The following is a 57671-nucleotide window of genomic DNA, read 5'->3' on the forward strand; positions in this document are numbered from 1 at the left end:
ATCTGTACGAGTGCCCACACAGATGATTGCTTTATATTGTTAAAGAACGTTGCGATTAAAGCGCTTTACTTTATCTCGCTAGGGCTGCGCATGTTACGCTTTCCTATTTTTTTGTCAACACTTAATTTTAAACTTTTTAAAAATCTAAACTTAAGTTTTACTCGACTTACCAAGTGACTTGCTTGCCTCGCTAAGCGTTGCCTGCTCTGCTGTCTTAGTAGGGTCGCATTATAGGGAGAACAGATTTTTACGCAAGCGTTTTTAAACGCTTTTTTGCATTTAATTTTTACCCCAAAGATACACCATACAGAAACACAGGTTACCCACAAAACCCTGTGGGTAACTGATTATTTTGTGGTGTTTACTAAACTATTTATCACGCTTGTGGTAAGTTGCGCCGCATATTTACAACTCGTTTATTAGGCAACACACATGACAGATATAATAAATAGTATAAGTGGTCTCTTATGGGGTCATATTTTGGTGTACTTATTAATAGCCGCAGGACTATTTTTTACAATACGTCTTGGCTTTATTCAATTCTTACAATTCCCGCATATGGTCAAAGTAATGTTCCAAAGCCGTCAAGGTTCAGATGGCGGTATCTCCTCTTTCCAAGCATTTTGTACTTCTTTAGCAGCCCGTGTTGGCACCGGTAATATGGCAGGTGTTGCTGTTGCGCTTTATTTAGGTGGTGCTGGTGCTATTTTTTGGATGTGGCTAATAGCTTTAATAGGTATGGCAACTAGTTTTGCAGAGAGCACATTAGCTCAGGCATATAAAACTCGCGATGATGAAGGTAATTTTCGCGGTGGCCCTGCTTACTACATGGAATACGGTCTTGGCAAACGTTGGATGGGCGTAGTGTTTTCACTGTGCTTAATTTTAGCCTTTGGTCTAGTTTTTAATGCTGTGCAGTCAAACTCTATTGCCGCTGCTTTTGAAGTTGCCTTCGGTATACCTAACTACATAGTAGGTATAGCACTTGTTATTGGCTCTGGCATCATCATATTTGGTGGTCTAAAAACGATTTCTCGATTTGCTGAATTAGCAGTGCCTTTTATGGCCGCCGCCTACCTAATTGTTGCACTATATATATGTGCTGTAAATTACACTGAATTACCTGATGTATTTATGCATGTAATTAGAAGTGCTTTTGGTCTTGAGCAAGCTGGGGCTGGTGCAATTGGTTATGGTGTTATGCAAGCGATGATCCAAGGGATCAAGCGCGGATTATTCTCAAACGAAGCAGGTATGGGTAGCGCTGCGAACGCTGCTGCAACCGCAACACCCAATCCACCTCACCCTGCTTCACAAGGTTATGTACAAATGCTAGGTGTATTTGTAGATACTATTATTATTTGTACAGCAACAGCTGCACTTATTTTATTATCTGAACAGTTAGTACCAGGCTCCAATGTAACGGGGATAGCACTAACACAAGCAGCCCTTGAAGAGCATGTTGGTAGCTGGGGCGCAATATTTGTTGCAGTCGCTATTTTGTTTTTTGCTTTTACATCAATTGTTGCCAATTATTCTTATGCTGAAACAAACTTAATGTTCTTAGAGCATAACCATGCATCAGGTATGTTGATATTTAGGTTACTAGTACTAGGTATGGTTATGTTTGGTGCGCTTGGCGAATTACCACTTGTATGGACTTTAGCGGATGTATCTATGGGCTTAATGGCGATAGTGAACGTAATCGCATTATTTATGCTGTCTGGTGTTGTAGTATGGCTTGCTAAAGATTATAACGCTCAACGACGCGCTGGAAAATTACCGACGTTTGATCCTAGCAAAAACGATAAGCTCAATAAAACGATTCCAAAGGGTATTTGGCATAAGTAACGCTAAACTGCTTTAAGTTAAAAACCCGAAATAGCCATTTCGGGTTTTTTATTGTCTGAGCCCTGCTTGTATATTAGTAATGACAGTACCCCCTGCAACCGCCTCGATTAAACACATTGGCACCATATAGTATCTCTGATCTTTTTATAAGTAATTAATTGAGCAGTTGACACAACACTATTAATACACTGTGTAGCATTAGAACAAATAACTGGATACAAATTTTGGTTTAAGCATTTGATGAGACACAGTCACCATCTCCAGCTAACGTTCGCTATAGAGTTAGTTAGGGATTAATTTGCGTTCTAAAAGACTTATGGCAGTTTTTACATATTCGCTAATTAAGTGGTCTACCTTTGAAATTGAAGAACTTATCGGTATCGAGGCGCATGGTTAGCTTATACAAATAATTAAGTATTAGCGCCAATTGGTATTAATTGTAATGACAAGTTTGCGGTGATCAAAGCTAGTATATTAATGAGCTAAGGTTTTGAAGCAAAAATATGAGACTTTAAGGTTTAAACAAACGAAGCAATTTATTGTAAATAGCAAGATGATAGTACGTTACTACTAATGAATACTGTTTATAGGAGATAGCTTAGTTGGAAGTAAAACTGAGGATATAGTGGTGCCCGAGGCCGGACTTGAACCGGCACGACTTGTTAGTCGAGGGATTTTAAATCCCTTGTGTCTACCAATTCCACCACTCGGGCATCGAGTTTGCTAATTAAAGCGTGTGGATTAATTATTTGGAGGCGGAACCCGGAGTCGAACCGGGGTAAACGGATTTGCAATCCGGTGCATGGCCACTCTGCCATTCCGCCTAAGCATATCAAATAATTTGGAGCGGCACACGAGGCTCGAACTCGTGACCTCGACCTTGGCAAGGTCGCGCTCTACCAACTGAGCTAGTGCCGCATAAATCATATTTTATCTCTTTTAAACTACCTTGGTAAAGTAATTTAAAGTGGTGCCCGAGGCCGGACTTGAACCGGCACGACTTGTTAGTCGAGGGATTTTAAATCCCTTGTGTCTACCAATTCCACCACTCGGGCATCGAGTTTGCTATTTAAAGCAAGTGGATAAAACTAATATGGAGCGGCACACGAGGCTCGAACTCGTGACCTCGACCTTGGCAAGGTCGCGCTCTACCAACTGAGCTAGTGCCGCATCATATTAATTCTATTTTTTACATAAACTAATTTATGTAACATTATTTTTATAAATTACACTTGGCGATGTAATTAAACCACAAAGTGGTGCCCGAGGCCGGACTTGAACCGGCACGACTTGTTAGTCGAGGGATTTTAAATCCCTTGTGTCTACCAATTCCACCACTCGGGCATCGAGTTTGCTATTTAAAGCATGTGGAGTGTTGTTGGAGGCGGAACCCGGAGTCGAACCGGGGTAAACGGATTTGCAATCCGGTGCATGGCCACTCTGCCATTCCGCCTCAATATCGGGGTTAGCCTTTAAGATAAACTGGAGCGGCACACGAGGCTCGAACTCGTGACCTCGACCTTGGCAAGGTCGCGCTCTACCAACTGAGCTAGTGCCGCTTTGTTTATCTAGGGGGCTATGCCCTCTCAACACGGACGCATTCTACAGAGATTATTAAACGCGTCAATACAAAAAATGCTAGTTTTGAACTGTTTGATTATTTTTTATCTAAAACGGTGCGTTATTAGACGTTTACAATCAATTTTTAGTCAATTCACCCCATGCAGCTACTAAATATTGCAGCATTGAACTCAATGTTAAGAAGGTTGCAATGTACAATAAGCCATAGCTTAAATACATCATCCACGTATCGTACTGCCAGATCAGGCCTATAATGGCTAACATTTGTGCAGCAGTTTTTATCTTGCCCATATTAGATACGGCAACATTACCTCTTTTGCCCTGCTCAGCCATCCATTCGCGTAAAGCCGATATAACTATCTCTCGGCTAATAATAATTAACGCTGGAATGGTCATATACATAGATTGATAGTAACTAGATAGTGCAACCAGTGCAGCGCACACCATTACTTTATCTGCGACTGGATCTAAAAATGCGCCAAAGGGCGTTGATTGCTCAAGCTTACGCGCTAGGTAACCATCAAGGATGTCGGTTATTGATGCTAGCCAAAAAATAAATGCGGCAGCAAAAAATGCCCATGAATAAGGTAAATAAAATATCACCAAAAAAATGGGGATAAGAAAAAGTCTAAAGGTTGTGAGTGTGTTTGGAATATTCCACATAACTACTTGGAGATGTCTTTTTTTCTATATTCGCACGAAGGGCTAGCCCTTGTCATGCAAATGATTAAATATCTTCTCAGCCATGTCAGGGCTGATCCCAGGAACTTGCTTTAATTGATCTATATTAGCAGCTTTTACACCCTGCATGCCCCCTAAATATTTTAATAATGTTTGACGTCTAACGGAGCCAACACCGCTAATCTCTTCTAGCAATGACTGGGTGCGTTGTTTTTGACGTTTATTTCGGTGCCCTGCAATTGCAAAGCGGTGCGATTCATCACGAATATGCTGAATTAAGTGAAGCGCTGGTGCATCAGAGTCCATTGGTATGGTTTTTCTACCACCATCAATTAAAAGTGTTTCCAAACCTGGCTTGCGGCTAGTTCCTTTTGCAACACCAACCAATAATGGCATTTTTGAATGCGGCCAAGTTTCAAAATATTGTTCAGCACGAGAAAGCTGCCCTTTCCCGCCATCAATAAATATAACATCAGGGATTTTATCTTCCGCGACAAGCTTGTTGTAACGCTTATTTAATGCGAACTCCATTGCTGCATAATCATCGCCCCCAGTTATACCTGTTACATTAAAGCGACGATATTCTTTATTATTAGGTCCTTGAGAGTCAAATACAACACAACTTGCCACTGTATTTTCACCCATTGTATGGCTGATATCAAAACATTCCATTCTATTGATATCATCAAGCCCTAATGTTGCCTTGAGCTGAGCGTAGCGTTTATTTATTGAGTCGATAGTACTTTGTTTTACAGTGATGCTATTTAATGCATTTTTATTGGCTAACTGTAAATATTGAAAGCGCTCGCCTCGGGTTACTGTTTTTAAAGTTACTTTTCGCTCACTTATTTGACCCATAGCATCACCGAGAACATCAGCTTCATCAAGTGTAAAAGGTAAAATAACTTCTTTTGCAATTCTTCCAGTAGCCCCTGGCGCAAGATAATATTGACCTAAGAACGATGTAAGGATTTCTTCTTGCGATGAATCTTTTGGCACTTTTGGAAAATATGTTTTACTGCCGAGCACTTTATGGTCACGAATCATCAACAAATGAATACCATTTAAGCCATTTAAGTGAGCAAAGCCTACAACATCCATTTCAGCGTGATTGCCTGAAATAGACTGCTGCTCTTGCATTTTGCGCAGTAGCATTATTTGGTCACGAACTTTGGCTGCTAGTTCAAATTGGAGCGCATTACTGGCAATTTCCATTTTATTTACAAGCTCGGCAATAACCTCATGTGACTTACCCGTCAAAAACTTTCGAACATAATCGACTTGTTGAGTATATTCTTCATCAGTTACTTTATTAACACACGGTGCTGAACAACGTTTAAGTTGATATTGCAAACAGGGACGACTGCGCGCTCTGTAATATGCATCTTCACACTGACGAACTGGAAATATCTTCTGCATTAGTCTTAAGCTTTCAGACACAGCACCAGCACTTGGGAAAGGACCAAAGTATTCGCCTTTGACCTTTCGGCTACCACGGTGGAACGCCAAACGAGGGTGTTTATGAGACGTTAGCAATATGTAAGGGTAAGACTTATCATCACGTAACAAAATGTTGTAACGCGGCTGATATTTTTTTATTAGGTTGTTTTCAAGCAGAAGCGCTTCAGTTTCGGTGTTAGTAAGCGTAACTTCAATACCATTGATATTGCTAACTAAAACACGAGTTTTGCTGTCTGTTACGTTACTTCTAAAGTAACTAGTTACCCGCTTTTTTAAATTTTTAGCTTTGCCGACATAGATGACTTTTTGTTCACTATCAAGCATCCGATATACACCAGGTTCACTTGATAGTGTTTTTAAAAAATGCGCGTGATCAAATTGAGTCATAAAGCAGATTAATTTGCGCTATCAATATCAATCATTTTATACCGAATTGCTAAGTGTGTTAGCTCTACATCCCCACTCACATTAAGTTTTTCAAACATGCGATAGCGGTAACTATTCACAGTTTTTGCACTTAAATTTAATCGCTCGGCAATGTCTTGAACTTTTTGCCCTTTTGTAATCATGAGCATTATCTGTAGCTCACGCTCAGATAAACAGTGAAATGGGTTTTCATCTGTTCGGCCTGTTACCTGCGCCAAAGCTATTTGTTGGGCTATGTTAGGCGCAATATAGCGTTGGCCTGCATTAACAGCCCTAATAGCATTAACCATTTCATCTGAGCCCGCATCTTTGGTCAGAAACCCGTGCGCACCTATTTGCATAACTTTACTAGGAAATGGGTCTTCGCATTGCACTGTTAGTACGATAATTTTCACATCAGGACAGTAACGGCAAATCTTTTTTGTCGCCTCCAATCCACCGATCCCAGGCATGTTCATATCCATTAATACAATATCTGGCGAATTTTGCCGACAAAACTGAACAGCTTCTTCACCTGTTTTTGCCTCGCCAACAACCTTAAAACCCCGAATATCATCTAGAATACGTCTGATCCCTGTACGCACAAGTTCATGATCATCAACTAGAAGTACATTAATCAATGGAACACCCTCATATAACCTAAAAACATGCCCTAATGGCAAAATTAATGCGTCACATTAACACATAAAGCTGAAACGATAACAGTATTATCGTTTCACAAACTTCAAATTAGGCTGATTGTTTTTCACTAAAACGATCAACCCACAATGCGATGACACCGTCTCCCGTTACATTACATGCCGTACCGAAGCTATCTTGGGCTAAATAAAGTGCAATCATTAACGCTACAGCGCCTTCGTTAAATCCTAACATACTGGTTAACAAGCCTAATGCAGACATTACTGCACCACCCGGCGCCCCTGGTGCAGCAATCATAACTACCCCAAGCATCATAATAAATGGCAACATACCAACAAGTGAAGGCACGCCCATATTGGGTGATAAGAACATAACGGCCATCGCACATGTTACGATAGTAATGGTCGAACCTGAGAGGTGGATAGTCGCGCATAAAGGCACACTAAAGTTAGCAACATCTTCTTTTACGTTGTTTGCTTTACTCGCTCGCAAAGAAACCGGGATTGTTGCTGCACTCGACATAGTACCTAACGCTGTAAAATAAGCTGGTAGCATATTTTTTATTAACTCAACAGGATTACGCTTTAATAAAATACCACTGCCGATATAAAGAATACTTAACCATACCCAGTGCATTACAAGCGCAGCGATAAGTACAACTCCAAACGTTTGTAAGGTATCAACAACGGTGCCAGCCACAGTCATTTCAGCAAATACACCCGCAATGTAAAAAGGTAAAGCAGGAATAATGACCTTAGCGAGTAACGCATCAATCACATCTCGCCCCTGATCAGACACTTTCTTAAGCGTTTCTAATTGTAATTGACTCATGCCAATACCAAAAACAAATGCAGTTGCAAGAGCAGTCATTACCCCCATCAATGGTGGAATTTCTATATCAATAAAGCTTGTAACTTCAGTAACAACTTCAGCTTCAAATGTTAGGCCACCATCAAAAAGCGGAATCACTGCACTGATTACTAAAAAAGCCAATGTACCAGCAATGACTGTTGAACCATACGCAAAGCCAACTGTTTTCCCCAGAAGGTGACCTGACCCTTTAGGTAAGCCCGCAATTCCCGAGGCAATAAAAAATAAAATTATTAAAGGAATAGTAAAAGAAATTATTTGTCCGATAATTTCTTTCGCGGTGTAAAGAAGCTCAACACCTATCAGTGGCGCATACAAGCCCACTAAAATACCACCGAGAATACCGGCTATTAATTTGAGTATTAAATTCATAACGTTCACTTTAAGATATAGATATTAACCTTTTACCACGTTTTAATTTATTTTTGTTATAAATTAGGCAGATTTATGTTTAATCGTATAAATTACCACCACAACAGGGCTCAAACTGATTTAAACGTAAATATATGCGCCCTATCGCGTTGCATTTGTTAACAAACATGCAAATTTATAACATATCCATAGTTTGAACTTTTATAAGCATTTATGTACAAATCAATTATCTGTGCAGCCTTTATCAGCGCTTCCTTTAACGCTATTTCGGCCACTCAACCTATTAAACTACCTTACATCCCTCAATCAGCCACTGTAAATGGAAAATTAGATGAACCAAGCTGGAAACAAGCCAGAAAAATAGTCATAGATAATGTAACTTGGCCTTACGAAAATACTAAAAGCCCGGTGAACACCAACGTATACGTTTACGAAAATGGTGAAACTCTTTTTATCGGATTTGATGCACAAGATTCAAACCCTGAAGATATTCGCGCATTTTATCGTGATCGTGATGCTGCTTGGGACGATGACTTAGTCGGTTTAAAGATAGACTCTTACAATAATTCCCAACTTGCATATCAATTTTTTATAAACCCTCTTGGTGTCCAACAAGATTCAATTGAAAATGAACTCACTAAAAGCGAAAGTTCATCATGGGACGGTATTTGGGATAGTGTGGGCATTATCCATGAAAATGGTTACACGGTTGAAGTAGCTATACCACTTCGTGTCCTAAATTTTGATGACAGCATTGCTACTAAAACCATGGCTATGGAGTTTTTGCGATTTTTACCTAGGAGCGAACGTTTGCGTATTTCTAGTATGAAAATAGATCACGGAAACAATTGTTGGATTTGCCAAATGCCTAGTTACATGGGTTTTAACCAAGCAAAACAAGGCAATAATATAGCAATAATTCCCTCTGTAGTAACCGGGAAAAGTGAAAGTCGTGACATAAATAAAACAGAGGTTGATAAATGGCAAGCAGATCAAAATACAGAAGTAAGCCTTGACCTAAAATGGGGGATCACCCCTGATATTACCCTTAACGCCACTCTCAACCCTGACTTCTCTCAAGTAGAAGCCGACGTTGCTCAATTAAGTGTTAATAATAACTTTAGTTTATTCTTCCCTGAGAAGCGGGCATTCTTTTTAGATAACGCAGATTATTTTGCGTCTACATTGAATCTAATACACACTCGCAATATTGCAGAGCCAGACTATGGAGCTAAAATTACAGGCAGCAAAAACGGCCATACTTTTGCAGGTTTTATAGCCAACGACAATCAAACAAACGTTTTAATACCCGGAAATTTAGGCTCTTCACTTGTTTCTCTTGATAGTAAAAGCGAAAACGCAGCACTACGTTATCGGTATGACTTTGAATCTGCTTTGTCACTGGGTTCAACAATTACACATCGCCAAAGTGATGACTATCACAACAGCGTATTTAGTCTTGATGCTAAGTACAAACCATCTGTTAATGATACGTTTTTATTGCAAGTATTACAGTCTGATACGCACTACAGTGATGAGTTTGTAAATGAACTTTGTGATGGGGATAATTGCTTAGTTAGCAACCCAGAGCCTTGTGAATTAAATCAAGATTGTGATTTTAATGAAGGTGTATTGCGGGTTCTCGAGCTACAAAAAAAATCAGGCAACGGCTATTTCATAAAATACGAACATGATGAAAAATATTGGCGTGCATTCGCAGATTACCAATACCGGGATGCTGATTTGCGTGCTGATTTAGGTTTTATTTCACAAGTTGATTTTCAAAAGTTTACCACTGGTGGGGAATACCGCTGGTATGGTGACAAGCACAACTGGTGGAATCGTGCTAACTGGTATGCAGATTGGGATATTACGCACAACGAAAATAATGAGTTAATAGAAAAAGAAGCCCAAACAAGCTTTTCAATCAATGGACCTCTACAAAGTTATTTTGAACTCTCCATGGAGCATCGTAACCGTAAAGGGCTTCGTCATGATCAATCTCGCTTAGATATAGATACCAACACCGACCTATTCAGTGAAAATGGTATTGGCTTTTATAGTAACTTTAAGCCTAAAGCTGGATTATTTGCATCTTTATATATCTATACTGGTAATGCGGTTGACTTGGCCAATAATCGTGTAGGCAACAAACTTCGTATCCGCCCAATTTTGAATATGAATCTAGGTAAACATTTCGAAGTGCGCCTTCGCCACACCTATGAAACACTCGATGCAGATGGACGTGACGTATTTACCGCTAATTTAAGCGATGTGCGTTTTACCTATCAGTTCAATGTTAATAGTTTTTTAAGGCTTGCTGTCATCTACACAGATCTCGAGCGTAATAAAAGTAATTACATTGACAATGTAGACAGTCAATATAAAAAATTAGCCACACAGCTGTTGTATTCTTACAAATTAAACCCACAAACAGTTTTCTTTGCAGGCTACTCCGATACGGGCTATCAAGATGATGAGCTTTCATCTATTACCAAAGAACAGCGCACTTTATTTGCTAAATTTAGCTATGCTTGGCTTTTATAGTTGGTTATTTAGCTCATTTGAATCTAGGGATTAATTTTAGATGCCAACCAGTAATATTAGTGCTTATGACTAAATGCTATAAGCCTATTCGCTATATGTTATAGCCAAACTTTACTTTCGTTTTTTATGGGGCAAAGTAAAGTGTGGTCATTACAGATCGAACACATACGTGATTTGATCCCGATTGAATTTATTGCTTCCAAGGGAACATTATGTCTAACATTTTTGAAGATAACTCATTAGCGATTGGTAACACACCAATCGTCAAGCTTAATCGCGTAACGTCTGGGAATGTATTTGCTAAAATAGAATCTCGTAATCCAAGCTTCAGTGTTAAATGCCGTATAGGCGCTTCAATGATTTGGGAAGCAGAAAAATCGGGCGTTCTAACTAAAGATAAAGAATTAATCGAACCGACATCTGGTAATACAGGTATCGCGCTTGCTTTTGTTGCAGCTTCACGCGGTTACAAATTAACGCTAACTATGCCAAACACAATGAGCTTAGAGCGTCGTAAACTACTTAAAGCATTGGGTGCAAACCTAGTGTTGACAGATGGCGCTAAAGGCATGAACGGCGCAATTGAAAAAGCGAAAGAAATTCAAGCAAGTGCACCTGAAAAATATATTCTTTTACAACAATTCGAAAACCCTGCGAATCCTAAAATTCATTTTGAAACAACGGGTCCTGAAATTTTTGAAGCGATGGACGGTAAAATAGACATTTTTGTTGCTGGTGTTGGTACAGGCGGCACAATCACAGGTGTTAGCCGTTATCTAAAACTTGAAAAAGGCCTAGATATGTTATCTGTTGCTGTTGAGCCAACAAACTCACCCGTTATCAGCCAAACACTCGCTGGCGAAGAAGTTAAACCTGGACCTCATAAAATTCAAGGTATTGGTGCAGGCTTTATCCCAGGCAACCTAGACTTAGAAGTAGTTGATGTTGCAGAGCAAGTATCCAATGAAGATGCTATTTCAATGGCTCATGAGCTTATGAAAAACGAAGGTATTCTAGTTGGTATTTCATCAGGTGCCGCTGTTGTAGCTGCTAAACGCCTTGCTGAAAAACCTGAAAACGCAGATAAAAACATTGTGGTTATTTTACCGAGTGCAACTGAGCGTTACCTTTCTAGCCCATTATTTGCTGACGAATTTTCTGATCAAGAACTCGTACAGTAATATATTTTAGAGGCACTAAATATCTCAAGCCCCGCATCTATGCGGGGTTTTTATTTAATATTATTTAAATTAAGCCTAAGCCTAAGCCTAAGCCTAAAATAATATTAAAAAATACAGTAAATGCTTCACACAAGGTTTGCTCGAATATTCAACTGTTTTGAGTAATCCCGAAATTTTTGCACCTAATATCTACACAATTTCACTTGAATATTTGATCTAATACAGGATATTTAAAATCACAGGTTAAATAACGTTGAGCCAGAATATATCAAAGCAGCTTTTAACACTTTCTCGCAAACAAACAAACGCACGAAAACGCATGCGATTGCTCGCTGTGTCATTATTTTTTTGAGAGTACTAGCAGAGCCGATATTGCAAAACGTCTCAATATAGCCCGAAGTAGCGTTAATAAATAGGTTTCTAGTTACCTAGAACATGGAGTTAATGGCTTAGAAAATAAGCCCATTCAAGGGCATCCATCTAGGCTGCAACAGCCACAACTTAAACAACTATCTGAATATATAAAGCGCACGAGTACAGAACTTCAAGGCGGCGCCTTATCGGTGAAGCTATTGTACAGTACATCAATACTGAATTTGGTGTTCACTACCTCTTACATCATGTTTATAAAGTACTGAAACGATCCTTCACATCTCAGGGCATCTGCCATTAGATCGTACTGATGTCTGGTTTCAAGTCAGGCGCGATTTGGGCAACAAAATCTGACTACGCAGATCTGGGTTGAAACAGGCACTCGCCCACGGATTGTAAAACAACAGCAGTATGGGTATTTATTTGGTGCAATATGCGCTGCGGTAGGCCAAACAGGATCATTAGTCAGTCCATTCGTAATTAAAGAAGCGATGAGGCAACACATGAGTCAGATATTACAGTCCACACCAGTAGGAAGGTATGTAATCACTTTATTTCAATACCGACACGAGTGAAGAAAATGTGCAATCGTGAATGGATAAAATTGATTTAATCTTTATGCGGATTGGTATTAGAACTGCACTAAGGATTTATTAAATCAATCTTAATGATGGCTCTAACAAAAAAGCAAGCCAGGTGGCTTGCTTTTTAAAGTCAAAGAGGTGCAAAACTTACACCTTTAAGTAATCCATGATCCCTTCGGCAGCGTTACGCCCCTCAAAGATTGCGGTTACTACTAAGTCTGAACCGCGAACGATATCACCACCAGCAAAGATTTTCGGGTTAGTGGTTTGATGCGTAAACTCCCCCTGCTCTGGTGCATTAATGCCGCCCCAGTGGTTAATTTCAACATCGTACTTTTCTAACCAATCCATTTTGTGTGGTTTAAAACCAAACGCCATAAGTACTTGGTCGGCTTCGATTACATGCTCTGAGCCAGGTACGACTTCTGCGCGGCTACGACCGTTCTCATCAGGTTCACCCATTTGAGTTTTAACCATTCTCACGCCAGCAACATGACCTTTGTCGTCAAGTTCGATACCAGTAGGTTGCACGTTAAAGGTAAATTCAACACCTTCTTCTTTGGCATTTTTAACTTCACGCTTCGAACCTGGCATGTTTTCTTCATCACGGCGATAGGCACAAATTACTTTGTCAGCACCTTGACGAATCGATGTACGAACACAGTCCATCGCTGTATCACCACCACCGAGGACCACAACTTTTTGCTTAGCCATATCGATGTAAGCTTGGTTCGTTTCGTCATAGCCCATTACACGGTTAGTATTACCAATTAAGAACGGTAATGCATCATGTACACCCGGTGCGTCTTCATTTTCAAGGCCAGCACGCATACTTTGGTAAGTACCCACGCCTAAAAACACAGCGTCGTAATCAGCTAAAATCTCGTCCATGGTGATATCCACACCCACTTCCACATTAAGCTTAAACTCAACGCCCATTTCAGTGAATATTTCGCGGCGCTTTTGCATCACTTCTTTTTCAAGTTTGAAAGAAGGAATACCAAAGGTTAAGAGCCCACCAATTTCTGGGTGACGGTCAAATACCACCGGTTTCACACCATTTCGCACTAGAATATCTGCACAACCTAGTCCAGCAGGGCCTGCACCAATAATGGCTACTTTTTTATCTGTCCATGTCACATAAGACATGTCAGGTTTCCAACCCATTTTAAATGCAGTATCAGTGATATATTTTTCAATATTACCGATAGTTACTGCACCAAACTCTTCATCTAAAGTACATGAGCCTTCACATAATCTATCTTGTGGACAAACTCGGCCACATACTTCAGGTAAACTGTTAGTACGGTGAGACAGCTCTGCTGCCTCTAATATACGGCCTGTACGAATTAACTTTAACCACTGTGGGATATAATTATGTACTGGGCATTTCCACTCGCAATATGGGTTACCGCAATCTAAGCAACGATCTGCTTGTGAGTTTACTTGAGTCTCTGAAAAGGGTTCGTAAATTTCAACAAACGATTTCTTACGTGACGAAATAGGTTTCTTACGGGGATCAACCCGTTGCACGTCTATAAATTGATATACATTCTCGCTCATACTACCCCCTTACTGTGCTTGAACACGAAGTTCTGCACTACTGCGAGCGCGATGCCCGAGTAAACTTTTCACATCACTTGATTTTGGCTTAACTAACTTAAACTTAGGTAAGTAAGTTTCAAAATTCGCTAAGATAGTCTCTGCACGACTTGAACCTGTTAGCTCTAAGTGCTCGGCAATTAGACCGCGTAAGTGTTCTTGGTGAGAACTGAGTTCATCCAATACCACTATTTCTACGAGCTCTGGGTTAATGCGTTTTTCAAAGTCGTTACGCTCATCTAAAATATAAGCAAAACCACCTGTCATACCAGCACCAAAGTTAACCCCAACGTTACCAAGAACACACACAACACCACCAGTCATGTATTCACAGCCGTTATCACCTAAGCCCTCTACAACCGCTTGCACACCTGAGTTACGCACAGCAAAACGCTCACCTGCACAGCCTGCAGCAAATAACTTGCCGCCTGTAGCACCGTATAAACACGTGTTACCAGCAATCGTTGCTTTGTGGCTTTGAAATGATGAACCTAGCGGCGGACGAATAACTAACTTACCGCCAGCCATGCCTTTACCAACGTAATCGTTTGCATCACCTACAAGTGTCATCTCTAGGCCACCGGCATTCCACACACCAAATGATTGACCAGCAGTACCATGCAATTCAATTGATACAGGATCAGCAGCCATACCTTGGTTACCGTGTTTATCAGCTATATAGCCTGATAACATCGCTCCAACTGAACGGTCAGTATTACAGATACGATTAACCAGTGAAATTCCCGTACTTTCATCGATTGCTTGTTGTGCTTTTTCAAGTAACGTTTCGTTTAATTTACCTAAGTAATGTGACGAATTCGGTGCGCTACAATAAAGTGTTTCGCCCGTTGGGTTATTTGGCTGAGCAATCACAGAAGATAAATCAATCTTTTGTTGCTTCGCGGTTTTGCCTTCAATCGCTTCAAGTAAATCTAAACGGCCAATTAAATCGGTTAAATTTGCTACACCAAGACTTGCCATGATTTCGCGTGCTTCTTGTGCAATAAACTTAAAGTAGTTCATCGCCATTTCTGGCAGACCATGGTAATGATTTTGACGCAGTGTATCGTCTTGTGTTGCAACACCGGTTGCACAGTTGTTTAAGTGACAAATACGTAGATACTTACAGCCTAGTGCAACCATAGGTCCAGTACCAAAACCAAAGCTTTCAGCACCTAAAATAGCGGCTTTAATAATGTCTAAACCTGTTTTTAATCCGCCATCTGTTTGTAGACGAATACGATGACGCAGGCCATTTTCAACCAATGCCTGTTGGGTCTCTGCAAGACCAAGCTCCCATGGGCTACCCGCATACTTCACGGATGTTAATGGACTCGCACCGGTACCACCGTCATAACCTGAGATAGTGATTAAATCGGCATAAGCTTTAGCAACACCCGTGGCAATCGTACCCACTCCTGGCTCTGATACTAGTTTGACCGAGATGAGAGCTTTAGGGTTTACTTGTTTTAAATCAAAAATTAGCTGGGCTAAATCTTCAATTGAGTAAATATCGTGATGTGGTGGAGGCGAAATAAGGGTCACACCGGGTACTGAATAGCGCAGTTTAGCGATATACGGCGTTACTTTTTCACCTGGTAATTGGCCACCTTCGCCTGGTTTTGCACCTTGCGCCACTTTGATCTGAATAACATCAGCGCTGCGTAAGTAATGTGGTGTTACACCAAACCGGCCCGAGGCAACTTGCTTAATGCGCGAGTTTTTCTCAGTCCCGTAGCGTAGTTTATCTTCACCACCCTCACCTGAATTTGAGCAACCGCCTAAACGGTTCATCGCAATAGCCAGTGCTTCATGTGCTTCTGGTGACAACGCACCAATACTCATTGCCGCAGAGTCAAAACGTTTGTATAACTCAGTAGCAGGCTCAACATCATCAATGTTTATACCTTTCTCTGGCAATTTAAGCGCAAGCATGTCACGTAAAGTTGAAACTGGGCGCTTATTAACTAAATCGGCATACACGTTGTAATCTGTGTATTCACCTGAACGTACTGCTTTTTGCAATGTTTGAATAACGTCTGGGTTGTAGGTGTGGTATTCACCGCCATGTACATATTTAAGTAAACCGCCATGGCTTAACAGCTTGCGTTTACTGTGCGCTAATTGATGAAGTTTACGTTGGTCTTCATCAAAGTCGCTAAAACATGCGCCCTTAATTCGACTAGCTACACCATTAAAACAAGTATCAACTACATTATCTGACAAACCAACAGCTTCGAATAACATTGAACAACGATATGACGCAACGGTACTTATGCCCATTTTCGACATGATCTTGTACAAGCCTTTGTTTATCGCATTACGATATGCAAGAGTCACTTCGCAGTAGCTTTTCTTAATCACTTTTGAGTCGCTCATCGCAACCAATGATTCATAAGCAAGATATGGGTAGATTGCCGTTGCACCAAAACCAATTAGTACAGCAAATTGGTGCGCATCTCGTACACTACCGGTTTCAATAATAATGTTTGACTCGCAACGCAAGTTGTTATCTACAAGGCGTTTTTGTACAGCGCCCACAGCCATCGCTGCTGGGACTGGTAATTGATTTTCATCAAAATTACGGTCGCTCAAAAACAACATTACACAACCTGAAGCCGCTTTTTCTTGCGCTTCATCACAAATACGGGTGACCGCATTAGCTAAGCCTTCTTCTTTGCTATAAGTAATGTCAATTTTACAATAGCTATAGTGCGCTTGGTCGGCACTCAGTAACTGCTGCATATCTGCATACATCAAAATCGGTGTATCGAACTGCAAACGTTTAGCGTGGCCTGTGGTTTCGTTAAATACATTTTGCTCGCTACCTATACAAGTAGCTAAAGACATAACGTGATTTTCACGAAGTGGATCGATTGGCGGGTTGGTTACTTGCGCAAATTTTTGGCGGAAGTAATCAAACAGCGAACGGTTCCCCTCAGAAAGTACGGCAAACGGTGTGTCATCACCCATAGAGCCTGTCGCTTCTTGACCAATTTCACCCATTACACGAATCACACTGTCGAGCTCTTCGTTAGTAAAGCCAAACATTTTTTGATATTTCAGTAAGGTTTGATCGTCAAATGAACGATTACCTGCATCTTGCTCTGATAATTGCTCGAATGGTGTTAAGCGTTTAACGTTTTCTTCAAGCCATGCTTTATAGGGGTGACGCGCTTTTAAATCTTGATCGATTTCATCAGAGTGCCAAATCTTGCCTAAATGTGTATCAATAACGAGAAGTTCACCCGGACCAACACGGCCTTTTTCAACCACTTCATCAGCAGTGTAATCCCAAATACCCACTTCTGAGGCAAGTGTAATAAAGCCATCTTGTGTGATCACATAACGCGCAGGACGCAAACCGTTACGGTCTAGATTGCAGGCTGCAAAGCGACCATCAGACATAACGATACCCGCAGGACCATCCCACGGTTCCATATGCATTGAGTTAAAGTCATAAAACGCACGTAAGTCATCATCCATCGCACGGTTTTTCTGCCATGCAGGTGGCACAAGCATTCGCATAGCGCGGAATAAATCCATGCCACCAGCTAAGAATAGCTCAAGCATGTTATCTAAGCTTGATGAATCTGAGCCAGTTTCATTAACAAACGGAGCCGCTGTTTGTAAGTCAGGTATAAGTGGCGATGCAAACTTGTACGAGCGCGCACGCGCCCACTGACGATTACCTTGAATGGTATTGATCTCACCATTGTGCGCTAAATAACGAAATGGTTGAGCAAGTGGCCAGCGTGGTTGTGTGTTTGTTGAAAAGCGCTGATGAAAAACACAAATCGCACTGGTCATACGAATATCAGCTAAGTCTAAATAAAAGTTAGGTAAATCTACCGGCATCATCAAGCCTTTGTAGATAGTCACTAATCCTGACAAACTCGCTATGTAAAAACCTTCATCGTTACTCAAGCGTTTTTCAGCGCGGCGGCGTGCTACGTATAAACGACGCTCTAAATCTTTCGGACGCCAACCCTCTGGTGCACTTACAAAAATCTGTTCAAAATTCGGGAGTTGTTTCTTGGCAATAGGGCCCAAACACGATGCATCTGTCGGAACAACACGCCACCCCTGAATATTAAGCGTTTCTTTTTCGAGTTCTTCACTCAATACATCTTTGGCAGTTTGTGCAAGTACTGGATCTGCGTTTAAGAAAATCATGCCAACTGCATAGTTTTTACCTAAATGCCAATTCTGCTCACTGGCGATTGCGCGGAAAAAACTATCTGGTTTTTGCAACAATAAACCACAACCATCACCTGTTTTACCATCGGCAGAAATACCACCACGGTGTTCCATACGGTCAAGACCGGTGATCGCTGTTCTTATTAAGCGATGACTAGCCTGACCATTGACCTGGGCTATTAAGCCAAAGCCGCAATTATCTTTTTCTAATTTTGAGTCGTATAACATAGACCCCTCCCCTTGCTACAACAGCTAGCTATTAATGATCTTCTCGACGGTTTGCTAGCAGACAGTCAAAACTATCGCCAATTGTACATAGAGTCAATAGCATTATGAATACATATTCATATTCTTGAATATTTCTCACGCAAGTACAATCTTTTTATTTCGTGCCATTTTTTAACATTTAGCCGATAAACACTCATTATTTTTTTATGACACTGGTGTCAAATTTAACAACTTGTAAAAAACAGCCAACCCACAAACCACAGTTTACGTAAACGTAAGTCACCCATAAAATGCATAAATATTCACTATCGAGTTTGAGTGATGATTATTGCTGTTTTACATTGAGTATTAAATTATTGCTTATATAGATGGCGTAATTTGAGTGTACTTTTAAACATTGACTCATGGCATAGCTCTGTTGAACTGCATAAAATACACATAAATGCATAAATACCGCTTCACAATAACAGGCCTATTTTCCTGCCCCCTCATAACAGCATTATGAAATTGACCTTAAGGGAATGCTCAAAAAAGTGTCCGCTGCGGACACATTTGCTGTCCGCGGACACATTAAAAAGGGCAAGTAAAAACATTTAATACAATAAATCAATAACTTGAAACTTGGCACAGTAATCGAATACATAAAACTAAGATATTAATAGGACACCATTATGTTTATTCTCAGTTTGTTTTTAGTCTCGCCAATTACCATGTTTGCCGTGAGCTTAATGATTACCTACCTCGAAGAATAGATATAAAAAATAAAGGAAGTCTCATGATAAAAGATACTAGCGCACAGGACACTTCTGTTGTCCAAACTAAAAGCTATAAGAAACCAATCATTATTGCCGCTGTAATTATGTCGCTTGTCGCATTGTGTGCTCAGGCGTTTATGGGTAATGAAAAAGGGTCTCTTTCTGTTGATAGAGATACATTACAGATTGCCCCCGTAACCCGAGCTACATTAATTAGGGATGTTTCAGCCAGTGGCAAAATCGTCGCTGCAAATGCACCAAAAATTTACAGCCCAGAAAGAGGCTATGTGGATTTACGAGTAAAAGCAGGCGATAACGTTAATAAGGGAGCAATTATTGCTATTGTTGAAAGCCCTGAACTCACTAACGAATTAAAGCAACAACAATCTGTATTAGCACGCCTAGACGGTGAGCTGAAACGCAAACACCTAGAGGCGCGCAGACAAAAACTTAGTTTAACTAAAGCTCTCGACCTCGCTCAAGTTGAACTTAATGCTGCTGATAGGGAAAACCGCCGCGCTAAACTTTCAATTTCTAGAAATTTAATTAGCCAAATTGATCTAGAAAAAGCAGTCGATGATTTAGCACGCGCAAAGCTTTCATACAAACATGCCCAACAAGAGGTAGCGTTAGCTAAGGATACATTAGCGTTTGAACTTCAAGCCGCTGAACGAGATTTAGCAAGGCAACAGCTTGTTGTTGACGAACTAAACCGACAAGTTAGCAACCTTACTATTGAAGCTAGCGTTGCCGGTATCGTAGGCAATTTATTAGTACAACAAAAAGAAGCTGTTTCGCAAAGCCAACCTTTAATGACCTTGGTTGATTTGAGTAACTTTGAGGCAGAACTGCAGGTCCCTGAAAGCTATGCAAATGAACTTGGGCTAGGCATGACAGTAGAGCTCACATTAGGGGCTAACAAAGTGCTAGGAACACTTAGTGCAATTTCACCGGAAGTTAATAACAGAGAAGTCACCACTCGGGTCAGGTTTAATAAAGAACTCACCGGTATTCGTCAAAACCAACGATTAACTGCCCGTATCTTGTTAGAAAACCGCGAAAATGTGTTACAGGTCAAACGTGGCGCATTCCTACAACAAGGAGGAACTCAAGCCTATAAAGTTGTAGGTGACTCTGCACAATTAATTGATATATCCATTGGTGCAACAAGTATCAGTGCCGTCGAAATGATCACAGGTGTAGAGTCAGGCGATCAATTAATAATTTCAACTTATGGTAATTTTAAAAACGCATCAACCTTATTACTTCGCTAATAGCCGCGTTTGAACAAAACAATGAAAGGACATAATCATGCTAAAAATGAACAATATTAGTAAAATATATCAAACTGAAATGGTGCAAACACATGCATTGCAAGACTTTAGTTTGCAAGTAGACGAAGGTGAATTTATTGCTGTCACTGGGCCTAGCGGTTCAGGTAAAACAACATTTTTAAATATTGCTGGCATGCTAGAACCCTTCTCTGAAGGAGAATACTTACTTGACGGTATTGATGTTGGCAAATTAAATGATAACCAACGTGCTGATGTTCGTAATCAAAAAATTGGCTTTATATTTCAAGGCTTCAACCTTATTCCTGATTTAAATTTATATGAAAATATTGAAGTACCTCTGCGCTACCGAGGTATTAAAGCAGCTGAGCGTAAACGTAGAATAGAGCAATGTTTAGAGCAAGTAGGCCTTGCCTCGCGCGCTAAACATCTACCGCAACAGCTTTCTGGCGGTCAACAACAACGGGTTGCGATCGCACGCGCACTAGCAGGCGAGCCAAGGTTTTTACTCGCTGATGAACCAACAGGTAATTTAGATAGCCTAATGGCACGCCAAGTAATGGAATTACTTGAACAAATAAATCGCGATGGTGCAACTATTGTAATGGTCACACACGACCCTGAGCTCGCCCGCCGAGCGCCGCGTAATATTCAAGTAGTCGATGGTCAACTCGCCGACTTTACCTTGTATCAAGGCGCGCAAAATCTGAAAAATGTTGCAGGAGCGTAAGCCATGCTATTACATTACTTTGATTTAAGTTGGCGTAGCTTTAAACGCACGCCATTGGTGAGCTTATTAATGGTTTTAGCCATTGCCATTGGTATTGGTGTCACCATGACAAGCCTAAGTGTTTATCACATGATGGCGAGCGACCCTATCCCTAGTAAAAGCAGCCAGCTGTTTAGTGTGCAACTGCAAATAATGGATGATGATAACACGTGGTGGACAAAAGATAATTTACCTCTTCAGTTGACATACAAAGATGCGACCAACTTATATCGTGCTAATACTGAAGGTAAACGCTTAAGTATGCTACGTAGTGGCTTTTCTATCTATACCGACTCAGACACCGTTAAGCCTTTTAGCAAAAGTGCGCGGATGACCACGCCTGAATTTTTTGACATGTTTCAACTCGAGTTCTTATATGGCAATAAGTGGTCGCAACAGCAAGAAGAAAACGCAGCCCCTGTCGTTGTCATAAGTGAAGAGTTGAATGAAAGGCTATTTGGTGGTGAAAACTCCGTTGGCAATATTATTTACCTTGATAACGAAAGCTATGAAGTTATTGGCGTCACAAAGAACTGGCCTTTAGTGGTTAAATACTACGATTTAAATAATGGTTCTTTTAACGAACCTGAGAGCATGTTTTTACCATTTAGCCTTGTTGAAGCGAAGGAGCTTGGTAACTGGGGTAATACCAATGGCTGGAAACATGAAGACGTTAGAAGCTTTAAAGCGAAGCTACAGTCAGAAATGGTATGGGTTCAATTTTGGGTGGAATTAAACAACGCACAGCAAAAACAAGACTATGAAACCTTTTTAATGGCCTATATGGAAGAGCAACAAAAGCGTGGCCGTTTCAATCGTAAAGAGCTTATTTACAGCTTGCGTGATGTGAATCAATGGATGGAGTACAACAATGTAATCAGTGAAGATAATAAAATCTTAGTCGCCTTAAGCTTTATGTTTTTAGCCGTATGTTTAGCCAATATTCTTGGCTTATTGTTAGCAAAATTTTTACGTCGCGCGCCTGAAGTCGGTGTACGCCGCGCTTTAGGGGCCAGTAAAAGGCAGGTATTTTTACAGCACCTTGTTGAAGTTGCAATGCTCGGATGTTTCGGTGGTTTAATCGGTATCGTACTTGCACAATTAGGGCTGTGGGGTGTTCGTCAAAGTTATGATTACTACTCATCAATCGCCACTATGGATATCACTATGCTACTCAGTGCACCCATTATTGCAATTACAACCTGTATCTTAGCCGGACTCTATCCTGCTTGGTTAGTATGTAAAACCAACCCTGCAATTTACCTAAAGAGCCAATAGGGGCATATTATGTTAGAGATAAAACCAATTTTTCACGCGTTATGTCGCTCAAAAATAGGCGCCTTATTGCTACTGCTTCAAATTGCTATCACCACTGCGATTGTCAGTAATGCTGCATTTATAATTGAAGATAAAGTTAGCTATTTAAGTCAAGAAACAGGCTACCCTGAAGACGAAATATTTTCATTCCATGTCATGTTGTTTGGTGATGATGTTTCTAGCCACCAGCAGTTTGAAGTAGATGAAGCAATGTTACGTGGGTTACCTGGCGTAATTGATGCGGCTTATATTAGCAATACACCGCTTTCAGGCAGTGGCAGTTCGTCTGACTTTAGTATTAACCCAGCTCCTAAGCCTGGGCTTTCAGCCAGAACATCTTATTTTTTTACTGATGACCATGCTTTAAATACGTTAGGGCTTGAACTTGCTGCTGGACGAAACTTCAACGAAAGTGAAGTTATTGTGACTGATAATAATGAGCAGCGTGCTAATGTAACTATCATTACCCAAATACTAGCCGATGAGTTATTTCCTGATACAGATGCTTTAGGTAAAACCGTATATTTAGGTGATATTGCGCTTAAAATAGTGGGTATTATCAAGAAAGCTAAAGGCCCTTGGCTCAAAGATAGCCGCCCTGATAGTGTTGCTTTAATCCCTTACATCAACCCAAATATTTCAGGTAACTTTATCGTTCGTACCGATGCCAGCCAACGCGCACAATTAACGAGTACAATTGAAGATGAGATGCTAAAAAACTATGACAAACGCGTGATTGTAAGAGTGCGAGGCTTAGATGAAGCCAAAGAAAGTTACATGGCGCAAGATACCTTAATGATGCGCATGTTAATTGTGCTCATCACTATATTAGTCCTAGTAACTGCTCTGGGTATCTTCGGCTTAACTTTATTTAATATCAGTAAGCGGACTAAACAAATTGGTACTCGTCGTGCATTAGGCGCGAGAAAATCTGCCATCATTAGCCATTTTTTAGTTGAAAACGCCATGATCTGTAGTGTTGGTTTAATATTAGGTTGTATCGCAGCCTTGTTACTTGGTCAATTGCTCATGCAACATTTTTCAATTGCTGCATTGCCAACAAGTTATATAGCAGGCACCGCAATTATGGTATTTGTAATGAGTTTGCTTGCGGTATTTGGTCCAGCCAGACGTGCGGCGAATATATCCCCTAGCATTGCTACACGAACCATATAAAGCCATTCCCAACCTATGCTACACTGGTTTAATACCGTGTAGCATTTTAAAATAAAGATAATAAAAACAGCGATTATATTCTCATGGAAAAAATACTTATCGTTGATGATAACCCCGCTGTTTTAGAGGCGCTATCATTACTACTGGAAATTCATGACTTTGCCGTTGTGACTGCCACTAATCCATTTGAGGCCATTCAAGTGGTGCAATATCAGCGTATTGCGTTGGCCATCCAAGATATGAACTTCACTGCAGACACAACCTCTGGTGAAGAAGGTAAGGCTCTTTTTTATCAATTAAGGCAACTCAATCCTCACTTACCCATTATTTTGATCACTGCATGGACAGAGCTTGAAGTAGCCATAGAGCTTGTTAAAGCAGGTGCCGCAGATTACCTACCCAAACCGTGGGATGATACCAAGCTACTAACGTGTGTTACTAACTTAATTGAACTTGGTCATGCTAAACAACAAAACGCGATTTATGAGCGTCATCAACAAGAGCGCAATAAAAGTATAAATGATGCAAAACTAGTTGGTTTAGTCTACAAAAGTACGGCCATGGAAAATATTCTCAATATGGCTATTCAAGTAGCAAAGTCAGATGTATCAGTACTAATTACAGGCCCTAACGGCAGCGGTAAAGAGCGTATAGCACGCATCATTCAGGCCAACTCCTTACTGCATGAGCAACCCTTTATTACTGTGAATGCAGGTGCCCTTCCCGGTGAACTCATTGAAGCAGAATTATTTGGCGCAGAAGCTGGAGCATATACGGGGATAACCAAACAACGTATTGGCCGCTTTGAAGCAGCCGATGGTGGCACATTATTTCTAGATGAAATTGGTAACCTGCCACTGTCAGGGCAAATGAAGTTGTTACGTGTGTTACAGACAGGTGAATTTGAACGACTCGGCTCAACCCAAACAAGAAAGGTTACTGTGCGAGTTATTTCTGCCACCAACGAAAACTTAGTAAACGCAATTAGACTCGGTAAATTTAGAGAAGATTTATACTACCGCCTTAATGTTATTGAATTAAATTTACCCAGCCTTGCTGAGCGACCAGATGATATTTTAGTACTAGCAAATCACTTTTTGAACAATAGAGAGCTCAGCGTTGAAACTGAACAAGCATTATTGTCTCATCGCTGGCCTGGCAATGTACGCGAACTCGAAAATGCATGTAAACGAGCAGCCGTTTTAAACCCTGAGGGTGTGATTACTTTAAAAAACTTTGCATTGCAAACCCCCACCATAAGCAACAATGCAGTAAAAACGCAAGTGACGAAACACGAAATAGAGCAAGCTATGCACCTACATCAGGGAGTCATCGCTAAAGTTGCAAGGCAGTTTGGTATGAGTCGGCAAGCACTGTATAGACGTTTACAAAAATTTGAGATTGATTATTAATGAGTATAAAAAAACGCTTTATCAGTATTCGCTCACAGTTATTGATTATTAGTGCTATTGCAGCCCTCTGTCCCGTTTTATTAATATGTTGGCTTATTCATCTTCCTTGGTATTTCACTCTTGCCTTCAGTGCGTTCACTCTCGTTTTTACCAGCTATCTATCGCTGCGTTTAGTAAACCCGCTAATACAAGGAATACATTCCTTGGAAACTGGCTTACTTAACTTTAAAGATGGTGAGCTCTCATCATTACTAGCCTATAACGGCCACAATGAAATAGGCAATTTATGCGAACTTTATAACCAAACAGCAAAACAACTACGCCAAGAAAAGCAATGGATTTATCAACGTGAGCTTATGTTAGATAAAGTGCTGCAAAGTTCTCCGCAGGCTGTTGTTCTTAAAAACGATAGAGGATTCATCGTCTACAGTAATCACAGTGCCCGTGATTTGTTCAATGCCAAAGCATCATTAGAGGGTGAACAGTTTTCCAACTTATTTGCCAATGCCCACCCACAACTGAGCAACGCGTTACAGCGCGGTGTAGATGGACTGTTTACTCTGGATAAACTTAACCAAGAATCACAAACCTGGCATTTATCAAAAGGAAAGCTTTTACTTAATAATCAATTTCATACTTTGTATGTCTTTAAGCAGCTAACCCGCGAGTTAAGCCGACAAGAGGTCGAAGTATGGAAAAAGGTTATTCGTATTATCAGCCACGAGCTTAATAACTCACTTGGCCCCATGTCCTCAATGTTGCACAGCGGCAAAATACTCAGTGAAAAAGTCGATGAAGCGAGACTGACTCGCGTATTTTCAACCATCGAAGAGCGCATTAAACACCTAAACGAATTTGTTCAAGGTTACGGTAAGTTTGCCAAACTCCCAACACCACAATTTTCAAAAATAAATTGGTCTCTATTGTTCCAACAATTGCAAAATCAATGGTCATTTAATTTATCAGAGCAAACCGCAGTAACAACGTTTGCAGATCAAACACAGGTTGAACAACTTCTCATCAACCTGCTAAAAAATGCACATGAATCAGGCTCAAAATCAGAATATATTGCAATCGCATTATCTCAAGATAGTAACAACACACGAATAACAGTAAGCGACCAAGGCAAGGGAATGAGTGAGCAAGTGATGGCGAATGCACTTATTCCTTTTTATTCAACAAAATCGAGCGGCAGTGGTTTAGGGCTCGCATTATGTAGAGAAATCGTTGAAGCGCACCATGGGCAGATAAGTTTGCATAATCAAGCAACAGGCGGGTTAAGCGTACACATTATTTTACCTAATAACACTCAATAAAATAACACCCAATAAAAAAGTCGCTAATTAGCGACTTTTAAACATTCATTGCTATGCACAATAAATATTACTCAGCGTCAGCTTCTTTGAACTTTGCTGCCGTTTCAGTAATTAATGGTTGTAACTCACCACGCTGGAACATTTCGATGATGATATCGCAACCACCGATTAATTCACCTTCAATCCATAGCTGTGGGAATGTTGGCCAGTTTGCATAAGCCGGAAGTTCAGCACGGATATCTGGATTTAGTAAAATATCAACATACGCAAACGGTTCGCCACAAGACATTAGAGCTTGAGACGCCTGTGAAGAAAAACCACAATTTGGTAATTTAGGTGAGCCTTTCATATAAAGAATAATTGGATTTTCTGAAATCTGCTGTTTAATTTTATCAATGGTTTCCATCTACAACCTCAAAGTGACGATAGCTGAACATATTTATGGCTTGAAAAATTTTCATTAAGCCTCATATATGTATCTTAAAATGGGCAAATAAAGCCGCAATCGAAATAGTCTTGCATTTGCATTGCTGTTTTGCATTGCTGTTTGCTAAAACTTGAGTAAAATACTCAACAATTATAGTAACACTATAATTCTGTTTGGTATAGATAAGTGGTCTGTTCGAGCAGGCATTACGTATTACCAAACGGACTATCAACCAAAAGAAGATGGAGATAAAAATGTCATTTGAACTACCGTCACTACCGTATGCAATTGATGCACTTGAGCCACACATTTCAAAAGAAACGTTAGAGTTTCACCACGGCAAACACCACAACACTTATGTTGTTAAATTAAATGGTTTGATCCCTGGAACTGAGTTTGAAGGCAAAACACTTGAAGAGATCGTATGTTCTTCAGAGGGTGGCGTGTTTAACAACGCAGCACAAATTTGGAACCACACTTTCTACTGGAACAGCCTATCTCCAAACGGTGGCGGCGAACCAACTGGCGCAATCGCTGATGCGATCAATGCTAAATGGGGCTCATTCGATGCGTTTAAAGATGCATTAAATGATAAAGCTGTAAACAACTTTGGTTCAAGCTGGACTTGGTTAGTTAAATTAGCCGATGGTTCTCTAGACATCGTTAATACATCTAACGCTGCAACACCATTAACTGATGCAGGTGTTACTCCAGTTCTTACTGTTGACTTATGGGAACACGCATACTACATCGATTACCGTAACGTGCGTCCTGATTACCTTAAAGGTTTTTGGTCGCTAGTTAACTGGGAATTCGCGAACGCAAACTTCGCATAATTTAGTAACTTATTTAAGTTAACTAATAAAAAAGGTGCTTCGGCACCTTTTTTGTTGAATCACATATTGTTCAAACAGCAATTATTTTTATCCTACGAACCCTATTTATCTTTGCCACAAATAACCTCCGCAGTGTACCGTTCAACCTAAAAACTAATAGTAATTTTAGTTTTATCGCTTAATTTTATGTCTGCGATGATCTCCTTTTATTAAAAGGGTTTTTAGGCTTAGCAAGCTTTTACCTAACCTAGAGTCACAATAAATGCACAAAGTCACAAAAAATAAAAAGGCGTTAAGATAAATTTTTAATTTTATTGCACAAAAATTCAAATTCATGACTAAGCTTTAATTAACCTTTGCTTATTTTTAAATCATTCAGCACCTAGTTTAAGCAGGTTTTTTGGAGGTCTTCATGAGTATTTTTGAGCATTACCAAGCACGCTACGAAGCGGCACAAGAAGAAGAATACAGCATTGCTGAATTCTTAGAGATTTGTAAAACCGATAAGTCTGCCTATGCCAGTGCCCCGGAACGATTACTAATGGCAATTGGTGAACCACAAATGATTGATACGTCTACAGACGCTCGACTGAGCAGACTATTCTCAAACCGTGTTGTAGCCCGGTATCCCGCGTTTAATGACTTTTATGGAATGGAAGACGCCATAGAGCAAATCGTTTCTTACCTAAAACATGCTGCGCAAGGTCTCGAAGAGTGTAAGCAAGTACTTTATTTACTTGGGCCCGTTGGTGGCGGGAAATCTTCGATTGCAGAGAAACTAAAATACTTAATGCAACAAGTCCCTATTTACTCTATCAAAGGCTCCCCTGTTAATGATCACCCCTTAGCGTTATTTGATGTTAATGAAGATGCTGGCGTACTAGAAAAAGAATATGGCATCAAACCGCGCTACTTAAAAACAATCATGTCGCCATGGGCAACTAAACGCCTACATGAATTTAATGGGGATATAAGCAAGTTTAAAGTAGTGAAGCGCTACCCTTCAATTTTAAATCAAATTGCTATAGCAAAAACTGAACCCGGCGATGAAAACAATCAAGATATCTCTGCACTGGTTGGTAAAGTAGATATTCGTCAACTTGAGCATTTTGCCCAAAGCGATCCTGATGCTTACGCCTATTCGGGCTCATTGTGTCTTGCGAATCAAGGGTTAATGGAGTTTGTTGAGATGTTTAAAGCACCTATTAAAGTGCTACACCCTCTACTAACAGCAACCCAAGAAGGTAATTACAACGGCACCGAAGGCATCAGTGCCCTACCCTTCAATGGTATGATTTTAGCTCACTCGAATGAGTCTGAATGGCAAACATTTAAAAATAATAAAAACAATGAAGCGTTTCTAGATCGTGTTTACATCGTAAAAGTACCTTACTGTCTACGTGTGTCTGAAGAAATTAAAATTTATGATAAATTACTTGAACACAGCGAACTATATAATGCCCCTTGTGCACCAGGTACGTTGGAAACATTAGCCAAATTTACCACCCTATCACGCCTTAAAGATCCAGAAAATTCAAGTATCTACTCTAAAATGCGTGTCTATGATGGTGAAACATTAAAAGACACTGATCCTAAAGCAAAGTCGTATCAAGAATACCGTGACTATGCGGGTGTGGACGAAGGAATGACAGGGCTATCAACCCGTTTCGCCTTTAAAATTCTGTCCCGCGTATTTAATTTTGACACACTTGAAGTTGCAGCTAACCCCGTGCATTTATTCTATGTACTAGAGCAACAGATCGAGCGAGAGCAATTCTCGGCTGATGTAGAGGAGCGTTACTTAAGTCATTTGAAAGGCTATTTAATACCTCAATACGTTGAGTTTATCGGCAAAGAGTTACAAACAGCTTACCTCGAGTCTTACTCTGAATATGGACAAAACATATTCGACCGCTACGTTACCTATGCCGATTTTTGGATTCAAGATCAAGAGTACCGCGACCCTGATACCGGTCAATTATTTAACCGCGAAGCACTTAATGCCGAGCTTGAAAAAATTGAAAAACCTGCGGGGATCTCTAACCCGAAAGATTTTAGAAACGAAATAGTTAACTTTGTTCTACGTGCTCGCGCTCACAATAACGGTAAAAACCCTCTTTGGACCAGCTATGAGAAACTTCGGACAGTTATTGAGAAAAAAATGTTCTCAAATACCGAAGAACTATTACCTGTTATTTCATTTAATGCCAAAACATCGGCAGAAGATCAGAAAAAGCATGAAGACTTTGTTAACCGCATGGTCGAAAAAGGCTACACCCAAAAACAAGTTCGCTTGCTGTCAGAGTGGTACTTACGCGTTCGTAAGTCGCAGTAGTAAAGTGACTGGTGTATTTTTAGGGGGTCAATATGGCGAATTTTATAGACCGTCGTCTAAACGGTAAAAACAAAAGCACGTTGAACCGTCAGCGCTTTATAAGACGGTATAAAAAACAGATAAAAGAGGCCGTATCTGATGCTGTAAATAAACGCAGCGTAACAGATACCAGCAGTGGTGAAAGTATCTCTATTCCGCAAAGAGATATTAGTGAACCTATTTTTCATCAAGGTAAGGGCGGTGACAGAGAGCAAATACACCCTGGCAATGATCAATTCTCTACTGGCGATAAAGTAAAGCGCCCACAGGGAGGAGCCGGCGGTGGTGCAGGGGAAGGTGAAGCAAGTGACTCTGGCGAAGGAGAAGATGATTTTGTTTTTTCTATTTCAAAAGACGAGTATTTAGATTTATTGTTTGAAGATTTAGAGCTGCCAAACCTACAGCAAAATCAGCTTGATAAACTAGTACAAATGAAAACTCACCGTGCCGGATTTTGCAGTGATGGCATGCCAAGTAACATAGATATTGTTAGGTCACTACAAGGCTCTTTAGCGAGGCGTGTTGCAATGAGTGCAAGTAAAAAGCGCCGTTTGAAAGAACTCAATTTTCAGCGCGAAATCTTGCTTGCAGAAGCTGAGCCTGACTTAGCTGCAATTACTTTACTTGAACAAGAGATAGCACAATTAGAACTGCAGATAAAGGCAGTGCCCTTTATAGATAACTATGATTTACGCTTTCGTAACTATGAAAAACAGCCCCACCCCACCAGCAAAGCAGTGATGTTTTGCATTATGGATGTGTCTGGTTCAATGGATCAGGCAACCAAAGATATGGCTAAGCGTTTTTACATCTTGCTATACCAGTTTCTAACAAGAAGCTACAAGGACATAGAGGTGGTTTATATTCGCCATCATACGCAAGCAAAAGAAGTGGATGAACAAGAGTTTTTTTATTCACAGGAAACCGGCGGTACCATTGTTTCAAGCGCGTTGAAGCTCATGGATGAAATAATTAAAGAGCGCTATAACGCATCCCAATGGAATATTTATGCCGCACAAGCATCTGATGGGGATAACTGGGCCGATGATTCACCACAGTGTTCGCAGATCCTGCAAAATAAGCTGCTCGACGAAGTACGCTATTACGCCTATATAGAGATCACAACTCGCGCTCACCAAAGTCTTTGGCGAGAATACCAGAGCCTCTGCCAAACATACGACAACTTCGCCATACAACATATTAAAAGTGTTGAAGATATTTATCCTATTTTTCGAGAGCTATTTAAAAAGAATCGTCAACACCAAGGTGCAGCATAGACTTCACAAAGAGGTATTTATATGACCGATAAACGTATTAGCGATGGTCCTGACTGGACATTTGAGTTACTGCAACAATATCAAGACGAAATTGCCCGTGTTGCCGAGCATTACCGCTTAGATACTTACCAAAACCAGATTGAAGTTATCACTGCTGAGCAAATGATGGATGCCTATTCAAGTGTTGGTATGCCTATTGGTTATAGTCACTGGTCTTATGGAAAGAAGTTTATTCAAACAGAACAAAATTATAAACGAGGACAAATGGGTCTTGCTTATGAAATTGTGATTAATTCAAACCCTTGTATCGCTTATTTAATGGAAGAAAACACCTTACCAATGCAAGCACTTGTCATGGCCCATGCATGTTACGGACACAATTCTTTTTTTAAAGGGAACTACTTATTCAAAACATGGACTGACGCGGGCTCAATCATCGATTACTTGCTATTCGCTAAGAATTACATCTCTCGTTGTGAAGAAAAGTATGGCATAGATGAAGTCGAAACCCTCATAGATTCTTGTCATGCGTTAATGAATTACGGCGTTGATAGATATAAGCGCCCGCAGCAAATATCTTTATTTGAAGAACAGAAGCGTCAACAAGAACGTGAAGAATACATGCAATCACAAGTCAATGAACTGTGGCGTACTATTCCTGTTCAGCATCAGGAAGCGAAAAAAAGTGAACATAACTTTCCTTCAGAACCACAAGAAAATATTCTGTATTTTATTGAAAAAAATGCGCCGCTATTAGAATCATGGCAGCGTGAAATAATTCGTATTGTGAGAAAAATATCTCAGTATTTTTATCCGCAAAAGCAAACCCAAGTTATGAATGAAGGCTGGGCGACGTTTTGGCATTACACTATTTTGAATCACCTTTATGATGAAGGGAAACTGACCGACTCATTCATGCTAGAGTTTTTACAAAGCCATACCAATGTTGTATATCAGCCACCTTATAATAGTAAATATTATTCAGGTATTAACCCTTATGCACTCGGTTTTAATATGATGGTGGACATTAGGCGTATCTGTGAAAACCCGACTGAAGAAGATAAACGCTGGTTTCCTGAATATGCTGGTAGTAATTGGCTGGATACTTTGCATTTTGCTATGGAGAACTTTAAAGACGAAAGCTTTATCAGCCAGTTTTTATCGCCCAAGCTTATTCGTGATTTTAAATTATTTACTATTATTGACCATGAAAAAGAGCCTACTTTAGAGATTGGTGCGATCCATGATGACAGCGGTTATCATAAAGTGCGAGAGTCATTATCTGCGCAATATAACCTAAGTAATCATGAACCAAACATACAAGTATATGATGTAGATATTAGAGGCGATCGTTCACTAACGCTACGATATGTCCCCCATCAGCACATACCGCTGGCGAAATCTCAGGATGAAGTTCTTAAGCACCTATATCGATTGTGGGGTTTTAAAGTAAAGCTAGAACAACAGTCACCCTCTGGCGAGATAACAACACTGGGTCAATGTCCGATGAATGACTCACGCCATAGTACTGAATGAAGCATTAAAGAGCGATTGTATAGACAAAAAAATGACGCTAGGCGTCATTTTTTAATTCATCGTGAGGCTGCTGTAATTCAGTGTAATCCGTAATACAGTTTCGCCCTTTATCTTTGGACGTATATAGCGCTTTATCAGCAGCTTCAATCCACTTTTCATAGCGTTCAAAATCAGGTTGGAAACAGGCAAGACCAATACTAATAGTCATTTTTATTTGTTCTCCATCAAAATAAATCGAAGAAGCTTCAATTAAACTACGCAGTCTTTCTGCCAATATTTCAGCGCCCGCCTTATCTGTATCAAGTAGTGTTACTGCAAACTCTTCACCACCATATCGACCCGCTACATCTGTTTCACGCAATGTTTTCCTGAGCAAATCCGCAATATGACGTAATGCCTCATCACCACAACGGTGTCCGTATTGATCATTAATTTTCTTGAAGTGGTCTATATCAAACATCAATAAACAACTGCTACCAGCACTTCTTTTTATCCTTAAAAACTCTTTTCTGAGAGAATCTTCCCAGTGACCACGGTTGTTCAATTTAGTTAAAGCATCTGTCTGGCTCATTAGCTCTAATTTGCTATTTAGCTCTTCGAGCTCACTTTTGTTCACAGCTACATCTGTAACATCATAAATAATGATGCAAATATGGCTTACTTCACCTCTTACATTAGATAGTGGAATAAAAGTCGCATTTTGATACATATGATCCGCTTTACCTGTGATAGGCCTGTAGTTTTTAAAGCGGAATATATAAGGTTGTTGCTCCCATATGGTGAACGAGCGATTTTTTAAAACAAATACTGATTCAGATTTACTGCGAAACCATTTCTCATCAATCGAAGGAAAAAGGTCGAATAAGTCTTTATCTTTTACAGCACTTGGCAATAAACCCGAATGATTTTCCATAAAACCATTCCAGATACACACTTTATATTCGCGATCTAACACTACCAAGCCGACATCGACAGTGTTAAACATATCCATTAACCAATGGATTTCATTCATATTAAAATCAGCTGCTGGCATAATGTTAGTCTTCTAATAGGTAAGCTACTTTGTATTTCAAAGTTTTCATTGAATCTTCGGTGAATAACAGCATTAAATCACAATTTATATTATGGTTTTCAATACCGTAACTGATCTCAATCGCAAGGGTGCGTTGCCAGCGAGATTTATTCGCCTTCACTAAATCAGACACATCACAATGTTGACCTAGCACTACCGGGTGACCTTGGCTAAACGTCATATCTAGCTGGCGAGAAAGGCCGGTTAAAATAGCGCCAATTAAGATATTACTAATATCCATTAGTAGCTCAAGTTCAATATTGTTATTTAGCTCGCCTTCGTAATTCATTAGTGACGCAATTTCTTTGAAACTTGAATCGTTTAACAACAACAAAGCTTCACCTGATACACCACCACCGATAAACCCCTGACAAACACCTGATGTAGTCGCATTCGCATCAATTGAGCGCAATGCCATATCCAATTCATTAACCTCTAGAATATTCACATTTGGTATGGGTAACTCGACAAAAACATTTAACAACCGAGCAAGTAAGTCCCCCGCTTGGCCCATAGCGACATTGGTTAACTCCTGATAGATATCCCGCACATCAGGGTCAACTTGCTCCCCTAGTTGATGTGCTAAGCGCTCACGCATGGCTTTATCTTTAATACCATGATGTTCGATAATATCAGCGAGCTTTTGAGCATCACAGGGTTTTTGGATAAAATCAATAGCACCTAAATCAATAACCCGTTGATGAGCGTTTGGTTGAATATCACCAGACACAACAACAGTAAGTACAGAAAGAGATTGATTTTGAATCTCTTGCAACACTTCGTAGCCATCCATTTTTGGCATATTTAGATCTAAAAAAAGAATTTCTGGTTGTATAGCTTTTATTTGCTCAATGCAATGCTCACCATCTTCAGCAAACTCAACTTTGATATCCCAATCATCTGGTAACGATCGTGCTAATTGTCGCCGTGCTAACTTTGAGTCGTCGCAAATTAATACCGATGTTGACATAGCTTCTCTCTGTTTTGCAGTTGCGCTGTTTAGCATACAACATACTTTTATTGTTATTTGTCAGCGAATAAACGTTTATCTGTGCAATATGTTAATCAATGTAACTAATATTTACAATTTTAAATTTAAGTAAACTCTTTGTCCTGTTAGTTGATTATAATACACTGAACGCAATTGCGTTAATTTTAAAGGAAATACCTTATGCTTAGATTGCTTACTTTTGCTTTGTGTAGCTTTTGTTCCACTACTTTTGCAGCTGACATTGCCCAAAACACCCTTGATGCAGGTAAAGTTTCGGCTCAGTCAAAACCTGTTACTTTACTTGGACAAGGTGTTGAGTTAAATCAACAAGCACCCGATTTTAAAGTGGTCAATGATTCATTTGCCCCAGTTACCCTAAAAGACTATCAAGGCAAAGCTGTTTTAATTAGTGTTGTACCAAGCCTAGATACTGGTATATGCAGCATTCAAACTAAGCACTTCAATGAAAAAGTGGCGGAACAATTTCCAAATATTGCGATGCTGACAATAAGCGCGGACTTGCCTTTCGCCCAAAAACGATTTTGTAAAGCTGAGAACATCGACAAGATTACTACGTTATCTGACTCTGTTTGGCGTGACTTTGGCCAAAACTATGGGTTAATCATTAAAGATATGGGGTTGCTTACACGCGCAGTGTTCGTGTTAGATAAAGAACACAAAATTGTATACAAGCAGTTAGTTGATGAGTTATCTAAAGAGCCTAATTACGCGCCTGTCATTGATGCAATGAAAACAATTTAAGCCACGACTTCTTAAAACCGTAGTTATAAAAAAACCGCCAAAATTTGGCGGTTTTTTTACTTTAGGCACTTTTTAGCCTAATAATTCACCTAGCTGTTGGCTTACCGCTTCAACAGCTTGAGTACCGTCTAATTTATGGTACTGGGTGTTACCCGCTTTTGCTTCTGCTTGGTAGTAATCCACCAACGGCATAGTTTGCTCATGGTAAATACCTAAACGTTTGCGTACTGTTTCTTCAGTATCATCAGCGCGGATAATTAAATCTTCACCTGTTACGTCGTCTTTACCTTCCACTTTTGGTGGATTATAAACAACATGATATACACGACCAGAGCCTGGATGAACACGACGTCCGCCCATACGCTCAACAATGATTTCATCAGCAACGTCAAATTCGATAACGTGATCAACGACTACGCCATTTTCTTTCATTGCATCTGCTTGTGGAATTGTGCGCGGGAAACCATCTAACAAGAAACCTTTTTCGCAATCTTCTTTAGCGATACGCTCTTTCACCAAACCAATGATGATGCCATCAGAAATTAACTGACCTGCATCCATTACTTTTTTAGCTTCTAAACCCAGTGGCGTGCCTTCTTTAATTGCTGCACGTAACATGTCACCAGTAGAAATTTGTGGAATACCGTATTTGTCCATCAAAAACTGAGCTTGAGTGCCTTTACCTGCACCCGGCGCGCCCAAAAGAATAATGCGCATATCATTGTCCTCGGTTGTTACTGTTCTGAACAAGCAGCACAGTAGTATTTATCTTAAAGATTGAATTCTTCCATAAGCGCTTGCGATACTCAAGCAACTTATACTAATTGCTTATCTGCAATTAGCAAGAAAGGGAGCTATTTGCTCCCTTTTTATTCAATGACACATCTAATGTTATTATTTACTAAGATCGAGCATCAATTTATTTAAACGAGTCACAAAACCTGCAGGGTCTTTTAGCGTACCACGCTCTGCTAGCAATGCTTGGTCAAGCAATACATGAGACCACTGAGAGAACTTATCTTCATCTTGCTCAACATTTAAATGCTTAACAAGTTGATGCTCTGGGTTTAGCTCAAAAATTGGTTTTGCTTCTGGTGCAGCTTGGCCTACAGACTCCATTAGCTTTTGCATTTGTGAACTCATGTCATTGTCATCGCTAACCACACATGCAGGAGAATCAGTTAAGCGGTGAGTAAAGCGAACGTCTTTAACGCTCTCACCCAGTGTCGTTTTAATACGTTCGACTAAACCTTCAACTTCTTTTTCTGACTCTTCTTGTGCTTTTTTGGTTTCTTCATCGTCCAAATCACCTAAATCAAGATCACCACGTGTGATTGACTTTAATGGCTTTTCAGAGAACTCTGTTAAGTGGCTCATCATCCACTCATCAACACGGTCGCTTAACAATAATACTTCAATACCTTTCTTACGGAAGATCTCTAAGTGTGGTGAGCTCTTAGCAGCAGTGAACGAGTCAGCAACAACATAGTAAATTGCATCTTGACCTTCATTCATGCGCTCAATGTATTGCTCTAGTGAAACATTTTGAGCTTCTTCGTCTGTGTGCGTTGAAGAGAAGCGTAATAATTTAGCAATTGCTTCTTTGTTGGTCGCATCTTCAGCTGGACCTTCTTTCATTACTTGGCCAAATTCATTCCAAAATGTTTGGTAATCATCGGCTTTATTTTTCGCCATGCGTTCAAGCATTTTTAAAATACGTGAAGTACACCCTTTGCGAATAGCTTGCGTCACTTTGTTATCTTGTAAGATTTCACGCGATACATTCAGCGGTAAATCGTTTGAATCAAGTAAACCTTTCACAAAGCGTAAGTAGCTTGGCATAAACTGCTCAGCGTCATCCATTACAAACACACGTTGTACGTAGAGTTTTAAACCACTTTGACGCTCACGGTTCCATAAATCGAAAGGTGCTTTTTTAGGGATATAAAGCAGGCTTGTGTACTCAGTCTTACCTTCAACTTTATTGTGTCCCCAGCTTAGTGGTTCTTCCCAGTCATGGCTAACATGCTTGTAAAATTCTTTGTATTCATCTTCAGATATCTCTGATTTGTCACGAGTCCAAAGCGCAGTAGCACGGTTAATACTTTCCCAATGAGCAGGCTCTGCAGGTATTTTTTCACCATCAGGGCCTTCTGACTCAGGTACTTCTTCTTTATACATTTGTACTGGTGTAGAAATGTGATCAGAGTATTTAGTAACAATACTACGCAGGCGCCAATCATCAGCAAACTCTGCTTCGTCTTCACGAAGATGTAGAATAATGTCGGTACCACGACCTTCTTTTTCAATTTCTTCTAGGGTGTATTCGCCTTCACCTTGTGATTGCCATTCAACACCTTTTTCTTCACCTGCTTTACGAGTGCGAACAGTCACCAAGTCAGCCACAATAAACGCTGAATAGAAACCAACACCAAATTGACCAATTAACTGTGAATCTTTACTTTGGTCGCCAGTTAGGTTTTTGAAAAACTCAGCGGTGCCTGATTTTGCAATAGTACCCAATGAGCTAATAACTTCATCACGGGTCATACCGATACCGTTATCTGAAATTGTCACGGTTTTGGCATCTTTGTCTGCACTGATACGAACACGTAAGTCCGCGTCACCTTGATATAAGTCACCATTTGAAAGCGCCAAAAAGCGTAATTTGTCAGCTGCGTCTGAGGCATTTGACACAAGCTCACGTAAAAATATTTCTTTATTTGAATAAAGTGAGTGAATCATTAAGTTTAATAGTTGTTTAACTTCTGTTTGAAAGCCTAATGTTTCTTTTTGCGCTGCAGTCATTTATATATCTCCAATTAGCAAAGTGTCTGCGTTATGCACTTAATATGGGGCGTACAGAGTGAACTTCAAGGGAGAATTTTAAAAAAGGTTTCTGATCAGAGATAAAAAGCACGTGAAAATAAAAAAGCCTGTACTTAAACTATTAAGCACAGGCTTTACTTAAATTTTACGCGCTATAAATTTATTAGTCTTGGCTTACGGCTTTTCGACCGCTAAATGCGTGCATCAATGTCATACCATCAAGTAAATCGAGTTCACCACCGACTGGTATTCCGTGTGCAATTCGAGACGCTTCTACTTTATGGCGGTGGCATAGTTGTGCAATAAAGTGCGCTGTAGTTTCACCCTCAACCGATGGGTTGGTGGCCAAAATCACTTCATTAATGCCGCCTTGGCGCAATTTGCTCTCTAAAATATCAAGGCCAATTTCATTTGGACCAATACCATCAATGGGTGATAAGTGCCCCATTAAGACAAAGTATAAACCTTTATATTGCCCTGTTTGCTCAATCGCCAATACATCTGTAGGTGATTCAACCACACACAAAACGCCACTGTCTTGGCGTTTTGGGCTCATACAAATCTCGCACTGTGGCTGCTCTGCAAATGTTCGACAGGATTGACAATGTCCTACAGCACTCATCGCTTTAGTTAAAGCATTACCAAGTTGCGTGCCGCCTTTGCGGTCACGCTCAAGCAAATGAAACGCAATGCGTTGCGCGGACTTTGGACCAATGCCCGGCTGGCATCGCAGTGCTTCAATGAGCTGGCTTAAACTTTGTGAAAGTTGCATTGTTTACCTTAGAACGGCATTTTCATACCTGGTGGTAATTGCATGCCACCAGTTACTTTACCCATGCGTTCTTGCGTTTCTTCAGCCACACGACGCACAGCATCATTACATGCTGCTGCAAGTAAGTCTTCAATCATGTCTTTATCGTCTTCCATCAGGCTTTCATCAAGCTCTACACGGCGAACGTTGTGGTTGCCAAGCATAGTAACTTTAACAAGGCCTGCACCGGCTTCACCAACAACTTCCATCGTAGCGATTTCGTCTTGGGCTTTTTGCATGCGCTCTTGCATTTGCTGCGCTTGCTTCATCATGTTACCCATTCCACCTTTAAACATAATTCTCTCTCTTTGTGTAATCTTTAATTGTCATGAAGATAAGGGCTATTGTAATGAATTACAATGCCTGGATGCTGTTTTCGTCTATTATTGCTGAAAATAGCTGCTGAAATTGCACGATATTTTCATCTGAATTAATCACATCAATCGCTTGTTGATGACGCCCTACATCTATTTTCTGCTGTATTAAATAGGGTGAGTCAATTACACCCTGCGCAAAATTGATACTGAGCGTTACGTTGTGCTCATAAATACTTGAAAGTGCTGCATCAAGTTTTTGCCTAAGTATCGGTGAATCTAAATGCTTTTGTGACTCGTCAACGTCGATATGTAAATTGTTATCTTGTTTTGTAAAAATAGAATGCAACGCAAATTGGCGCATTCTGCCACCGAGCCCCATTCGCTTAATTAAATAAGCCCATTCATCTTGTTGATGAGCAAACCTGATCTCACTAATTGGACTTTGAAAGTCATCAGGAACTGGAATGCTCGGCGCTTGTTGAACAACCTCTGGCTTTTTTTGTGGGTTAATTTGTTCTAATAACTCTGGCGCCAAATTTTCAGTAATTGTCTGATGTTTATCTTTAAAGTCTACTTTTTTTGTTGCGACTTGATTATTTGAGCGTGTCTGGCTCCCCGACTCTGGGAGCACTGGCTTTTTTACGGTTTGGCCTGCGTCATCATTTGACCAAGGCGGCGCATCGATAGCTGCTGATTTGGGCTCTGCTGCCTGGTGTGGCTGTGACTCAGGCAATGGCGTTTGAGGTTCAGGTTTAGGGCTGACTCTGTCAGCGTGTGTAACTTGTTGCTCAATGGTTTGGGTATTATTAATACTTGTACCAGATAACTTACCTGCACCGGATATGTTTCTATCACGTAGAATGCGTGCAATGGCTGATTTTGCTTGTGACTCTTGTTGTGCAATTGAGGTTTGAGGTTCGCTATTATAGCTATTAGCTTCAGGCTCAATGTGTGCTGTTTGGGTTTGCTCATTAAAGCCTTGCTCTACTGCACTACTCATGATGTCATCAAACTGTGTCGCTAACGTTTGTTCAGCGTCACTGTGTTGTTGGAAGTCATCACCTTGACTTTGCTGCTTAGCATGCCCATCGCTATGGGTGTTTTCAGTACTTATCGGTGCTTCTGTTTTATCTACAGCTTGAGCGAGTTCATCACGTTGTTCATTGGTGTTGCTTTGATCGACTTGATTGTCAGATACAATGTCATTTTCAGGCTGCACTTTATCGGCTGCATTTACATCACTGCCTGATGACTGGATCTGCCGTTCAACCTCAGCACTAGGGGTTTGCCGCACCGTTTTATTTTTATTAATAATATCGCGCAGTGCACTAGCTCGCCCAGATTTTTTTTGTATCGGTTGCGCTGTGCTAGGTGACTCTTGCGTTGAAGAATAACCAGCGGGTTCAAAGGCAAGAAGCCTTAACATTATCATTTCAAAACCAAGTCGTGGCTCAGGCGCCCACTGTAAATCTTTTTTACCATTGAGCAGTAACTGGTAATAAATTTGAATTTGCATGCTTTCACAGCTAAGAGCAACCTCTCGGACAAACTCTGCATTCACTTCATCTAATTTAGCTGCATCTGGCACAAGTTGTGTAAGCTGAATTAAATGTGTTAAACCGATTAGATCATCTAATAATGAGATATATTGTGGGTTTTGTGATGCAACTTGCTCTACTTGAGCCAGTAAACCTACACCATCTTGCGCAAGTAGCGCAGCGAGTATATGTTGACTGTAATGATTATCCATCAAACCCAGCATACTTTGTACAGCTTGATGCTGTATGTTGCCATTTGTTTGTGCAATAGCTTGATCAGTTAAACTAAGTGCATCTCTCATACTACCATCAGCGGCTTTAGCTATAATGTGTAATGCCTGCTCATCAAAACTTAACTGTTCTTCGTTTAGTACATACTCTAGTTGCTGCAAAATTTCAGGTTGTGATAACGCATTCAGATTAAACTGTAAGCAACGAGATAAAATGGTAACTGGTAGTTTTTGTGGGTCCGTTGTAGCAAGTAAAAATTTAACGTGCTCTGGTGGCTCTTCTAAGGTTTTTAATAAAGCATTAAAACTGTGCTTTGAAAGCATGTGCACTTCATCAATTAGGTACACTTTATATCGCCCTCGAGTGGGGGCGTATTGAACGTTGTCAAGAATCTCACGAGTATCTTCTACTTTGGTTCTTGATGCTGCATCGATTTCTAGTAAATCAATGTAACGCCCTGCTTCAATATCTTTACAGCTGCTACATTGACCACAAGGTTGGGCAGAAATACCTTCATCACAGTTTAAGCTTTTAGCAAATATTCGTGCAATGGTCGTTTTGCCCACCCCGCGGGTCCCAGTGAATAAATAAGCGTGGTGCAGTCTATTTTGTGTTAATGCATTAACTAATGCTTGTTTAACATGTGACTGGCCGACCAATTCATGAAAGGTCTGAGGTCGCCATTTTCTCGCTAGGACTTGGTAACTCATGTAATTATTCGCCTTCGAATTCAACCAATTTAAGGATGTTTATACCCATTTTTTCAATGCGTTGCTCACCACCAAGCTCTGGCAATGACACAACAAACGCAGCATCAGTTGCATTACCACCAAGTTTGTTAACAAGCTTAGCAGTCGCTTCAATTGTTCCACCCGTTGCTAATAAATCATCTACTAAAAGTACTTTATCGCCTGGGACAATAGCATCAGTATGAAGCTCGAGCACATCTTCACCGTATTCAAGTTGATAATCTTGAGAAATAACGGCGCGTGGTAACTTACCTGGTTTGCGCACAGGGATAAATGGAATACCTAACGCATAGGAAAGCGGTGCTCCAAAAATAAAACCGCGTGATTCAGTACCAATAATCTTGGTAAAACCTTGGTCTTTATAAGCATCTATAAATGCATTAATAGTTTCTTGAAATGCAGCCGGATCAGCCATAAGTGTTGTTACATCACGGAACATAATGCCCGCTTTAGGGTAGTCGGCTATCGTTGTGATGCTGTCTTTAATAATCGATGGAGTTGTCATAATTTAAGCTGTTATATCGTTAATATTACAAAGCAGGTAATTATATACCCAAGCGACCCTAAGATGCGAGCTTAGCTGAAATTAAAAGATTGTTAGAGCCTTATATTATAAACAGACATGCAATTTAATAGGAATGTAGCTTAATCGGTGCAGTAATAGTCTTATTTTAGGACTTTTAAGTTAAGCAACAAAGTAAATATATTTGGAGAGGGCTAAAATTATAAAAAAGGCTGTAACAAATACAGCCTTACTTTAGTTTAACAAGTTAAATTACGATAAAGTAGTCATCCAACCTAAAATGGCATTTAAACAACCAATTCCAACAAAAATAGCTAAAAAAACTAAGAAATACATTAAATTAAACGGGTCTTTGAAATCTTTATCTTCCGACATGGTACTACCTTTTATTAAGCGCGATGTGTTAAAGCGCATATGATAATTCATGTGAAATTATCAATAAAGGTTTTGCTCTCCATTTTTTGTCACAATGACTCCTTTATCAGCCATCGTCATTAGCGTGCTCTTAGCTCCATTGTGAATTTGTTGTTCACTAAATTGAGGGGCTTGCTGTAATACGCATTTACATAATTTTTTAAAATCAATCCCGGGTGTTGTTTCAATAAGTGAAAGCAATAATGCTGTCATCGCATTTGTTACTAAAAACTGAGTTTCGTCTTCTTGATCTCGATAAACAACAAAATAATGTGGAGTCGCTTCAGGTTGAGTAGGTATATAATCGACGCTAATAGTGTGAACTGCAAATTGATAACTTAAATTTCGTGCCGTACTACTCAAAAATAAAGGTGCTGATGTTATTACACTGCCAATATTTCGTTCATTTTCGTCTTGTTGACATATCGAGACTTCTAATTCTATCCACTCATAATGCGCAAGCTCAATCATGAAAGCAGGGTCGTTTATTGCTTGCTCATAAGTATTAACCAGATAATTGACAAACTCCGCAGTAATGTCTAAAAAATAGGGTGATTGGCAATCATGCTCAATAAAAAATTTTCTGATCAGTTTTTGCCAATCCTCGCAGGAGTATAAGGTTTTTAAAACTGGAAAACCGGATGAAATAAACCCCTCAATATTATTAAAAAATAAGTCGCGGTAAATAGCCATTCGGCGATCTTCAACTCCATGAGGAAGTGGCTTTATATCTGGTTGACGAATATGTTCCATAAAAGCATATTGGATTGTATCAAAAGACATACCTGTCAAACTCGCTTTTGGTTAATGAAGCCATGTTTATTCTGCAAGTGAATTATTTTCTCTAATTCTTTTACTAAAATATTCATTGGTGGAATGTTAAAATCTCGCTCTAACAATGTTGGAAAAACACCATGGAATTCGTAAGCTTTATCTAACAACTCCCATACGGGGTCAATAACATCAGCACCGTGAGTATCAACAATTAAGTCTTCAGCTTCATTATAATGACCGGCAATATGAAAGTAATCTACCCTATCAGACGGTAAACCTTTAAGAAATTCAACTGCGTTGTAGCCATGATTTATGGAGTTTACATAAATGTTATTAACATCGAGTAATAATTTACAATCAGCCTGTGAAAGAATCTCTTTTGTGAATTCAAGTTCAGTCAACTCTTGACCTGGGGCGGCATAATACGAGACATTTTCAATCGTAATTTGTCTCTCTAATATATCTTGAACTTGCTTAATACGTTGCACTACATGCTCGATTGCAGATTCAGTAAACGGAATTGGCATCAAGTCATACATATGACCTTTACCAGAGCAATAACTAAGATGTTCGCTGTAACGTTTAATATCATGCTCTTTAAAGAAGCCCTTCAATGATTTTATAAATTCAATATCCAGTGGCTCAGGTGAACCAATAGATAAAGACAAACCATGGCATACAAAATTATGGTCGTTTGTTAGCGACTTAAACTGTTTTTTGTAACGACCACCTAATTTGAGCCAATTCTCTGGCGCAACTTCAAAAAAATCAATTTGGGTAGGTACTTCACTAAGTAATTCATCTAGCATTTCTCGGCGTAACCCTAAACCAACCATGCCAAATTCATTCTTATTAAAATTCATATACATTCCTAATATGCCCAAGCAAACTATAACAAGGATTAAAGCATGAATACTGGACTATGCAATGGCATATTTCTTCTGCAACACAGAAAAGCCGTATTAACATCAAGTGCATAGAATTAAGATGGGCTAGAATCAATAGGCCAGCAAGTCTATTGATTCTCAATATTAATTAGCAATTTAGTGGTTACCACCACACTTACCTTCGCCACATTTACCTTCTTTATTCGCTTTTGCATGACCACCGCATTTGCCTTCGCCGCATTTGCCTTCGGCTTTCATTTTAGCGTCTTTTGATTTCGCATGGCCACCGCACTTACCCTCGCCACACTTTCCTTCAGCTTTCATTTTAGCGTCTTTTGATTTTGCATGGCCACCGCATTTGCCCTCGCCGCATTTTCCTTCAGCTTTCATTTTAGCGTCTTTTGATTTTGCATGGCCACCGCACTTACCCTCGCCACACTTTCCTTCAGCTTTAGCTTTAGCGTCTTTTGATTTTGCATGGCCACCACATTTGCCTTCACCACACTTACCTTCTGTCGCGTCTACCTGGTAACCTGTTACTAATTCTTGAAACTCAAACGGATTGGCTTGAGCAGTTGTTGTCACTAAGCTTGCACTGCTGATAACTACCGCACCTAATGCTAACGCAACTGTATTTTTTTTTGCTGTATTCATAATATTATTCACTCTATCTTCAACGGGTATACTTAATAGACCCACTATTTAGGAAAAACTTTCATAATTTAACAATAATATTATTTTTTTTCATTAACCGATATTGATTTATCAATCACAGAGGAACAGGTAGACTACGTTTCCCATTTTTTATAGGTATGTAACATTAATGAAATTAGTTTTAGCACCAATGGAAGGCGTTGTGGATTTTAAAATGCGCCAATTATTAACCGATATTGGTGGCTTTGACTTGTGTGTGACAGAGTTTATACGTGTAGTTGATGCACGATTACCGGATAAAGTTTTTCATCGCTACTGTCCTGAGCTTAATAATAATGGCTATACACGCGCAGGTACACCTGTGCGTATCCAGCTATTAGGTCAAGTTGCTGGCGCTCTGGCGGAAAATGCGGCTAAAGTTGTCGAATTAGGGTCTCATGGTGTCGATTTAAACTTTGGCTGCCCTGCTAAAACAGTCAATAAAAGCAAAGGCGGAGCCGTGCTTTTGAAAGATCCCGAACACATGTATGAAATAATTAGAGCCGTTCGTGATGCAGTACCCATTCAGCACCAAGTAAGCGCCAAAATTCGTTTGGGCTTTGACGATGATAGTAACAGCCAAGAAATTGTAGATGCTGTCGTAAGCGCTGGGGCTAATAGTATTGCAATCCACGCGCGCACTAAAAGGGATGGCTATAACCCACCGGCTTATTGGGAAAAAATACCACCTTTAATTAAAGGTAAATCTATTGAAGTTGTAGCCAATGGTGAAATATGGCAAGTGTCGGATGCTATATTGTGCCAACAACGCAGTATGTGCACTGATCTTATGCTAGGACGCGGTGCATTATCACACCCTGATTTGGCAAAAAAAATAAAAGCGCATTTTAACGGCCAGCAATATGATGGTCTTAAGTGGGAAAACATTTTATATCATATTATTCATTCTTCCATGCACCATGATCCAAGTAAAGATGAAAAATACTTTGCATCAAGAACAAAACAATGGCTTGGCTATTTAAAACGTGAATACAAACAAGCAAGCACATTGTTTGACGAAATCCGACGCTTAAAAACAAAAGAAGATGTTTCTTTGGTGTTAAACAAATATGCAATCGCGCCCTAAATTGATACACATCATTATTAACCTCGATTAAATTATGGATAATACCATCATTGTACAATGAGGAAATAAGTTATGAATCAATCACAACATACTTTGGCACGCTTAAACAGTGAACTTACTTCACAGCGTAAGTCATTATTAACTGCTTTAGCGCAATCGAACAGCCTTAGCCATCATTGCTTATTACATACCCTTGAATCGAATAACCCTGAAAGATGGTTAGAGCTCACAGATAAGCAATTGGGTTCTGAATACAGTGCATTGATCAAACGCTTAGAAAAGTTAGAGGCCGCGGTATGCCAAATAGAAATAGGTCAATATGGGTATTGTTGCGATTGCGAGGAGAAAATTGATGCACAGCGTTTGCTAGATGATCCTACTAACCAACGCTGTAAAAAATGTGATCCAGGCTAAATTATGGGTTGCTGTTTAATAGCGATGCAAAAGCAAAACTAAACGCAGGGAAGTAAATTAGGTTTTCAACTGCATATGCGGCTTGCTTATCTGACAACTGAACGCGTTTTTGTAGATTAACTTTCGCTTGTTGCACGGTCCAAGCGTGATAATGAATTCCCAAATCAGTTTCCATCATCGCAAGCCAAAATGCCTTATCTGAATCAGACATTTTCTCAATCTGTAATGAAGCAGAAAGTGGTAAATTATAATAACTTTGCTCCCAATCAAGTCCCGTAATTAGTTCATTCGAGTTAAGCCTTAACCACTCTTCAAGCAATGAAACTCTATGCTGGCCATCAAATATTTGTGTGTATATTTGTTGCTTGGAAAATTCTGATCTGTTTTGAATTTTTGCTAACCAGGATAATGGAGCATCTGTTTTTTGTGCAAAATAGTTCAACTTGCTTTGATACCAAGACGCACCATTAGGCAATCCATGTAAACCAACGCTACCTCGAGGTGTGTAAGTAGATAGATATTGGCTCAGATTTATTAAAGCAGCAGAAATACCTTGATCAATACCTTTTATCTTCTCTAATTTTGCAACGTGCGACTTAAGGCTGTTTAATTCAATCTTATTTAATTTAAGTTTGCTTTCTAAACCCAATGATAGCTGTTTAATAGTAAAGCCAATCCACTGCGCTATTTCCTGATCAGTTATAGAGTCATTTATCAACATATTTTCTACAACATTGATATGTGCAGGCCACGGAAAATATCGCGCTGGAAATCGCTCTGAAATACTTAAATAATCGGCTAATTTCTGCTGTGGCTGTGTTAATTCCATAGCACGTAAAGATCTATAAATTTCATGACGAGTTTGTAGGTACGACTCTGAAAAAGGTAGTTTACTATCTAATGCAACTTCACTCGATAAAGATGTATCATAAGGCTGTAAAAACTCATTTTGTACTTTTAACTGTTGCTTAACCTGCTCTATATCCGAGTACTCGATTACAGGCTCACTGCACCCTGTTAGTAACATTAACAAGCTCACACCAATATATTTTATCATTTTTTAACCCAAACAGAGGCCTCTTTACTAAGAAGCATTTAATTTATGTATTTTCAAATAAAAGAAATAAAAAAAGCCCCAAAGGGGCTTTTTTAAACTGTAAAACAAAATATATTAAATTTTAACACCGTTGCGAGCGGCTTTATCTTTAATATATGGAGCCCAACCTTTTGCAAATTTACGTGTGCGTTGATCATCCATTGCTTTTTGAATCGCTGCATAGGCTTGCTTATACTTTTCTTGGTAGTAATAAGCTTCTGCTAAATCTGTATATATAGTTCCTTTTTTGTCAGAACCTAATTCCAGAGCTTTGTTCAAACGAACAACGGCAGCACTATAATTTTGCGACTGAAGTAATAATGAACCTGCTTTACGGTAAAGTTCAGCATCGTCATCAAACTTAGCGGCTTCTTCATAATACTTAGCAGCTTCTTCGATATTTTTTGAGCGGTGATAGTTACTCGCTATCGCGCTGATATTTTGTTTATTTCGCTTCACAATCTTATCATTGATAGATTCCTCAAGGACTTTAGCAGCCTTGTAAGGGATCTCATTCAAAGAATAGAAATTAGATAAAACTTTATAATCAACTTCAGTCTCAAAAAAACCATTTTTGTAGGCTACTTCCATCGTCGCAAGACCTTTTTTATAGTCTTCCGTCTGAAGGTAGTATTTGCCTAAGCTAACCCATGCTTTTTTGTCATCAGGCCAGATACGAACAATCTCTTCACCCACTTTTACCATATTGCTATAGTCTTTAAGCTCAAAATATGAACCTAATTTAAGTTGGTAAGGGCCTTTTTTAGGCTCTTCTTGAAGTTTGATTGCTTTATCTGCAGGCTCAAAAACATCACGGAATTGTTCTAGCTGGTAATTAGCTTGAGCGATACGGGTATAAACCGTTGCATCTTCTTCACCAGTAAAATCCATCCATCTTACATAAGCTTCTTTGGCTTTTTTGTACTGCTCTGTACCAGCATACATATCACCTAATGTCTTCAAAGTTTGCTCTTGATCAGCAAAGTTTAAAATATCAGGTGCTACGGCTAACTCAAGGTGCTTAATCGCAGTTTTATACTGCTCTTTTTGACCATACATGCTACCTAAGTAGCGGTTAACTATTGCTCTGTCAAAGTCATCTGAAGGGTCAAGCTCTTTAAGCATGGCAATTGCTTCATCGAGCTTGTCTTCATTGTACAATTCAAATGCTTTAGAAACTTTTTTACCAGTGCGCTCACCCATGATTCTAGTTTTTGCTTTTTTACGCTCTTCAATCTTGGCGTAATCTGGCGCAGCTAAAACCGGTGCAGTAATCACTGCACCCGAGAGAGACATAAGTACCGCAAGTGCTGTTACTTTAGATAAATTTCTCATACTTGCCTCCTTAATTGCCTTGGTTAAGTTTAAAGTCTAATTGAACCTGTAAGCCAACTTGCTTCTGTGGTTTACCATCAATGATCTTAGGACGGTATTTCCACTTTTTAAGTGCACGCTTAGCTTCTCTATCGAAGATACGTTTAGGGTCTGCATCGATTACCTCAACATCAGTTACCCCACCCAATTCATCGATTGAGAACGAAAGTTGTACCCAACCTTCTTTACCATCACGTGCCGCTTGTGTTGGATATTTTGGTTCAATACGAACGATAGGTGTCGCATCACCGTCACGTCCAAATGCACCTGGACCACTTAGGCCACCAGCCGAACTTCCCACATCGATGCTACCCATGTTAAATGACATAGCACCCGGATTAGGGTTGTTAGTTTCCGGCTGAGGCGGCTGCGGTTTAGGCGGCTGCTTTGGCGGTGGTGGAGGCGGAGGCGGAACACGCTTCCTCTCCTGCACCTTAGATTCAGGCGGATTCGTCATAATTTCGACTACGATCTGCTCTTTTTGCTCCGTGTTACGGTCAGCCCCACCAGAGATGAGGAAGGCCATGAAGTAGAACAAGCCGAAAGTAACTGCCCCACCTGCAATCAGTGAAAACAGAAAACGAATCATTACTGATCTCCAGCTATTGAAATTCTCAGGTTGTCACCCGTCGCTTTGATCTGGTCCATAACTTTAACCACAGTGCCATGTTTTGCATCTTTGTCAGCTTGCAAAATTACAACATCTGTAGGTTGTTCTGCTAATAAACTTTCGATCTTTGCTGAAACACGTTCAACATCAACTTGCTGTTTATCAATCCAGATCTCGCCGTTGTCACGAATCGCAATAAAAATGTTCGCATTTTTTTGCTTCGTAGCTTGGGCCGCTTTTGGTTTATTGACTTCGATACCAGCCTCTTTAACGAACGATGTAGTTACGATAAAGAAAATAAGCATGATAAATACGATGTCAAGCATCGGCGTCATATCTACCGCTGCTTCTTCTTCTTCACGAAAACGTTGTTTACGTGCCATATTTAATTCTCTCTCTAGTGATGAGGCATGCTATCTATAAGTTTGGCTTTCACCATTCTCGCTCTTGCCTCAAGGCGTGAGCTAAAGAAAACTCCAGATAGTGCCGCAACCATTCCAGCCATTGTTGGGATTGTTGCCATTGAAATACCAGATGCCATTAAACGTGCGTTACCAGTACCTTGAGTAGCCATCGTTTCGAAAACCGATATCATACCCGTTACTGTACCTAGTAAGCCGATTAAAGGACAAATAGCTACTAATGTTTTAATCAACAACATACGCTGATCTAATTTTTCAGACGCTTCAGAAATCCATGCTTCACGGATTCTGTGTGCGTACCAAGACGTAGTGTCTTGGCGGGCATCCCACTTTCCTACAATTTCCTTCGTCATACGAGGAAACTCAGAAAGTAAGAACCAATAGCGCTCAATCATTAAAACCCACATAAGAAAGAGTGCTATCGCGACCACGTATAATACCTGGCCGCCTGTGCCAACAAAATCCCTGATAGATTCCCAGATCTCCATCAGGACTAGCATTAGGCTTTCTCCTTCTCCGCGTGAGTAGCAACGATACCCGCGCTTTGCTCATCAAGGATGTGTAGTACCGACTTACTGCGACCCGCTACAACAGCGTGAAGAAGGATAAGTGGTAATGCAGCAATTAGACCTAGCGCAGTAGTTACAAGTGCTAGAGAGATGTTACCTGCCATGATCTTCGGATCACCTGTACCGAACAATGTGATTGTTTGGAACGTTAAGATCATACCGATTACCGTACCTAGTAGACCAAGTAGTGGCGCGATTGCAGCAAGGATTTTGATGATGTTGATACCAGCTTCAATGCGAGGCGTTTCACGAAGAATCGCTTCATCAAGCTTAAGCTCAAGGTTTTCAACGTCTTGGTTTTTGTTCTCTTGGTACACTTTAAGGATACGACCCAGTGGGTTGTTACCATTTGGTGTAGACACATTTTTAAGTTGGCTCTTAATTTTACCCGTCGTGATTGTTAAATCAACAAAACGAACTAAGAAGATTAATAAACCAAAGCCTAATAAAGCTGTGATGATATAACCAACTACATCACCTTGATGGTAATATTCCATCAGTGATTTTTTCTGTGTATTGATACGTAAAATAGCACCACGTGTAGGATCCACGTAAACACCTGCGTATTCACCAGCAGAAGTAGCCGCTAAATCATCAATACCTGCAAGGATAAAACCATCTGGTTGCTTACCTAGCGGTTGAATTGACTTAGTCTCCGGTGAATAAATTAAGTAGCCATCGTCTGTAACTAAGTTGAAGTTACCAATACGTGTTACTTTCTTCACAGAAGAGTTACCGTCAAGGCCTGCAACTTCAGTTTCAAATGTTGAAACTTTCGCTGATTCAGTCATTTCAGTTTGAAGTGAAATCCAAAGCTCTTCAAGCTCACGCACTGTTGGTAGTTCTTTTGCAGCAGCAAGTGAACGTAAAATTTCAGCACGGCCTGGCTTTTCAGCAGAAACAAGTGACGCTTCGATTGAACCGATTGCATCTTGTGCAGCACGACGAACAACACCGAACATCTCACCTAAAGTACCTTGTGCACTTTGTAGAGCTGCTGCTTTCTCATTCATTGTATTTTCGTTTTGTGCATATTCTTTAGTTAGACGATCACCACGTGCTTTTTCAGCAGACAACTGGCTTTTCGCTTTATTAAGTAACGCTTGCTTGTCAGCACGAGCTGAAAGAAATTCTTGCTCACGTTGCTTATTGATTTTGCCTTCAGAGATACGCTCTTGCTTAACTTGCTCAAGGATTTTATCTAGAGCATCAGTATTTGCATGTGCATTTAGCGCGGTACCTGCAGAAACAGATAGTACTGCTGCAACAGCAAAACCTTTAAATAGTTTCTTCATTATTGATTACTCCGCGCCAAAGATTGGTAGTTTAACAAGTTCTAATGTCGCTTGCTTACGCGCCATACGAATAACTTCTTTAACAGGTTTTAGGTATTCTTCACCTAATTCTTTCCACTGTTTAGTGTTGTTATCCCAAACCCACGCATGCTTCAAATCGAATGATTGAGCAACATAAGTGATACGACCTAGTTGGCCGAAATCAACGTTGATTGTTTTACCATTGATTTCAAGTGTACCTTGAGACGCAGCAACTAAAGAGCTGTATGCAGCTTCAATTGTGTATGATTCAAGTACTTGACGGAATTTTTCTGAAGTAGTTACAGAAGAAGAAACCATTGTTTCGCGTAATCTTTCAACACGCGCTAAACGAGTGTCGATGTTAAACGGAACGTCCGCTTTGATGAATTGCTCAAGCGTATCGATCATGCGATACATCAAAGGCACAACGTTTTGTTTAGTGTTGTCGATAGTCGCGATTTGGCGATCAAACGATTCAATTTGTGCATTTTGGTCTGCGACCAAACGCGCAACGTGATCGTTGTATACTTTCAAAAGCTCAGTTTCATCAACAATGCCACGGTACTCAGCGATAAGCTCTTGAGTTTGACCGTATACGTTGTCAATTTTAGTTTGAGACTTAACCGCAGCCGTTTGAATTTGTTGACCTGCTTTTTGCACGTCATTCAAAGGATCTGCAATCACATTGCTGCTTGCAAATGCAAATGCGCCAACCAACGCAGTTGCTACAAGACTCTTTCTGATTTTAACAGACATAGTTCCCAACCAATTAAGTAATGTTACTTTTATAATTTAATTACCTCCCGAAGGAGACAACCCTGATATCTTTTAATAGATATCAACCCTCCAATAATGCTAAATGCAATGCACGCTGTCAACTTGATGTTTGGAATTAACCATAAATAAATTGTGCTAAAGAAGTTTAGCTAACATTCAAAAAAACAAAGGATTAACACAAATGTAACAATGATGCTGTGAGGTATTCTACAAAGGCTAGTGCTGATGGCTATTTTAAGATGTAAAAAAAATAACAATACATAAATGTAACATTTTATTATTACGTTTTAGGCATCATAAAAAGTTTATAAAAAATTCATTTCAGCTTAGTCATTCAGTAAAAAAGCGTTTTTATTCAGCTAAAGATGACAAATTAATCGCAACTTATCATCTTTTAGAAGCTAATTCGGACACTGTGAATTGAACTTTACAGCAAGTGCATTATAAAGAGTCGTTATCAACCAGTTTCGCTAAAGAAATTACTGAGTCAACGCCCAGCTTTTCAAAGATTTTCGTTTTATAAGTACTCACCGTTTTATTACTAATAAACAGTTTTTCTCCAATATCCTTATTTGACGCACCCTCAACAAGGTATTTCATCACAGTTAATTCTCTTTCCGTTAGAATTTGATCGATATCTTTGTCGTGTGTTAATAAATCTTCTTGAGGAAAAAAGGTGAAGCCCTTCAAAATTAATTCAACGGCGGATGTTATGTTTTCAAGGCTTTCGGCTTTATTTATAAAACCTTGCGAACCTAATTTAGCCGCAGTTCTTATGATATGCTTATCCTGCTTGGCTGATAAAAATAACACACGCCCTTTATAACCAGCCAAACAAGCTCGTTTATACAAACTAAACCCGTCAGATTCTTCTAGTTCGATATCGAGTATTATTAAATCACACTTATTTACCCTCAAGTATTCAAGTGCTTCCTTTTGGCTTGCTACTGCATAAATACCATTTACTAAAGCTGATTTGCTTAACGCTGTTTTAATCGCTGCGCAGACCATTGGGTGGTCATCAACAACAAGTACATCATGTGTTGTGTTCATTTACTAGCAAACCTTTACTTAGTATTCTCATTTCTTAATTTTAGTGTAAACCCAGATTATCGGTAGCGTGTTTAAAGTATTTTTATTCTATTTACCTTCACAAAATTCAGTAAGTAATAGCGTAAGTATAATATAGATAAAACAAGCTAATTAGTTTCAGACTGTAACAATCTTCACTGGAAGTTTACAACGAGGTGCGAGAATACCCAATTTAGCTAGTTTGATACAGAGTTAAACAACTCTTTACATGAATTTCATAATTAATAATTATTAATTTATATAAGCTAATAATTTAGTATTGAGTAGATTATGAGGAATAGTGGAATTTTGGAGAATTATGGTGAAACAGAGACCTGTTTCACCAAGATGAACTTAGGTTCACATAATTAAATTATGCTACTTCTACGTTCTCAGCTTCAGGGCCTTTTTGACCTTGCTTGATGCCGAAAGACACTTGTTGGCCTTCGCTTAGAGTGCGAAAACCTGAGCCTGTAATAGCGCTGAAATGTACGAATACGTCAGGACCATTTTCTTGTTCAATAAAACCGAAGCCTTTAGCTTCGTTGAAGAACTTAACTTTACCAGTAACCGTGTTTGACATACTAAATTTTCCTGTAAGTCAATAATTAAAATTCAGCCAGATTGGCTATATCCTCCCTGAGTGAATGCCCAAAAACGTTGGGGTATAGTACAGGAAGAAGCAAAACCATTAACCGGTAACCTTACACGCCGCACAATATCCGTAAATTCTATACGCAAAAACTCAAAGCAAGATAAGGTTAACACAATAAATCCGTTTTAGCTCTATTAATTAAAAAAAAATTTATAAGCTGTGATTCAAAGGGTTAAACACAGCTTTACAAACGAATTTTAGGGCTAAAAAATCTAGACTTTGGCTTTATTTTGACTGTTTATTTTACTTGCCAGTCAATAATAGACTCAGCTTTTATTGGTACAACATGATCACCACCGAGTGGATAACTAGCTGGCACAGTCCAAGGTTGCTTCACCAAAGTAATGGTATCGGAATTACGTGGCAAACCATAAAAGTCTGGCCCAAAATGACTGGCAAAACCTTCTAATTTATCCAAAGCATCTGCATCTTCAAATGCTTCTGCATAAAGTTCTAATGCTGCATGGGCGGTATAAGCGCCTGCGCAACCACATGCAGCTTCCTTTTTATCCTTATAGTGGGGTGCTGAATCTGTGCCTAAAAAGAACTTTTTACTACCACTTGTCGCAGCTTCAATAAGCGCTTGTTGATGCGTATTGCGTTTTAAAATTGGTAAACAATAATAGTGAGGTCTAATCCCTCCTGCTAACATATGATTACGATTATAGAGTAAGTGGTGAGCAGTAATTGTTGCTGCGATATTATCAGAAGCATTTTTAACGAAATCTACCGCATCTTTAGTGGTGATATGTTCAAGTACAATCTTTAAATCGGGGAAGTCATTAACAACATCGCCCATAATCGTTTCTAAAAACACTTTCTCACGGTCAAAGATATCAATCGACGAGTCAGTTACCTCGCCGTGTATAAGTAATAACATCCCCACTTCTTGCATAGCTTTGAGGACTGGGTAGATATTCTTCATTGAAGTAACACCCGAATCAGAATTTGTAGTAGCGCCAGCTGGGTAAACTTTTGCTGCAACAATTTTACCCGTTGCATGTGCCTTTTTTATTTCATCTGCAGTCGTATTGTCTGTTAAATAAAGCACCATTAGTGGTTCAAAATTCCCCTGAGGCCCAGCAGCGAGTATTCGATCTCTATAAGACAATGCTGTTTCTGTGCATATTGCTGGCGGTACAAGGTTAGGCATAATAATTGCCCTGCCCATGTAACGACTGATATCTCGAACTGTGTCTTTGAGCTGATCACCATCACGCAAATGTACGTGCCAATCATCCGGACGAGTAAGGGTTAATGTAGGAGTGTTTTGATTTTCTTGATTTGACATTACTTTATTCCACGGCTGAATTTAGCTGATCATAGGCATATGAAGCAACTGAGTAAAGTAATATCCTCGATTTGTTTGTTTAAGTCCTTTGGTTGATATCACACCAATGTGTACTACACTTTACAGCATTGATATATGTATTTGATATATTTTTTGTACCTTGGTTAATATTAAGTTAACGTATGACTATAATTAAAAAATATAAACAGCCTCAGACTAATTTATGTCGAATAATGTAGACTCCCCTACTCTATTAGAGCTCAAAACTGAACAGTTGAGTATTATCAATCAATTTTCTTCTAGCCTTTTGCAGCTTGATGAACTTGATGAGCTATTTGAGTACGTCACAACTCAAGTTGTAAAACGCTTAGGCTTTGTAGATTGCGTTATTTACCTTGCCGACGAAAAAAGCACCACATTATATGAAGTCGCAGCAATGGGCGTTTCACCTCTTGCGACTAACTACTATATCGAACGAAATATCATTCCTTTTAATCAAGGTATAACGGGTTATGTCGCAAGCACAGCGCAAGCAGTAATTATTGGTGATGTGAGTTCTGATGCCCGTTATATAGCAGATGCACACCCAGCAATGTCTGAATTATGTGTGCCACTTATTTACAATTCAAAAGTATTAGGGGTTATTGACTGCGAACATCCTGCTCGTAATTACTTCACTGACGCTCACCTTGAAATACTCACAACGGTTGCCCATTTATTAAGTGCAAAAATCAATCAGGTAAGAACAGTAAAAAGCCTGCAAAAAACGGTAAACCAGCTTAATGATGCGCAAAAGCTTGAGACTACTTTATTACAAATTGCTAACTTAACGTATCAAGCGAATGACCTAGATGCATTTTTAGAATCTTTGCATAATATTATGACCAGCTTGCTTCGCACAGATAACTTTTTAGTAGGTTTATACGATAAAAACATCGATGTACTTGAGATTGTTTATATTATTGAAGAAGGCGTTCGCTCAAATGCACATAAAAAAGTATCAAAGGAACAATTAAAACACACGGCTTCCTATTATATGCTTAGCGCAGAGCAATCTTTACTTTTAGATAGGGTTGAATATCAGCAGCATATTGATGCTGGCCACTTTAAAATGGTTGGGCGACCTTCAGAGTCTTGGCTTGGCGTTCCCTTTGATGTGAATGATCACACAACAGGTGTGATCGTGGTACAAAGCTACCAAGAGAAATACCATTACAGCGAACACGACAGGAATATATTAACTTATGTAAGCCGTCAAATTAGCATGGCAATAGACAGACAACTGTCCCGCCAAGCTTTGGAACATCGGGCTTTGC

At 39.8% G+C, this 57671-nt stretch carries 46 protein-coding genes and 8 tRNA genes (1 of these 54 running past the window's edge); 17 read left to right on the forward strand and 37 right to left on the reverse strand.

The annotated features are described in order from the left end of the window. Positions 1 to 432 precede the first annotated feature (432 nt). Positions 433 to 1851 (forward strand): alanine/glycine:cation symporter family protein, encoded by a 1419-nt coding sequence (locus ACFI4Z_RS16455; protein ID WP_462671521.1) that lies wholly within the window; start codon positions 433 to 435, stop codon positions 1849 to 1851. Positions 1852 to 2477: 626 nt separating this feature from the next. Here the strand turns inward: ACFI4Z_RS16455 and ACFI4Z_RS16460 are convergent. The 12 genes from ACFI4Z_RS16460 to ACFI4Z_RS16515 form a co-directional block, all read right to left on the reverse strand. Then, positions 2478 to 2564 (reverse strand) — tRNA-Leu (locus ACFI4Z_RS16460). Between the two features lie 37 nt (positions 2565 to 2601). Next, a tRNA-Cys gene (locus ACFI4Z_RS16465) sits at positions 2602 to 2675 on the reverse strand. An 18-nt stretch (positions 2676 to 2693) separates the two neighbouring features. Further along, a tRNA-Gly gene (locus ACFI4Z_RS16470) sits at positions 2694 to 2769 on the reverse strand. Between the two features lie 50 nt (positions 2770 to 2819). Next, positions 2820 to 2906, reverse strand: a tRNA-Leu gene (locus ACFI4Z_RS16475). Between the two features lie 39 nt (positions 2907 to 2945). Next, positions 2946 to 3021, reverse strand: a tRNA-Gly gene (locus ACFI4Z_RS16480). 87 nt (positions 3022 to 3108) lie between these two features. Next, a tRNA-Leu gene (locus ACFI4Z_RS16485) sits at positions 3109 to 3195 on the reverse strand. A 35-nt stretch (positions 3196 to 3230) separates the two neighbouring features. Continuing rightward, a tRNA-Cys gene (locus ACFI4Z_RS16490) sits at positions 3231 to 3304 on the reverse strand. A gap of 30 nt (positions 3305 to 3334) precedes the next feature. Beyond that, positions 3335 to 3410: transfer RNA gene (locus ACFI4Z_RS16495), tRNA-Gly, on the reverse strand. Between the two features lie 139 nt (positions 3411 to 3549). Continuing rightward, entirely contained in the window at positions 3550 to 4095 is a 546-nt protein-coding gene (pgsA, locus tag ACFI4Z_RS16500; RefSeq protein ID WP_099297102.1) for a CDP-diacylglycerol--glycerol-3-phosphate 3-phosphatidyltransferase, read from the reverse strand. A 42-nt stretch (positions 4096 to 4137) separates the two neighbouring features. Then, positions 4138 to 5961 carry an excinuclease ABC subunit UvrC gene (gene uvrC / locus ACFI4Z_RS16505; protein ID WP_462671522.1) on the reverse strand — a complete coding sequence of 608 codons (1824 nt, stop codon included), beginning with the start codon at positions 5959 to 5961 and terminating at the stop codon, positions 4138 to 4140. 8 nt (positions 5962 to 5969) lie between these two features. Further along, positions 5970 to 6620 carry a UvrY/SirA/GacA family response regulator transcription factor gene (uvrY, locus tag ACFI4Z_RS16510; protein WP_099297098.1) on the reverse strand — a complete coding sequence of 217 codons (651 nt, stop codon included), beginning with the start codon at positions 6618 to 6620 and terminating at the stop codon, positions 5970 to 5972. A gap of 109 nt (positions 6621 to 6729) precedes the next feature. Then, a complete protein-coding gene (locus ACFI4Z_RS16515) occupies positions 6730 to 7881 on the reverse strand; it encodes a dicarboxylate/amino acid:cation symporter (RefSeq protein ID WP_462671523.1) in 1152 nt (383 codons plus the stop codon). A 213-nt stretch (positions 7882 to 8094) separates the two neighbouring features. Between ACFI4Z_RS16515 and ACFI4Z_RS16520 the strand changes: the two genes are divergently transcribed. Both ACFI4Z_RS16520 and cysK read left to right on the forward strand, forming a co-directional pair. Next, positions 8095 to 10428, forward strand: a complete 2334-nt coding sequence (locus ACFI4Z_RS16520; protein ID WP_462671524.1) for a carbohydrate binding family 9 domain-containing protein — start codon at positions 8095 to 8097, stop codon at positions 10426 to 10428. A gap of 212 nt (positions 10429 to 10640) precedes the next feature. Further along, complete coding sequence (gene cysK, locus ACFI4Z_RS16525; protein ID WP_462671525.1) at positions 10641 to 11609, forward strand: cysteine synthase A; 969 nt, start codon at positions 10641 to 10643, stop codon at positions 11607 to 11609. A 1103-nt stretch (positions 11610 to 12712) separates the two neighbouring features. Here the strand turns inward: cysK and ACFI4Z_RS16530 are convergent. Both ACFI4Z_RS16530 and gltB read right to left on the reverse strand, forming a co-directional pair. Next, a complete protein-coding gene (locus tag ACFI4Z_RS16530) occupies positions 12713 to 14128 on the reverse strand; it encodes an FAD-dependent oxidoreductase (protein ID WP_446887396.1) in 1416 nt (471 codons plus the stop codon). 9 nt (positions 14129 to 14137) lie between these two features. Next, complete coding sequence (gltB, locus tag ACFI4Z_RS16535; RefSeq protein WP_462671526.1) at positions 14138 to 18595, reverse strand: glutamate synthase large subunit; 4458 nt, start codon at positions 18593 to 18595, stop codon at positions 14138 to 14140. Between the two features lie 775 nt (positions 18596 to 19370). Between gltB and ACFI4Z_RS16540 the strand changes: the two genes are divergently transcribed. The 6 genes from ACFI4Z_RS16540 (at position 19371) to ACFI4Z_RS16565 (ending at position 26632) form a co-directional block, all read left to right on the forward strand. Beyond that, positions 19371 to 20624 (forward strand): efflux RND transporter periplasmic adaptor subunit, encoded by a 1254-nt coding sequence (locus ACFI4Z_RS16540; RefSeq protein WP_462671527.1) that lies wholly within the window; start codon positions 19371 to 19373, stop codon positions 20622 to 20624. A gap of 37 nt (positions 20625 to 20661) precedes the next feature. Beyond that, positions 20662 to 21372 (forward strand): ABC transporter ATP-binding protein, encoded by a 711-nt coding sequence (locus ACFI4Z_RS16545; protein ID WP_135476071.1) that lies wholly within the window; start codon positions 20662 to 20664, stop codon positions 21370 to 21372. A gap of 3 nt (positions 21373 to 21375) precedes the next feature. Next, positions 21376 to 22689: an ABC transporter permease gene (locus ACFI4Z_RS16550; RefSeq protein ID WP_462671528.1), complete on the forward strand. Its 1314-nt coding sequence runs from the start codon at positions 21376 to 21378 to the stop codon at positions 22687 to 22689. Between the two features lie 9 nt (positions 22690 to 22698). Further along, complete coding sequence (locus ACFI4Z_RS16555) at positions 22699 to 23904, forward strand: ABC transporter permease (protein WP_462671529.1); 1206 nt, start codon at positions 22699 to 22701, stop codon at positions 23902 to 23904. Positions 23905 to 23987: 83 nt separating this feature from the next. Then, entirely contained in the window at positions 23988 to 25316 is a 1329-nt protein-coding gene (locus tag ACFI4Z_RS16560) for a sigma-54-dependent transcriptional regulator (protein WP_462671530.1), read from the forward strand. Further along, positions 25316 to 26632 carry a sensor histidine kinase gene (locus tag ACFI4Z_RS16565; RefSeq protein ID WP_462671531.1) on the forward strand — a complete coding sequence of 439 codons (1317 nt, stop codon included), beginning with the start codon at positions 25316 to 25318 and terminating at the stop codon, positions 26630 to 26632. The genes ACFI4Z_RS16560 and ACFI4Z_RS16565 overlap by 1 nt, the downstream gene beginning before the upstream one ends. Positions 26633 to 26699: 67 nt before the next feature. On the opposite strand, the gene ACFI4Z_RS16570 is transcribed toward ACFI4Z_RS16565, so the two are convergent. Further along, positions 26700 to 27038, reverse strand: a complete 339-nt coding sequence (locus ACFI4Z_RS16570; protein WP_099297064.1) for a Grx4 family monothiol glutaredoxin — start codon at positions 27036 to 27038, stop codon at positions 26700 to 26702. A 275-nt stretch (positions 27039 to 27313) separates the two neighbouring features. Between ACFI4Z_RS16570 and ACFI4Z_RS16575 the strand changes: the two genes are divergently transcribed. The 4 genes from ACFI4Z_RS16575 to ACFI4Z_RS16590 all read left to right on the forward strand — a co-directional run bounded on the left by ACFI4Z_RS16575 (position 27314) and on the right by ACFI4Z_RS16590 (position 33082). Next, the gene (locus ACFI4Z_RS16575; RefSeq protein ID WP_058560727.1) at positions 27314 to 27895 is read left to right on the forward strand and encodes a superoxide dismutase; all 582 of its coding nucleotides are present in this window, start codon (positions 27314 to 27316) and stop codon (positions 27893 to 27895) included. A gap of 412 nt (positions 27896 to 28307) precedes the next feature. Then, positions 28308 to 30230 (forward strand): PrkA family serine protein kinase, encoded by a 1923-nt coding sequence (locus ACFI4Z_RS16580; RefSeq protein WP_462671532.1) that lies wholly within the window; start codon positions 28308 to 28310, stop codon positions 30228 to 30230. Positions 30231 to 30262: 32 nt separating this feature from the next. Beyond that, positions 30263 to 31546: a YeaH/YhbH family protein gene (locus ACFI4Z_RS16585; RefSeq protein WP_462671533.1), complete on the forward strand. Its 1284-nt coding sequence runs from the start codon at positions 30263 to 30265 to the stop codon at positions 31544 to 31546. Between the two features lie 21 nt (positions 31547 to 31567). Beyond that, the gene (locus ACFI4Z_RS16590; protein ID WP_462671534.1) at positions 31568 to 33082 is read left to right on the forward strand and encodes a SpoVR family protein; all 1515 of its coding nucleotides are present in this window, start codon (positions 31568 to 31570) and stop codon (positions 33080 to 33082) included. 37 nt (positions 33083 to 33119) lie between these two features. Here ACFI4Z_RS16590 and ACFI4Z_RS16595 read toward each other — a convergent pair whose 3' ends face one another. Both ACFI4Z_RS16595 and ACFI4Z_RS16600 read right to left on the reverse strand, forming a co-directional pair. Next, a complete protein-coding gene (locus ACFI4Z_RS16595; protein WP_462671535.1) occupies positions 33120 to 34115 on the reverse strand; it encodes a sensor domain-containing diguanylate cyclase in 996 nt (331 codons plus the stop codon). A 4-nt stretch (positions 34116 to 34119) separates the two neighbouring features. Continuing rightward, positions 34120 to 35124: a response regulator gene (locus ACFI4Z_RS16600; RefSeq protein WP_462671536.1), complete on the reverse strand. Its 1005-nt coding sequence runs from the start codon at positions 35122 to 35124 to the stop codon at positions 34120 to 34122. Positions 35125 to 35325: 201 nt separating this feature from the next. Here ACFI4Z_RS16600 and tpx point away from each other — a divergent pair, with 201 nt between their 5' ends. Then, positions 35326 to 35907 (forward strand): thiol peroxidase, encoded by a 582-nt coding sequence (tpx, locus tag ACFI4Z_RS16605; protein WP_462671537.1) that lies wholly within the window; start codon positions 35326 to 35328, stop codon positions 35905 to 35907. Between the two features lie 72 nt (positions 35908 to 35979). Here the strand turns inward: tpx and adk are convergent, their stop codons facing one another. From adk to ACFI4Z_RS16655, 10 genes are all read right to left on the reverse strand, one after another. Beyond that, positions 35980 to 36624: an adenylate kinase gene (gene adk, locus ACFI4Z_RS16610; protein ID WP_462671538.1), complete on the reverse strand. Its 645-nt coding sequence runs from the start codon at positions 36622 to 36624 to the stop codon at positions 35980 to 35982. 177 nt (positions 36625 to 36801) lie between these two features. After that, complete coding sequence (gene htpG / locus ACFI4Z_RS16615) at positions 36802 to 38715, reverse strand: molecular chaperone HtpG (RefSeq protein ID WP_462671539.1); 1914 nt, start codon at positions 38713 to 38715, stop codon at positions 36802 to 36804. Positions 38716 to 38899: 184 nt separating this feature from the next. Continuing rightward, a complete protein-coding gene (gene recR / locus ACFI4Z_RS16620; protein ID WP_394193602.1) occupies positions 38900 to 39508 on the reverse strand; it encodes a recombination mediator RecR in 609 nt (202 codons plus the stop codon). Positions 39509 to 39516: 8 nt separating this feature from the next. Continuing rightward, positions 39517 to 39843: a YbaB/EbfC family nucleoid-associated protein gene (locus ACFI4Z_RS16625; protein WP_099297045.1), complete on the reverse strand. Its 327-nt coding sequence runs from the start codon at positions 39841 to 39843 to the stop codon at positions 39517 to 39519. 58 nt (positions 39844 to 39901) lie between these two features. Beyond that, positions 39902 to 42343 (reverse strand): DNA polymerase III subunit gamma/tau, encoded by a 2442-nt coding sequence (gene dnaX / locus ACFI4Z_RS16630; RefSeq protein ID WP_462671540.1) that lies wholly within the window; start codon positions 42341 to 42343, stop codon positions 39902 to 39904. 4 nt (positions 42344 to 42347) lie between these two features. Beyond that, on the reverse strand, positions 42348 to 42887 hold the full coding sequence (apt, locus tag ACFI4Z_RS16635; protein WP_462671541.1) for an adenine phosphoribosyltransferase: 540 nt from the start codon (positions 42885 to 42887) through the stop codon (positions 42348 to 42350). Between the two features lie 270 nt (positions 42888 to 43157). Further along, on the reverse strand, positions 43158 to 43280 hold the full coding sequence (locus ACFI4Z_RS16640; RefSeq protein ID WP_462671542.1) for a hypothetical protein: 123 nt from the start codon (positions 43278 to 43280) through the stop codon (positions 43158 to 43160). A 60-nt stretch (positions 43281 to 43340) separates the two neighbouring features. After that, a complete protein-coding gene (locus ACFI4Z_RS16645; RefSeq protein ID WP_462671543.1) occupies positions 43341 to 44102 on the reverse strand; it encodes an HvfC family RiPP maturation protein in 762 nt (253 codons plus the stop codon). 5 nt (positions 44103 to 44107) lie between these two features. Next, a complete protein-coding gene (locus ACFI4Z_RS16650) occupies positions 44108 to 44956 on the reverse strand; it encodes an HvfB family MNIO-type RiPP peptide maturase (RefSeq protein ID WP_462671544.1) in 849 nt (282 codons plus the stop codon). Positions 44957 to 45136: 180 nt separating this feature from the next. Further along, positions 45137 to 45634, reverse strand: coding sequence for an HvfA family oxazolone/thioamide-modified RiPP metallophore (locus ACFI4Z_RS16655; RefSeq protein WP_462671545.1), 498 nt, complete (start codon positions 45632 to 45634; stop codon positions 45137 to 45139). 169 nt (positions 45635 to 45803) lie between these two features. Here ACFI4Z_RS16655 and ACFI4Z_RS16660 point away from each other — a divergent pair, with 169 nt between their 5' ends. Both ACFI4Z_RS16660 and ACFI4Z_RS16665 read left to right on the forward strand, forming a co-directional pair. Continuing rightward, complete coding sequence (locus ACFI4Z_RS16660; RefSeq protein ID WP_462671546.1) at positions 45804 to 46760, forward strand: tRNA-dihydrouridine synthase; 957 nt, start codon at positions 45804 to 45806, stop codon at positions 46758 to 46760. A 72-nt stretch (positions 46761 to 46832) separates the two neighbouring features. Then, positions 46833 to 47174, forward strand: a complete 342-nt coding sequence (locus ACFI4Z_RS16665; RefSeq protein WP_462671547.1) for a TraR/DksA C4-type zinc finger protein — start codon at positions 46833 to 46835, stop codon at positions 47172 to 47174. A 1-nt stretch (position 47175) separates the two neighbouring features. On the opposite strand, the gene ACFI4Z_RS16670 is transcribed toward ACFI4Z_RS16665, so the two are convergent. The 10 genes from ACFI4Z_RS16670 to pyrC all read right to left on the reverse strand — a co-directional run bounded on the left by ACFI4Z_RS16670 (position 47176) and on the right by pyrC (position 56355). After that, complete coding sequence (locus ACFI4Z_RS16670) at positions 47176 to 48231, reverse strand: hypothetical protein (RefSeq protein WP_462671548.1); 1056 nt, start codon at positions 48229 to 48231, stop codon at positions 47176 to 47178. 114 nt (positions 48232 to 48345) lie between these two features. After that, a complete protein-coding gene (locus tag ACFI4Z_RS16675) occupies positions 48346 to 49605 on the reverse strand; it encodes a tetratricopeptide repeat protein (RefSeq protein WP_462671549.1) in 1260 nt (419 codons plus the stop codon). Between the two features lie 10 nt (positions 49606 to 49615). Continuing rightward, entirely contained in the window at positions 49616 to 50233 is a 618-nt protein-coding gene (locus ACFI4Z_RS16680) for an energy transducer TonB (RefSeq protein ID WP_135476102.1), read from the reverse strand. Next, positions 50233 to 50637, reverse strand: a complete 405-nt coding sequence (locus ACFI4Z_RS16685; protein WP_087531729.1) for an ExbD/TolR family protein — start codon at positions 50635 to 50637, stop codon at positions 50233 to 50235. Before ACFI4Z_RS16685 ends, ACFI4Z_RS16680 begins: the two co-directional genes overlap by 1 nt. Positions 50638 to 50651: 14 nt before the next feature. Beyond that, positions 50652 to 51176 carry a MotA/TolQ/ExbB proton channel family protein gene (locus ACFI4Z_RS16690; protein WP_087531730.1) on the reverse strand — a complete coding sequence of 175 codons (525 nt, stop codon included), beginning with the start codon at positions 51174 to 51176 and terminating at the stop codon, positions 50652 to 50654. Beyond that, entirely contained in the window at positions 51176 to 52540 is a 1365-nt protein-coding gene (locus ACFI4Z_RS16695) for a MotA/TolQ/ExbB proton channel family protein (RefSeq protein ID WP_462671550.1), read from the reverse strand. Before ACFI4Z_RS16695 ends, ACFI4Z_RS16690 begins: the two co-directional genes overlap by 1 nt. A gap of 6 nt (positions 52541 to 52546) precedes the next feature. Continuing rightward, complete coding sequence (locus ACFI4Z_RS16700; RefSeq protein WP_462671551.1) at positions 52547 to 53317, reverse strand: DUF3450 domain-containing protein; 771 nt, start codon at positions 53315 to 53317, stop codon at positions 52547 to 52549. 462 nt (positions 53318 to 53779) lie between these two features. Further along, on the reverse strand, positions 53780 to 54391 hold the full coding sequence (locus ACFI4Z_RS16705; protein ID WP_462671552.1) for a response regulator: 612 nt from the start codon (positions 54389 to 54391) through the stop codon (positions 53780 to 53782). Between the two features lie 391 nt (positions 54392 to 54782). Continuing rightward, positions 54783 to 54992, reverse strand: a complete 210-nt coding sequence (locus tag ACFI4Z_RS16710; RefSeq protein WP_016707789.1) for a cold-shock protein — start codon at positions 54990 to 54992, stop codon at positions 54783 to 54785. 310 nt (positions 54993 to 55302) lie between these two features. Further along, positions 55303 to 56355: a dihydroorotase gene (gene pyrC / locus ACFI4Z_RS16715; protein WP_462671553.1), complete on the reverse strand. Its 1053-nt coding sequence runs from the start codon at positions 56353 to 56355 to the stop codon at positions 55303 to 55305. A 223-nt stretch (positions 56356 to 56578) separates the two neighbouring features. Here pyrC and ACFI4Z_RS16720 point away from each other — a divergent pair, with 223 nt between their 5' ends. Beyond that, positions 56579 to 57671 carry the beginning of an EAL domain-containing protein gene (locus ACFI4Z_RS16720; protein WP_462671554.1) on the forward strand. Its footprint extends 1277 nt past the window's final position, so 1093 of the gene's 2370 nt are visible here — the first part of the coding sequence; its start codon is at positions 56579 to 56581; the stop codon falls past the right edge of the window.

It is taken from the genome of Pseudoalteromonas sp. RWi3 (assembly GCF_054960735.1).

Excerpts from the sequence above, each read along its gene's own strand:
- ACFI4Z_RS16660 (WP_462671546.1), top strand. The coding sequence starts at position 45,804 with ATGAAATTAGTTTTAGCACCAATGGAAGGCGTTGTGGATTTTAAAATG.
- tpx (WP_462671537.1), top strand. The coding sequence starts at position 35,326 with ATGCTTAGATTGCTTACTTTTGCTTTGTGTAGCTTTTGTTCCACTACT.
- ACFI4Z_RS16700 (WP_462671551.1), bottom strand. The coding sequence starts at position 53,317 with ATGTCTGTTAAAATCAGAAAGAGTCTTGTAGCAACTGCGTTGGTTGGC.
- pgsA (WP_099297102.1), bottom strand. The coding sequence starts at position 4,095 with ATGTGGAATATTCCAAACACACTCACAACCTTTAGACTTTTTCTTATC.
- recR (WP_394193602.1), bottom strand. The coding sequence starts at position 39,508 with ATGCAACTTTCACAAAGTTTAAGCCAGCTCATTGAAGCACTGCGATGC.
- ACFI4Z_RS16590 (WP_462671534.1), top strand. The coding sequence starts at position 31,568 with ATGACCGATAAACGTATTAGCGATGGTCCTGACTGGACATTTGAGTTA.
- ACFI4Z_RS16540 (WP_462671527.1), top strand. The coding sequence starts at position 19,371 with ATGATAAAAGATACTAGCGCACAGGACACTTCTGTTGTCCAAACTAAA.
- ACFI4Z_RS16650 (WP_462671544.1), bottom strand. The coding sequence starts at position 44,956 with ATGAATTTTAATAAGAATGAATTTGGCATGGTTGGTTTAGGGTTACGC.
- ACFI4Z_RS16625 (WP_099297045.1), bottom strand. The coding sequence starts at position 39,843 with ATGTTTAAAGGTGGAATGGGTAACATGATGAAGCAAGCGCAGCAAATG.
- ACFI4Z_RS16520 (WP_462671524.1), top strand. The coding sequence starts at position 8,095 with ATGTACAAATCAATTATCTGTGCAGCCTTTATCAGCGCTTCCTTTAAC.
- htpG (WP_462671539.1), bottom strand. The coding sequence starts at position 38,715 with ATGACTGCAGCGCAAAAAGAAACATTAGGCTTTCAAACAGAAGTTAAA.
- ACFI4Z_RS16550 (WP_462671528.1), top strand. The coding sequence starts at position 21,376 with ATGCTATTACATTACTTTGATTTAAGTTGGCGTAGCTTTAAACGCACG.
- ACFI4Z_RS16565 (WP_462671531.1), top strand. The coding sequence starts at position 25,316 with ATGAGTATAAAAAAACGCTTTATCAGTATTCGCTCACAGTTATTGATT.
- uvrC (WP_462671522.1), bottom strand. The coding sequence starts at position 5,961 with ATGACTCAATTTGATCACGCGCATTTTTTAAAAACACTATCAAGTGAA.
- ACFI4Z_RS16530 (WP_446887396.1), bottom strand. The coding sequence starts at position 14,128 with ATGAGCGAGAATGTATATCAATTTATAGACGTGCAACGGGTTGATCCC.
- ACFI4Z_RS16710 (WP_016707789.1), bottom strand. The coding sequence starts at position 54,992 with ATGTCAAACACGGTTACTGGTAAAGTTAAGTTCTTCAACGAAGCTAAA.
- ACFI4Z_RS16655 (WP_462671545.1), bottom strand. The coding sequence starts at position 45,634 with ATGAATACAGCAAAAAAAAATACAGTTGCGTTAGCATTAGGTGCGGTA.
- ACFI4Z_RS16570 (WP_099297064.1), bottom strand. The coding sequence starts at position 27,038 with ATGGAAACCATTGATAAAATTAAACAGCAGATTTCAGAAAATCCAATT.
- ACFI4Z_RS16560 (WP_462671530.1), top strand. The coding sequence starts at position 23,988 with ATGGAAAAAATACTTATCGTTGATGATAACCCCGCTGTTTTAGAGGCG.
- ACFI4Z_RS16680 (WP_135476102.1), bottom strand. The coding sequence starts at position 50,233 with ATGATTCGTTTTCTGTTTTCACTGATTGCAGGTGGGGCAGTTACTTTC.
- ACFI4Z_RS16595 (WP_462671535.1), bottom strand. The coding sequence starts at position 34,115 with ATGCCAGCAGCTGATTTTAATATGAATGAAATCCATTGGTTAATGGAT.
- ACFI4Z_RS16690 (WP_087531730.1), bottom strand. The coding sequence starts at position 51,176 with ATGCTAGTCCTGATGGAGATCTGGGAATCTATCAGGGATTTTGTTGGC.
- ACFI4Z_RS16580 (WP_462671532.1), top strand. The coding sequence starts at position 28,308 with ATGAGTATTTTTGAGCATTACCAAGCACGCTACGAAGCGGCACAAGAA.
- ACFI4Z_RS16695 (WP_462671550.1), bottom strand. The coding sequence starts at position 52,540 with ATGAAGAAACTATTTAAAGGTTTTGCTGTTGCAGCAGTACTATCTGTT.
- ACFI4Z_RS16575 (WP_058560727.1), top strand. The coding sequence starts at position 27,314 with ATGTCATTTGAACTACCGTCACTACCGTATGCAATTGATGCACTTGAG.
- ACFI4Z_RS16640 (WP_462671542.1), bottom strand. The coding sequence starts at position 43,280 with ATGTCGGAAGATAAAGATTTCAAAGACCCGTTTAATTTAATGTATTTC.
- ACFI4Z_RS16455 (WP_462671521.1), top strand. The coding sequence starts at position 433 with ATGACAGATATAATAAATAGTATAAGTGGTCTCTTATGGGGTCATATT.
- ACFI4Z_RS16600 (WP_462671536.1), bottom strand. The coding sequence starts at position 35,124 with ATGTCAACATCGGTATTAATTTGCGACGACTCAAAGTTAGCACGGCGA.
- ACFI4Z_RS16665 (WP_462671547.1), top strand. The coding sequence starts at position 46,833 with ATGAATCAATCACAACATACTTTGGCACGCTTAAACAGTGAACTTACT.
- dnaX (WP_462671540.1), bottom strand. The coding sequence starts at position 42,343 with ATGAGTTACCAAGTCCTAGCGAGAAAATGGCGACCTCAGACCTTTCAT.
- pyrC (WP_462671553.1), bottom strand. The coding sequence starts at position 56,355 with ATGTCAAATCAAGAAAATCAAAACACTCCTACATTAACCCTTACTCGT.
- ACFI4Z_RS16675 (WP_462671549.1), bottom strand. The coding sequence starts at position 49,605 with ATGAGAAATTTATCTAAAGTAACAGCACTTGCGGTACTTATGTCTCTC.
- apt (WP_462671541.1), bottom strand. The coding sequence starts at position 42,887 with ATGACAACTCCATCGATTATTAAAGACAGCATCACAACGATAGCCGAC.
- ACFI4Z_RS16705 (WP_462671552.1), bottom strand. The coding sequence starts at position 54,391 with ATGAACACAACACATGATGTACTTGTTGTTGATGACCACCCAATGGTC.
- ACFI4Z_RS16645 (WP_462671543.1), bottom strand. The coding sequence starts at position 44,102 with ATGTCTTTTGATACAATCCAATATGCTTTTATGGAACATATTCGTCAA.
- ACFI4Z_RS16585 (WP_462671533.1), top strand. The coding sequence starts at position 30,263 with ATGGCGAATTTTATAGACCGTCGTCTAAACGGTAAAAACAAAAGCACG.
- ACFI4Z_RS16545 (WP_135476071.1), top strand. The coding sequence starts at position 20,662 with ATGCTAAAAATGAACAATATTAGTAAAATATATCAAACTGAAATGGTG.
- gltB (WP_462671526.1), bottom strand. The coding sequence starts at position 18,595 with ATGTTATACGACTCAAAATTAGAAAAAGATAATTGCGGCTTTGGCTTA.
- adk (WP_462671538.1), bottom strand. The coding sequence starts at position 36,624 with ATGCGCATTATTCTTTTGGGCGCGCCGGGTGCAGGTAAAGGCACTCAA.
- cysK (WP_462671525.1), top strand. The coding sequence starts at position 10,641 with ATGTCTAACATTTTTGAAGATAACTCATTAGCGATTGGTAACACACCA.
- ACFI4Z_RS16555 (WP_462671529.1), top strand. The coding sequence starts at position 22,699 with ATGTTAGAGATAAAACCAATTTTTCACGCGTTATGTCGCTCAAAAATA.
- ACFI4Z_RS16685 (WP_087531729.1), bottom strand. The coding sequence starts at position 50,637 with ATGGCACGTAAACAACGTTTTCGTGAAGAAGAAGAAGCAGCGGTAGAT.
- ACFI4Z_RS16515 (WP_462671523.1), bottom strand. The coding sequence starts at position 7,881 with ATGAATTTAATACTCAAATTAATAGCCGGTATTCTCGGTGGTATTTTA.
- ACFI4Z_RS16670 (WP_462671548.1), bottom strand. The coding sequence starts at position 48,231 with ATGATAAAATATATTGGTGTGAGCTTGTTAATGTTACTAACAGGGTGC.